At 67.7% G+C, this 57273-nt stretch carries 47 protein-coding genes, 1 tRNA gene and 3 pseudogenes (1 of these 51 only partly in view); 20 read left to right on the top strand and 31 right to left on the bottom strand.

What is annotated here, in order from left to right; genetic code table 11:
- Together OF850_RS20525 and OF850_RS20530 are read right to left on the bottom strand one after the other, a co-directional pair.
- A partial coding sequence (locus OF850_RS20525; protein ID WP_301592205.1) for a Bug family tripartite tricarboxylate transporter substrate binding protein occupies window positions 1–311 on the bottom strand: 311 nt, incomplete at its 3' end.
- Window positions 312–462: 151 nt separating this feature from the next.
- On the bottom strand, window positions 463–1254 hold the full coding sequence (locus OF850_RS20530) for an NAD-dependent epimerase/dehydratase family protein (RefSeq protein ID WP_301592206.1): 792 nt from the start codon (window positions 1252–1254) through the stop codon (window positions 463–465).
- Between the two features lie 51 nt (window positions 1255–1305).
- Here OF850_RS20530 and OF850_RS20535 point away from each other — a divergent pair, with 51 nt between their 5' ends.
- On the top strand, window positions 1306–2649 hold the full coding sequence (locus OF850_RS20535) for an amidase (protein WP_301592207.1): 1344 nt from the start codon (window positions 1306–1308) through the stop codon (window positions 2647–2649).
- A gap of 6 nt (window positions 2650–2655) precedes the next feature.
- On the opposite strand, the gene OF850_RS20540 is transcribed toward OF850_RS20535, so the two are convergent.
- Window positions 2656–3018 carry a hypothetical protein gene (locus tag OF850_RS20540; RefSeq protein ID WP_368044713.1) on the bottom strand — a complete coding sequence of 121 codons (363 nt, stop codon included), beginning with the start codon at window positions 3016–3018 and terminating at the stop codon, window positions 2656–2658.
- Between OF850_RS20540 and OF850_RS20545 the strand changes: the two genes are divergently transcribed.
- Window positions 3017–3847 carry an arginase family protein gene (locus OF850_RS20545; RefSeq protein ID WP_301592208.1) on the top strand — a complete coding sequence of 277 codons (831 nt, stop codon included), beginning with the start codon at window positions 3017–3019 and terminating at the stop codon, window positions 3845–3847. The two genes, OF850_RS20540 and OF850_RS20545, sit on opposite strands and share 2 nt — an antisense overlap.
- A 52-nt stretch (window positions 3848–3899) precedes the next feature.
- Here OF850_RS20545 and OF850_RS20550 read toward each other — a convergent pair whose 3' ends face one another.
- Window positions 3900–5228 (bottom strand): ammonium transporter, encoded by a 1329-nt coding sequence (locus OF850_RS20550; protein ID WP_301592209.1) that lies wholly within the window; start codon window positions 5226–5228, stop codon window positions 3900–3902.
- 29 nt (window positions 5229–5257) lie between these two features.
- Entirely contained in the window at window positions 5258–5596 is a 339-nt protein-coding gene (locus OF850_RS20555; protein ID WP_301592210.1) for a P-II family nitrogen regulator, read from the bottom strand.
- A 201-nt stretch (window positions 5597–5797) separates the two neighbouring features.
- Between OF850_RS20555 and OF850_RS20560 the strand changes: the two genes are divergently transcribed.
- Window positions 5798–7018 (top strand): UbiH/UbiF/VisC/COQ6 family ubiquinone biosynthesis hydroxylase, encoded by a 1221-nt coding sequence (locus tag OF850_RS20560; RefSeq protein WP_301592211.1) that lies wholly within the window; start codon window positions 5798–5800, stop codon window positions 7016–7018.
- Between the two features lie 9 nt (window positions 7019–7027).
- Here OF850_RS20560 and OF850_RS20565 read toward each other — a convergent pair whose 3' ends face one another.
- The 6 genes from OF850_RS20565 to OF850_RS20590 all read right to left on the bottom strand — a co-directional run bounded on the left by OF850_RS20565 (window position 7028) and on the right by OF850_RS20590 (window position 11312).
- A complete protein-coding gene (locus OF850_RS20565) occupies window positions 7028–7315 on the bottom strand; it encodes a hypothetical protein (RefSeq protein ID WP_301592212.1) in 288 nt (95 codons plus the stop codon).
- 41 nt (window positions 7316–7356) lie between these two features.
- Window positions 7357–7728: a DUF971 domain-containing protein gene (locus tag OF850_RS20570; RefSeq protein ID WP_301592213.1), complete on the bottom strand. Its 372-nt coding sequence runs from the start codon at window positions 7726–7728 to the stop codon at window positions 7357–7359.
- Window positions 7728–7916 carry a Trm112 family protein gene (locus OF850_RS20575; RefSeq protein ID WP_207539464.1) on the bottom strand — a complete coding sequence of 63 codons (189 nt, stop codon included), beginning with the start codon at window positions 7914–7916 and terminating at the stop codon, window positions 7728–7730. Before OF850_RS20575 ends, OF850_RS20570 begins: the two co-directional genes overlap by 1 nt.
- A gap of 10 nt (window positions 7917–7926) precedes the next feature.
- A complete protein-coding gene (locus OF850_RS20580) occupies window positions 7927–8592 on the bottom strand; it encodes an LON peptidase substrate-binding domain-containing protein (RefSeq protein WP_301592214.1) in 666 nt (221 codons plus the stop codon).
- Window positions 8589–9506, bottom strand: a complete 918-nt coding sequence (locus tag OF850_RS20585; protein ID WP_301592215.1) for a thioredoxin family protein — start codon at window positions 9504–9506, stop codon at window positions 8589–8591. The genes OF850_RS20580 and OF850_RS20585 overlap by 4 nt, the downstream gene beginning before the upstream one ends.
- A gap of 66 nt (window positions 9507–9572) precedes the next feature.
- Window positions 9573–11312: a transglycosylase domain-containing protein gene (locus OF850_RS20590; protein WP_301592216.1), complete on the bottom strand. Its 1740-nt coding sequence runs from the start codon at window positions 11310–11312 to the stop codon at window positions 9573–9575.
- A gap of 224 nt (window positions 11313–11536) precedes the next feature.
- Here OF850_RS20590 and OF850_RS20595 point away from each other — a divergent pair, with 224 nt between their 5' ends.
- The 5 genes from OF850_RS20595 to OF850_RS20615 all read left to right on the top strand — a co-directional run bounded on the left by OF850_RS20595 (window position 11537) and on the right by OF850_RS20615 (window position 17380).
- Window positions 11537–12190 (top strand): TetR/AcrR family transcriptional regulator, encoded by a 654-nt coding sequence (locus tag OF850_RS20595; RefSeq protein WP_301592217.1) that lies wholly within the window; start codon window positions 11537–11539, stop codon window positions 12188–12190.
- A gap of 86 nt (window positions 12191–12276) precedes the next feature.
- Window positions 12277–13047: an enoyl-CoA hydratase/isomerase family protein gene (locus OF850_RS20600; RefSeq protein WP_301592218.1), complete on the top strand. Its 771-nt coding sequence runs from the start codon at window positions 12277–12279 to the stop codon at window positions 13045–13047.
- A gap of 1 nt (window position 13048) precedes the next feature.
- Entirely contained in the window at window positions 13049–14224 is a 1176-nt protein-coding gene (locus tag OF850_RS20605; RefSeq protein ID WP_301592219.1) for an acyl-CoA dehydrogenase family protein, read from the top strand.
- Between the two features lie 4 nt (window positions 14225–14228).
- On the top strand, window positions 14229–15296 hold the full coding sequence (locus tag OF850_RS20610; protein WP_301592220.1) for an acyl-CoA dehydrogenase family protein: 1068 nt from the start codon (window positions 14229–14231) through the stop codon (window positions 15294–15296).
- Between the two features lie 8 nt (window positions 15297–15304).
- Window positions 15305–17380 carry an acetate--CoA ligase family protein gene (locus OF850_RS20615; RefSeq protein WP_301592221.1) on the top strand — a complete coding sequence of 692 codons (2076 nt, stop codon included), beginning with the start codon at window positions 15305–15307 and terminating at the stop codon, window positions 17378–17380.
- Window positions 17381–17408: 28 nt separating this feature from the next.
- On the opposite strand, the gene OF850_RS20620 is transcribed toward OF850_RS20615, so the two are convergent.
- The 3 genes from OF850_RS20620 to OF850_RS20630 all read right to left on the bottom strand — a co-directional run bounded on the left by OF850_RS20620 (window position 17409) and on the right by OF850_RS20630 (window position 18342).
- Window positions 17409–17618, bottom strand: coding sequence for a hypothetical protein (locus tag OF850_RS20620; RefSeq protein ID WP_301592222.1), 210 nt, complete (start codon window positions 17616–17618; stop codon window positions 17409–17411).
- Window positions 17619–17838: 220 nt separating this feature from the next.
- Complete coding sequence (locus tag OF850_RS20625) at window positions 17839–18078, bottom strand: hypothetical protein (RefSeq protein WP_301592223.1); 240 nt, start codon at window positions 18076–18078, stop codon at window positions 17839–17841.
- A gap of 57 nt (window positions 18079–18135) precedes the next feature.
- Complete coding sequence (locus tag OF850_RS20630) at window positions 18136–18342, bottom strand: cold-shock protein (RefSeq protein ID WP_301592224.1); 207 nt, start codon at window positions 18340–18342, stop codon at window positions 18136–18138.
- A gap of 317 nt (window positions 18343–18659) precedes the next feature.
- Here OF850_RS20630 and OF850_RS20635 point away from each other — a divergent pair, with 317 nt between their 5' ends.
- Window positions 18660–18863 (top strand): hypothetical protein, encoded by a 204-nt coding sequence (locus tag OF850_RS20635; protein ID WP_301592225.1) that lies wholly within the window; start codon window positions 18660–18662, stop codon window positions 18861–18863.
- 69 nt (window positions 18864–18932) lie between these two features.
- Here the strand turns inward: OF850_RS20635 and OF850_RS20640 are convergent, their stop codons facing one another.
- The 4 genes from OF850_RS20640 to OF850_RS20655 all read right to left on the bottom strand — a co-directional run bounded on the left by OF850_RS20640 (window position 18933) and on the right by OF850_RS20655 (window position 23625).
- On the bottom strand, window positions 18933–19643 hold the full coding sequence (locus OF850_RS20640; RefSeq protein ID WP_301592226.1) for a PEP-CTERM sorting domain-containing protein: 711 nt from the start codon (window positions 19641–19643) through the stop codon (window positions 18933–18935).
- A gap of 275 nt (window positions 19644–19918) precedes the next feature.
- Window positions 19919–21055, bottom strand: a complete 1137-nt coding sequence (locus OF850_RS20645) for a mechanosensitive ion channel family protein (protein ID WP_301592227.1) — start codon at window positions 21053–21055, stop codon at window positions 19919–19921.
- A gap of 500 nt (window positions 21056–21555) precedes the next feature.
- Entirely contained in the window at window positions 21556–22785 is a 1230-nt protein-coding gene (locus OF850_RS20650) for a GAF domain-containing sensor histidine kinase (protein WP_301592228.1), read from the bottom strand.
- 261 nt (window positions 22786–23046) lie between these two features.
- On the bottom strand, window positions 23047–23625 hold the full coding sequence (locus OF850_RS20655) for a peptidoglycan-binding domain-containing protein (protein WP_301592229.1): 579 nt from the start codon (window positions 23623–23625) through the stop codon (window positions 23047–23049).
- A gap of 334 nt (window positions 23626–23959) precedes the next feature.
- On the opposite strand from OF850_RS20655, the gene OF850_RS20660 reads away from it, so the two are divergent.
- Entirely contained in the window at window positions 23960–25303 is a 1344-nt protein-coding gene (locus OF850_RS20660) for a tyrosine-type recombinase/integrase (protein ID WP_301592230.1), read from the top strand.
- A gap of 579 nt (window positions 25304–25882) precedes the next feature.
- Here OF850_RS20660 and OF850_RS20665 read toward each other — a convergent pair.
- A complete protein-coding gene (locus OF850_RS20665; protein WP_301592231.1) occupies window positions 25883–28660 on the bottom strand; it encodes a patatin-like phospholipase family protein in 2778 nt (925 codons plus the stop codon).
- A gap of 392 nt (window positions 28661–29052) precedes the next feature.
- Here OF850_RS20665 and OF850_RS20670 point away from each other — a divergent pair.
- From OF850_RS20670 to OF850_RS20680, 3 genes are all read left to right on the top strand, one after another.
- A protein-coding gene (locus tag OF850_RS20670; RefSeq protein WP_301592232.1) for an IS5 family transposase occupies window positions 29053–29822 on the top strand; the annotation gives its coding sequence in 2 pieces (ribosomal slippage) (window positions 29053–29371 and window positions 29371–29822; 771 coding nt in all).
- Between the two features lie 115 nt (window positions 29823–29937).
- Window positions 29938–30930: an IS481 family transposase gene (locus OF850_RS20675; RefSeq protein ID WP_301592233.1), complete on the top strand. Its 993-nt coding sequence runs from the start codon at window positions 29938–29940 to the stop codon at window positions 30928–30930.
- Between the two features lie 345 nt (window positions 30931–31275).
- Window positions 31276–31848 carry an HD domain-containing protein gene (locus tag OF850_RS20680; protein WP_301592234.1) on the top strand — a complete coding sequence of 191 codons (573 nt, stop codon included), beginning with the start codon at window positions 31276–31278 and terminating at the stop codon, window positions 31846–31848.
- A gap of 516 nt (window positions 31849–32364) precedes the next feature.
- Here OF850_RS20680 and OF850_RS20685 read toward each other — a convergent pair.
- Genes OF850_RS20685 through OF850_RS20710 form a run of 6 tightly spaced genes read right to left on the bottom strand, consistent with a single transcriptional unit; the run spans window position 32365 to window position 39765 of the window.
- Window positions 32365–33123: a hypothetical protein gene (locus tag OF850_RS20685; RefSeq protein WP_301592235.1), complete on the bottom strand. Its 759-nt coding sequence runs from the start codon at window positions 33121–33123 to the stop codon at window positions 32365–32367.
- Window positions 33120–33695, bottom strand: a complete 576-nt coding sequence (locus tag OF850_RS20690; protein WP_301592236.1) for a hypothetical protein — start codon at window positions 33693–33695, stop codon at window positions 33120–33122. The genes OF850_RS20685 and OF850_RS20690 overlap by 4 nt, the downstream gene beginning before the upstream one ends.
- Window positions 33696–33702: 7 nt before the next feature.
- A complete protein-coding gene (locus OF850_RS20695; RefSeq protein ID WP_301592237.1) occupies window positions 33703–34890 on the bottom strand; it encodes a restriction endonuclease subunit S in 1188 nt (395 codons plus the stop codon).
- Entirely contained in the window at window positions 34887–36512 is a 1626-nt protein-coding gene (locus tag OF850_RS20700) for a class I SAM-dependent DNA methyltransferase (protein WP_301592238.1), read from the bottom strand. Before OF850_RS20700 ends, OF850_RS20695 begins: the two co-directional genes overlap by 4 nt.
- Entirely contained in the window at window positions 36512–37675 is a 1164-nt protein-coding gene (locus OF850_RS20705) for a PDDEXK family nuclease (protein WP_301592239.1), read from the bottom strand. Before OF850_RS20705 ends, OF850_RS20700 begins: the two co-directional genes overlap by 1 nt.
- On the bottom strand, window positions 37672–39765 hold the full coding sequence (locus OF850_RS20710; protein WP_301592240.1) for a DEAD/DEAH box helicase family protein: 2094 nt from the start codon (window positions 39763–39765) through the stop codon (window positions 37672–37674). Before OF850_RS20710 ends, OF850_RS20705 begins: the two co-directional genes overlap by 4 nt.
- 653 nt (window positions 39766–40418) lie before the next feature.
- Here OF850_RS20710 and OF850_RS20715 point away from each other — a divergent pair.
- From OF850_RS20715 to OF850_RS20725, 3 genes are all read left to right on the top strand, one after another.
- The gene (locus OF850_RS20715; RefSeq protein WP_301592241.1) at window positions 40419–40637 is read left to right on the top strand and encodes a helix-turn-helix transcriptional regulator; all 219 of its coding nucleotides are present in this window, start codon (window positions 40419–40421) and stop codon (window positions 40635–40637) included.
- A gap of 182 nt (window positions 40638–40819) precedes the next feature.
- Window positions 40820–41317, top strand: a complete 498-nt coding sequence (locus OF850_RS20720) for a hypothetical protein (protein WP_301592242.1) — start codon at window positions 40820–40822, stop codon at window positions 41315–41317.
- Window positions 41318–41325: 8 nt separating this feature from the next.
- Window positions 41326–43824: a DUF927 domain-containing protein gene (locus OF850_RS20725; protein ID WP_301592243.1), complete on the top strand. Its 2499-nt coding sequence runs from the start codon at window positions 41326–41328 to the stop codon at window positions 43822–43824.
- Between the two features lie 664 nt (window positions 43825–44488).
- Here OF850_RS20725 and OF850_RS20730 read toward each other — a convergent pair.
- Window positions 44489–45349, bottom strand: coding sequence for a DUF4238 domain-containing protein (locus OF850_RS20730; protein WP_301592244.1), 861 nt, complete (start codon window positions 45347–45349; stop codon window positions 44489–44491).
- 190 nt (window positions 45350–45539) lie between these two features.
- On the opposite strand from OF850_RS20730, the pseudogene OF850_RS20735 reads away from it, so the two are divergent.
- Together OF850_RS20735 and OF850_RS20740 are read left to right on the top strand one after the other, a co-directional pair.
- Window positions 45540–46487: pseudogene (locus OF850_RS20735) on the top strand (IS630 family transposase).
- A 64-nt stretch (window positions 46488–46551) separates the two neighbouring features.
- Window positions 46552–47319, top strand: a pseudogene (locus tag OF850_RS20740) (transposase); the annotation flags it as partial.
- 44 nt (window positions 47320–47363) lie between these two features.
- Here OF850_RS20740 and OF850_RS20745 read toward each other — a convergent pair.
- Window positions 47364–48568, bottom strand: a protein-coding gene (locus tag OF850_RS20745; protein ID WP_301592245.1) for an IS3 family transposase whose coding sequence is annotated in 2 segments (ribosomal slippage) — window positions 47364–48280 and window positions 48280–48568 — 1206 coding nt in all. Because the reading frame shifts where the segments join, the coding sequence is not laid out codon by codon here.
- Between the two features lie 39 nt (window positions 48569–48607).
- Here OF850_RS20745 and OF850_RS20750 point away from each other — a divergent pair.
- Window positions 48608–49204 (top strand): annotated as a pseudogene (locus OF850_RS20750) (transposase); the annotation flags it as partial.
- 347 nt (window positions 49205–49551) lie between these two features.
- On the opposite strand, the gene OF850_RS20755 reads toward OF850_RS20750, so the two are convergent.
- The 3 genes from OF850_RS20755 to OF850_RS20765 all read right to left on the bottom strand — a co-directional run bounded on the left by OF850_RS20755 (window position 49552) and on the right by OF850_RS20765 (window position 55329).
- Window positions 49552–53646 carry a PIN domain-containing protein gene (locus OF850_RS20755; protein ID WP_301592246.1) on the bottom strand — a complete coding sequence of 1365 codons (4095 nt, stop codon included), beginning with the start codon at window positions 53644–53646 and terminating at the stop codon, window positions 49552–49554.
- A gap of 607 nt (window positions 53647–54253) precedes the next feature.
- Window positions 54254–54329 (bottom strand) — tRNA-Lys (locus OF850_RS20760).
- The gene (locus tag OF850_RS20765; protein WP_301592253.1) at window positions 54292–55329 is read right to left on the bottom strand and encodes a lysine-2,3-aminomutase-like protein; all 1038 of its coding nucleotides are present in this window, start codon (window positions 55327–55329) and stop codon (window positions 54292–54294) included. Before OF850_RS20765 ends, OF850_RS20760 begins: the two co-directional genes overlap by 38 nt.
- A 38-nt stretch (window positions 55330–55367) precedes the next feature.
- Between OF850_RS20765 and epmA the strand changes: the two genes are divergently transcribed.
- The gene (epmA, locus tag OF850_RS20770) at window positions 55368–56381 is read left to right on the top strand and encodes an EF-P lysine aminoacylase EpmA (RefSeq protein ID WP_301592247.1); all 1014 of its coding nucleotides are present in this window, start codon (window positions 55368–55370) and stop codon (window positions 56379–56381) included.
- Here epmA and OF850_RS20775 read toward each other — a convergent pair.
- Window positions 56369–57273, bottom strand: the 3' portion of a protein-coding gene (locus OF850_RS20775; protein ID WP_301592248.1) for an N-carbamoyl-D-amino-acid hydrolase. Its footprint extends 64 nt past the window's final position; 905 of the gene's 969 nt are visible here — the last part of the coding sequence; its start codon lies beyond the right edge, outside the window; its stop codon occupies window positions 56369–56371. The two genes, epmA and OF850_RS20775, sit on opposite strands and share 13 nt — an antisense overlap.

Consider the following 57273-nt stretch of genomic DNA (forward strand, 5'->3'; position numbering starts at 1 on the left):
ACCAGGGAATGGCCGTCGGGCGTCGCGCGCGCCGCCTGACCCCACGCGACGTTGCCCCCGGCACCGGGCCGGTTCTCGATCACCACCGGCTGGCCGAGCCGCGGCCCGAGCCTTTCGACGATCAGGCGCGCCGTGACGTCGGTGCTGCCGCCGGGCTCGGAAGGAACGACGAGACGCAGCGGACGCTCCGGAGCCCAGCCGCTAGGGTCCGCAGCGGGCTGCGCTTGGGCAGGCACTCCGAGGAGCAGGGCGAGGCAGGCCAGCGCCAGCCTCGAAGGCAACGCGGCCATTCGCGAACGGGTCTCGGGCATCGCCGACCTCCGTCAGACGCAGCATCGCGGCAATCCAGCGGGACGGTCCGCCGCTGCACGCCCGGGGCGCCCGTGGTGGTGCACTGGGCTGAAGCCGAAGGAACCTAACGGGGTGGGCAGTCCTCGTCACTCAAATAAGGACGGATAGGCCCTAGTCCCGACGCGAATGCCCCATGGCGCAGAAGGCACCGCCCTGGAACCGCTCCGCGATGGCGTCTCCGCTGGTCCGACCCGCCAGCGCGTCGCGGAACGGCGCGGTGCCGTCGCGCGGCTGCCAGCCGATCCGCGCCCGATCATCTTCCACCCACCAAGGATCCGGGTTGTCGCCCACGCCCCAGATGCGCGCATACCCCACCTCCGGCGCCGCGAGCGCGGCAAGGCAGAGCCGCGCGAGGTCGGGATAGGACAGCCAGGTGTGCAGCATCCGGGCGTCGCGCGGTTGGAGAAAGCAGGAGCCGATGCGGACGACGACGCTCTCCACCCCGTGCTTGTCCCAGTAGAGACGTCCCATCAACTCGCCATAGGCTTTGGACAGCCCGTAATACCCGTCCGGCATCAAGGCGCAGCCGATGTCCAACGTCTCCGTGCGCTCGTGGAAGCCGATGGCGTGATTGGAGGAGGCGAAAAGCACGCGCGCCCCTTCGCGCCGCGCCGCCTCGTACACATGGTGGAGGCCGCGGATGTTGGGGCCGATCACTTCCTCGAAAGGGCGCTCCACGCTTGCCCCGCCGAAATGCAGGATGGCGCGGCACCCCTTGGCGAGGCGGCGGATGGCGACGCCGTCCTCCAGCTCTGCCTCCTCGAAGCGCGAACCGGGCGGCAGCGCGTCGGGGAAGGGGGCGATGTCGGTCAGCACGAGTCGGACGCCCGCCGCCGACAACTCGCGCGCCAGCATTCGCCCCAGCGCGCCCGAGGCGCCAGTGAGCAGCACGGGTTCCGTCACCGCTTTCTCTCGCCCATCATCCCGTCTCCGAATCCCAGGATGGAACGCGACATGACGCGCCATGGCTTCCCCACGCTGAACGAGGCCGCCCAGAGGCTGGAGGCCGGCACCGTCTCCGCCGCCACCTTGGTGGAGGAGGCGCTGTCGCGCGCGCGAGAAGGGGAGGGGCCGCGCGTCTTCACCACGCTGCACACCAAGTCGGCGCGCGACTCGGCGCTGGCCATGGATGCCCTGCGCAAGGTCGGGCGCGCGCCGTCGCGCTTCGCGGGCATCCCGGTGACGGTGAAGGATCTGTTCGACGAGGCGGGCGTCGTCACCCGCGCCGGTTCGCGCGCCCTGGATCGCGGCCCCGCGCCCCGCACCGCGCCCGCGGTGATGCGCCTCCTGCGCCATGGCTTCGTGGTGCTGGGCCGCACCAACATGAGCGAGTTCGCCTTCTCCGGCCTCGGCGTGAACCCGCATTACCGCACGCCGCTCTCGCCCTGGGACCGGGAAACGGGGCGCATCCCCGGCGGCTCCTCCAGCGGCGCGGCGGTGGCGGCGGCGGACGGGATGGGCTTCGGTGGGCTGGGGACCGACACGGGCGGGTCCTGCCGCATCCCGGCGGCGCTTTGCGGCGTGGTGGGCTTCAAGCCTTCCGCACATCGCGTGCCGCTCGACGGGGCTTTTCCGCTTTCCTCCTCGCTCGACTCCATCGGGCCGCTCGCGCGCAGCGTGCGTGACTGCCAGATCCTCGACTCCGTCATCTCCGGCGCGGACGAGGTGCCGAACCTCGTCCCGGCCGAGGTGGCGGGGCTTCGCCTCGGCGTGCTGCACACGGTGGTGGAGGACGGCCTGACCGGCGAGGTGGCGCGCCCCTATGGTCGCGCCCTGGCGCGGCTGGAGGCAGCGGGGGCCCGGCTCTCCGACCTGTCCCTGCCGGCGCTGGAGCGCCTGCCCAGCATCAACGGCAAGGGCGGGCTGACCGCTTCCGAGGCGATGGCGCTGCACCAGGCGCTGATCGCCGAACGCCGCGGCGACTACGACCCGCGCATCCTGTCGCGCATCGAGCGCGGCCTGGGGATGAGTGCGGCCGACTACCTCGCCGTCATGGCGGCGCGGCGCGAGGTGCAGGCGGAATGCGCGGCGCGGATAGAAGGCTTCGACGCGGTGATCTGCCCTACCGTCCCCATCCCGCCCCCCAGCCTGGCCGAGGTGGAGGAGGAGGCGGAGTACGGGCGGCTGAACCTGCTGTTGCTCCGCAACACCGCCATCGCCAACTTCCTGGATATCTGCGCAATCAGCCTGCCCTGCCACCAACCGGGCGACGCCCCGGCGGGGCTGATGCTGATGGCGCCGCGCGGCATGGATGCGCGCCTTTTCGCCATCGCGGCGGGGGTGGAGCGGGAGCTGTGACGGGGCCTAGATGAACTCGCCGCGCAGGAAGCCCAGCGCGGGAAGCGGCGTCCACTTGCGCGGCAGGTCGGAGCGTCGGATCGGCGCCACGCTGTAATGCGGGACAGGCTGCTTCGAGCGGCGCAGGAAATCCGCATAGGCGCTCACCTCACGGGCGCGCCAATCGCGATCCTCCACGGCCTGGTTGCGGGAGCGGTACACTTCGGCGACCCGGTTGAGCTTCCCGACGGTGGCAACCACCGCCCAAAGCGTATCCTCGTCCCCGCGCTTCACCAGGGTCAAATCGGCCATGGGCTGAGAGAAGGTGATGCGGCCGCGCCGGGTCAAGGCCTTCTTGCGGGCCCGGCCCGCACCTAACTGCCGCTTCATGCAGACGACGGAATCCCTAGCGGCGACGGTGTTCCTGGGCCGTGCCGGCGATCGCAACCGGCGGGGCATGGCAGGGGCGGCAAAGCTTTCCGCCGCGCTGTCCAACCATCTCGGCGTCGGCGCGGTCGCGGTGGGCGAGCCCCTGCCGCCGATTGAGGGTGGGTGGGAGGCGCAGCTGGAAGCGGCGCGCCCCGGCCTCCTCCGGCTGCGCAACAGGCTGGCGGCGAAGCTGGCGACGGGCGCTCCGACTCTGACCGTCGCCGGGCGCTGCGCCGCTTCGCTCGCCACCTTGCCGGCGGTGGCGAAGGCGCGGCCGAACCTCGCCATCGCCTGGTTCGACGCCCATGCGGACCTGAACGAGCCGGACACGACTGCCACCGGCTATCTGGGCGGCATGGTGCTGACCGGCGCCGCCGGGCTCTGGGATTCGGGACTCGGCGCCGGGCTCGACCTGTCGCGCGTGGTGCTGGCCGGGGTGCGCGACATCGATCCGCCCGAGCGCGCGATGATGGGGCGGCATGGCATCCGTCACGTCCCGCCCGGGCGGGATTTCGCGACGCGGCTGCGCGCGGCGCTGGCAGGTCGCCCGGCCTATCTGCACGTGGATTGCGACGTTCTCGAGCCCGGTCAGGTGCCGAGCGAATACGCGGTGCCCGGCGGCATCACCCTGGAGACGCTGCGCGAGTCCTGCGTTGCCCTCGCGGAATCCGGTCTGGGCGGGATCGAGCTGGCGGAGTTCGAGGCCGAGTGGCCCGACGGGCGATCCGGCGACCCGGCGGTTCTGCTCGCGGCGCTGGAGCCGGCGCTGGAGGCGCTCATCCGCGCATGAAAAAGGCCCCGCGAGTCGCCTCGCGGGGCCAGTTTCCGTCCGGACGGGGCGGTCAGGCGATGCGCTCGCCGTGCTGGGTCACGTCGAGGCCCTCGCGCTCCTCCTCCTCGCTCACCCGCAGACCCACGATCGCGTCCACGATCTTGAGCAGGATGAAGCTGGCGACCGCGGTGAAGACGAAGACCGCGACCACCGCGTAGATCTGGATGAGGAACTGGTCGAGGCTGCCCGAGACGCCCTCCGGCGCCGCCGCCGTGGCCGAGAGCGGCCCGTAGGCGAAGATGCCGGTGAGCAGCGCGCCCAGGATGCCGCACACGCCGTGCACGCCGAAGGCGTCCAGGCTGTCGTCGTAGCCGAGCCAGTGCTTCAGCGCCGTGGCGCCCCAGAAGCCGGAAAGCCCGGCGGCGAAGCCGATGATCAGCGCCGGGCCGGGCAGCACGAAGCCGGCCGCCGGGGTGATGGCGACGAGGCCCGCGACGGCGCCCGATACTGCGCCCAGCACGGAGGGCTTGCCCTTGATCATCCACTCGGCGGCGAGCCAGCCGAGCACGGCGGCGGCGGCGGCGGCATGCGTCACCAGCAGCGCCATGCCGGCACGCCCGCCCGCGGCGACGGCGGAGCCGGCGTTGAAGCCGAACCAGCCCACCCAGAGCATGGCGGCGCCGATCACCGCATAGGTGAGGTTGTAGGGCGCCATGTTGTCATGGCCGTAGCCCAGCCGCTTGCCGAGCACGAGCGCGCCCACGAGCCCCGCGACGCCGGCATTGATATGCACCACCGTGCCGCCCGCGAAGTCCAGTGCGCCCAGGGCGAAGATCCAGCCATTCGGGTGCCACACCCAATGCGCGACGGGCGAGTAGACCAGCAGCGAGAAGAGCAGGGTGAAGAGCAGCAGCGCCGAGAACTTCATCCGGTCCGCCAGCGCGCCGGTGATCAGCGCCGGAGTGATGATGGCGAAGGTCATCTGGAACATGATGAAGACGGATTCGGGGATGGTCATCGCCACCGCGGCATCGCCGCTGCCCAGGCTGAAAGGCTGGTCCCAGGTGAGTTCCACGCCCGAGAGCAGGAACTTCGACAGGTCGCCGATCCAGACATTGCCCTCGCCGAAAGCGAGGGAATAGCCGGCGACCACCCACACCACCGAAACCAGGGCGCAGACGGTGAAGGACTGCGCCAGCGTCGCCAGCACGTTCTTCTTGCGCACCATGCCCGCGTAGAATAGCGCGAGGCCGGGGATGGTCATCATCAGGACCAGGGCGGTGGAGGTGAGCATCCAGGCGGTATCGCCCGTGTCCACCGCCGCGCCCTGCGCCCAGGCGGGCAGGGCGAGGGAAGCGAGCGGCGCGGCCAGCAGGCCGGCGCGCGTCATTTGCGTCATTGCTGCAATTCTCCCGTGCATTGTCGTTCTCACAGCGCCGCCGTGTCCGCCTCGCCCGTGCGGATGCGCAGCGCGCGCTCCACGTCGAGCACGAAGACCTTGCCGTCGCCGATCTTGCCGGTGCGCGCCGAGGCGCTGATCGCCTCCACCACCGCGTCCGCGAGCTCCGCGGGGACGACCACCTCGATCTTGAGCTTCGGCAGGAAGCTCACCTGGTACTCCGCGCCGCGGTAGATCTCGGTCTGGCCCTTCTGTCGGCCGAACCCCTTCACCTCCGTCACCGTCAGCCCCTGCACGCCGAGCGGGGTGAGCGCGTCGCGCACCTCGTCCAGCTTGAAGGGCTTGATGACCGCCATCACGAGCTTCATCAGCCTGCCTTTCCCTCCGATCCCGCGCGCGGAACCTCGCTGCGCCGTCATGACGGGTGACACGGGGGAAGGGCGCCTCGCCAGCGGGCAGGGCTGGGGAAAACTGGGTCGTGATCGCACGACTGCCTGTTTCCTGTGCAGGGGCGCGAGGATTCGCCCGCTCCCTCTGCCACACGCTGCTTCCGCGCTAACATGCGTTCCATGAGCAGCGAGATCGAATGCCCCGTCGCCATCGTCGGCGCCGGACCGGTGGGCGCGACCCTGGCGGCCGCCTTGGCCGCGCGGGGCGTCCCCTGCGCCGTGGTGGATGCCCAGCCCTTGCCGCCGATGGAAGTGGCGGGCTTCGACGGCCGCGCCTACGCCATCGCCCTTGCCTCCCGCCGCGTGCTGGAGGAGGCGGGGGTCTGGGCGCGCCTGCCGATCGAGCCTTGCCCGATCGAGGCCATCAAGGTGGCGGACGGGCGAGTGGGTGAGGCGCCTTCCAGCCTCGACCTCGACTTCGACGCCTTCGAGGTGGGGAGCGAACCCTTCGGCTGGATGGTGGAGGCGCGCGCCCTGCGCGTCGCGCTGAATGCCCACCTTCCCGGGCTGCCGGGAGTGCGGGTCTTCGCACCCATGACGGCCCGCGCCGAGCGGCGGGAGGGCGGCGCCACGCTCAGCCTCGCCGATGGCACGGTGATCCGCGCGCAGCTCGTGGTGGGGGCGGAGGGGCGACGTTCAGCCCTGCGGGAGGAGGCCCGCATCCGCGTCATGCGGCACGATTACGGGCAGGTCGGCCTAGTCGGCGCCTTCGCGCACGAGCATCCGCACCGCAACCGCGCGCTGGAACTCTTCCTGCCCGCCGGGCCCTTCGCGCAGCTTCCGCTGACCGACCTCGGCTCCTTCGGCACATCCACCCTGCCGCATGCCAGCGCTTTCGTCTGGACGGAGAGGCGCGCGGTGGCGGAACGGGTGCTCCAACTGGACGATGCGGGCTTCGCGCGGGAATTGCGTCGCCGGCTGGGCGACTGGCTGGGAGTGATCGAGCCGATCGGGCGGCGCTGGCACTATCCGCTCACCGCCATGCATGCCACGCGATACGTGGCGCAGCGTCTGGCGCTGGTGGGCGATGCGGCGCACGGCATGCACCCCATCGCCGGGCAGGGGCTGAATATCGGCTTCCGCGACGTGGGGGCGCTGGCACGCCTCGTAGGCGAGGCCCATGCGCGCGGGCAGGATGTGGGCCGCCCGGCCCTGCTGGCGCGATACCAGGCGGAGCGGCGGCCGGATGCGCTGATGATGATCGGCGCGACCCATGCGCTGGAGCGGCTCTTCGGCAACGATGTCGGGGTGCTGCGGCTGGCGCGGCGCCTTGGCATCGCGGCGGTGGACCGCGTGGGTCCGCTCAAGCGCTTCTTCGCGCGGCGCGCGATGGGCGTCTGAAACGCCGCGTCAGCTGCAGACGCGGCGCTCGACGTAGCGCCAATCCACGATCCGCCCGGCCCGGTTCCGCACCGGCACGCGGCGCCGCTCGATCCAGCAGCGGGGACGGCGGCCACGACCACGGCCTCGACCAGGCGGATAGCCGCGCGGCGGTCCCGGGGGCGGGCCCGGTGGTTCCCACTGGGCCAGGTCGGCCAGGGGATCCGGCATGGCCGAGAGACCGGAGGTGTCGCCAATCGCCGCATGGGCCCCGGCGGGGGCCAGCAGCAGCGCCATGAGGAATCCGCGTCGCTTCATGCGGTCAAAACGTGACAGCGCCGGGAAAGGTTTCCGGCGCCTCAGCCCCGGCGCGCCGGCTCCCGCGACAGGCCCTTGAGGGCCAGCGCTTGCTCGTACTCGGCCCAGAGCTCCGTCTGCCGCTCCCCGAGTTCGCGAAGATAGGCCCAGGAATAGATGCCCGAATCGTGCAGGTCGTCGAAGGCGATGCGCACGGCGTAGTGGCCGACCGGCTCGATCCGCATGATGCCGACATGGCGCCGCCCGGCGATGATCACCTTCTGGCCCGGCCCGTGGCCCTGCACCTCGGCGGACGGGCTTTCCACCCGCAGCAACTCGGCGGGCAGCGAGAAGCGGGCACCGTCGGCGAAGGCGACGTCCAGCGCCTTGTCCTCGCGGCGGTAGCGCAGTTCCGTGACGGCGGGGGCGGGCATCAGCCCTCGATCTTGCGGGCCTGGTCCGGCAGCATGATTGGAATGCCGTCGCGGACGGGATAGGCGAGGCCAGCCTTGTCGCTCACCAGCTCGCCCCGCTCGCGGTCGTAGCGAAGTGGGCCCTTGGTCAGGGGGCAAACCAGGATCTCGAGGAGTTTCGGATCCACGGGGGCGGCGTTGTCCGTCATAGCGGGCAAACTAGCTTGGGAGGCCTGTCGGCGGAAGGTCGCCACCATCATGGACCGCCATGCGCAGCAGGGTGGCCAGGGTCCCGGCCCGTTCGGGCAGCGTGTCCGCCTCCAGCAGCGCCTGCTTTTCCGCAACGCTGAAGGGGCAGACCATGCAGAGCGTGGTGACGAGCGCGGCGTCGCTCAGCGCTTCGATGGCCTCCCAGTTCACCTCCATGCCGCGCCCGGCGAAATAGGGCCGCAGCGCGGTCATGATGTCGTTGCGCGGAACGGGCAGGGTTTCCGGCTCCAGATCGGCCAAGAAAGGAGCGTAATCGGCACGGATGCGACGGTAGCCGCGCCGCGTCTCGATCTCCTCCACCACGCGGAAGCGCGCAACGCCCGTCAGGGTGACGAGGAGGCGTCCATCCTCCGTCTCGGCGAAGGAGGAAAGCCGGCCTAGGCAGCCGACAGAGAAGACCTGCGACCCGCCATCGGGGCGTTTCCCCCGGGCCGGATCGCCCTGGATCATGCCCAGCATCCGGCCATTGGCGAGGGCATCCTCTGTCATGGCGAGGTAGCGCGGCTCGAAGATGTTGAGCGGCAGCCGCCCCCAGGGGAGGAGCAGGGCACCCGAGAGCGGAAAGATCGCGATCTCGTCAGGCAGCGCCTCCGGCTGGGGGTGGAAGGGCTTCACCGGAACAGCAAGGCGGACAATCCCCGCCGGGCCTTCAGCGTGGCAGGGTCGTCGAAGCCCCAGGCCTCGAAGAACTTGAGGAGCTGCTTGCGCGCCGCCTCCTCGTTCCACGTGCGGTCGCGCTTGATCGCCTCCAGGAGTTGATCCGCCGCTTCCCCGCGCTTCTCCATGGCGTTCAGCGCCACGGCCAGCTCGATCCGCGCCTCGTGGTCATCCGGGTCGGCAGCGAGGCGCCCCTCGAACTGCCCGAGCTTGCCCTGCGCCTCGCGACCCTGCTCCGCCAGCTCGATCGCGGCGCGGACGGAGACGATCTCGGCGTGGCCCTTCACCGAATCCGGCAGGTTGTCGAGCATGTGACGCGCCTGCTCCTCCTCGCCGAGCAGGACGAGGCAGCGGGCGAGGCCGGCCAGGGCCTCGGCATTCTCCGGCTCCTGCTGCGCCAGCCCGGCGAAGAGCTCGAGGGCGGAGGCCGGGTCGTCCTGCTCCAGCAGGGCCTTGGCCTCGGCCAGGATGTCGGCGCCGGGCATCTGGCCGCCGGCCATCTTCAGGATGCCCTCGATGAAGCGCTTCAGCTCGCCTTCCGGCAGGGCGCCCTGGAACAGGTCGGCCACCTGGCCCTTCACGAAGGCCACGACGGTGGGGACGGATTGCAGCGGCAGGCCCATCTGCGACAACTGCGCGACAAGCTGCTGATTCTTGTCGATGTCGATCTTCACGAGGCGCACGCGGCCCTGCGCGCCACGCACCACCTTCTCCAGCGTCGGCGTCAGCGTCTTGCAGGGGCCGCACCAGGTCGCCCAGAAATCCACCAGCACCGGGACCTCGCGCGAGGCCTCGATGACGTCCTTCATGAAGGTGCGCTGGTCGCCGTCCTTGATGGGATCGCTGCCGGGGCTATCGAGGAGGATTTCCATGGTTGGTCCTGTCCTGGCGTTCGGTAGATGTTGCGGCCAAGACATAAGGCAAGGAGGCGCGCTTCGTTACCCCCCGGAAAGCCGCGCCTCGATCACCTCGCGGAACAGGCGGGCGGGCAGGGTGCCGCCGCGCACGTCCTCCATGGGCTGGTTGCGGTCATTGCCCATCCAGATGCCGATGGCGACGGTCCCGCCCGGCAGCGCCGCATAGCCGATGAACCAGGCATCCTTGTAATCCTGCGTCGTGCCGGTCTTGCCCCCGGTGACGACGCCCGGCACCGCGGCCGCGCGCCCGGTTCCCCGCGCCGTGACGGCCTGCATCATCCGCCGCATCTGCGCCGCCGTGCCCGGCTCCACCACCTGCGGCATCGCCGGCATGGCCAGGTTCACCCCCTCGATCCGCGCCATGCCAAAGGGCGTGACGCGGCGGCCGCCATTCGCCAGGGCGGCGAAGGCGGAGGTCATGTCCAGCAGCGTTGCCTCCCCGGTGCCGAGCACCACGGAGGCGTCGCGTCCGAAACGTCCCTCGACGCCCAGACGATGCGCCGCCTCCGCCACCGCGCGCGGCCCACCGCCCTGCTGCATGACCCGCACGGCCGCGGTGTTGACGGATTGGGCGAAGGCCTCCTCCAGCGTGACCGAGCCGCGCGTGCGCCAATGCCCGTTGGAGGGGGACCAGCCCCCCATCCGCAACGGCCCGTCCGCCACCGCATCGCCGGGCGAGGCGCCGCGCTCCAACGCCGCGAGGAAGGCGAAGGTTTTGAAGGTCGAGCCGGGCTGGCGCCGCGCGTCGGTGGCGCGGTTGAACGGCGAGGTGCGGAAGTCGCGCCCGCCCGCCATGGCGCGCACCGCGCCGGATTCTACGTCCAGCACCACCACCGCGCCTTGTCCGACCCGCGCCGCCGCGCCCTCGCGGTCCAGCAGGGCCGCAAGGCGCGACTCGACCGCCTGCTGCCAGCGCCGGTCGAGGGTGGTGCGGATCACCAGGTCCCGGCTGTCGGGGAACTTGGTCGGCACGTCCTCGAAGATCCAGTCGGCGAACCAGCCGCCGTTGCGCGAGGGCCGCGGCGGGATCTGCATCTCCTCGATCGCCGCCTCCATCTGCGCCTCGGTGATGGCGCCGGTGTCGCGCATCGCCGCCAGCACGTCGCGGCCGCGCGCGGTGGCCCCGTCGGGGTTGGAACGCGGATTGTGGCGGGACGGGGCCTGGGGCAGGCCGGCCAGGATCGCGGCCTGGGGCAGCGTCACCCGCCGGGCCGAGACGCCGAAATACACCCGCGCCGCCGCATCCACCCCCCAGGCGCCCGCGCCGAGGTAGACACGGTTCAGGTAGATCTCCAGCAGCTGGTCCTTGCTGAAGCGGCTCTCCAGCCACAGCGCCATCAGGGCTTCCTGCACCTTACGCCGGAAGGAGCGCTCGGAGGACAGGAACAGGTTCTTGGCCAATTGCTGGGTGAGGGTCGAGCCGCCCTGCACCACGTCGCCCTCGGAGAAGTTCCGGTACAGGGCGCGGGCGATGCCGACCGGGTCCAGGCCGAAATGCTCGCGGAAGCGGCGGTCCTCGATGGCGAGGATGGCGGCGGGCAGGTGGCGCGGCATGTCGCGCAGCCGCAGCGTCTCGCCATACAGGTCGCCCTGGGTGGCCAGCAGGTTCCCGTCGCTGCTTTGCAGCGTGACGGAAGGGCGGCGCTGCCGCGCCAGCGCCGCATCGGCGCGCGGCATGTCCCAGGTGAAGAAGATCAGCACGGCCGCGAGGAACAGCCCGCCCCAGATCGCCAGAAGCACGGCAAGCCGCAGCAGCCGCAAGCCGAGGCTTCGGCGCGCGGGGCGGGCAGGGCGGGTTGCTGGCCCGCTCGGGGGGTGCGACGGCCTGGGGGATGGCCGGCGCGCAGCGGCCTCGGAGCGCAGCCGGGCGGCCGCGACGCGTGGCATGGAGGAAAGGATAGCAGCCCGCCCGCCGCGGGCCAACGCCGTTCCGAGCGGGGGAGGGGGCCTTTACGGGCGGGCCGGGGCCATGTGCAACTGCTGCCATGGACACGATCGTGGAATTGCTGGAACTGGACGAGGGGGGCGAGCCGCCCCAAGGGCGCATCCTGCAGATCTTCGACGTGGCCTGCCGGCTCTTCGCCCAGCGCGGGTTCGACGGCGTGTCCATGCGCGACATCGCGACGGAATGCGGCGTCTCCAAGGCCACGCTGTACCACTACTTCCCCGACAAGGACTCGATCCTGCGGCCGCTGGCGATGGGCACCACCCGGTCGCTGTTCCAGCACGTGGCGAAGCACGACGACCCCACGGCGGCGGCGCTGGTGCGGCTGCGCTCCTTCCTGGTGGAAACGGCGCGCTTCTTTGAGCGCTTCCGCTGGGCCTGGATCGCCGGGTCCACCGCCTTCTGGAGCGACCCCAAGACCCGCGCCCGCAAGGAGCGTATCGCCTGGCGCGACCGTTACGAGCAGCTGCTGCGTGAGATCCTGCAGGCCGGGATCGAGGCGGGCGCCCTGCGCGAGACGGATGTGCGCATCGCGGGGCGCTTCGTCCTCGGCTCGATCAACTGGATGCCGCGCTGGTACGATCCGGCTGGGCCGCTTTCCGCCGCCGCCATTGCGGAAAGCTTCTGCGACATGATCATCGACGGGCTGCGCGCTCCGGTGCCGGCGGCGCGGCGCAAGGTGGCATCGGGCTGACGCCCCGGCTTGCGGCGGCACCGCGCCGCGCCTAGTCTCCCGACCGAACGGTCGGTCGGTTGGCCGCCACGAAGGGAAGGAAGCCCATGCCGTCGGATGTCGTGACCCTGGAGGTGGCGGACCACATCGCTGTCGCCACGCTGAACCGCCCCCCCGTCAACGCCGTGAACGCCGAGATGCGCGACCGGCTGATCGAGATCTTCGACGAGGCGACGGACCGGGACGACATCCGCGTCGTCGTGCTGACGGCGCAGGGCAAGGTGTTCTGCGCGGGTGCGGACCTGAAGCAGCGCCCCGACCCGAAGGTGCCCGGCCAGTACTGGCGCCACAACCGCGTGACGCGGGAAACGGGCAACGCCATGCGCGAATGCGCGAAGCCCATCATCTGCGCGGTGAACGGCGCGGCGCTCGGCGCCGGCTTCGGCCTCATGGCCTCCTCCGACATCATGATGGCCTCCGAGAACGCGGTGTTCGGGATGCCGGAGATCGACGTGGGCCTCGCGGGCGGTGCGGCGATGATCCGGGAGCTGTTCGGCAAGTCCTGGACGCGACGGCTGATGTTCACCGGCGACCGCATCCCGGCCGCCGAGCTGTATCGCCTCGGCGTGATCGACTCCGTCTGGCCGGAGAACGAGCTCCTGCCCGAGGCGATGAAGATGGCCGCCCGCATCGCCTCCAAGAGCCCGCTCGGCATCAAGTATGCCAAGAATAGCTGCAACTTCGTCGAGCTGATGCCGCCGCGCGACGCCTACCGCTTCGAGCAGAACTTCACCTTCGAGTTGTCCAAGACGGAGGACGCGAAGGAAGCACGGATGGCGCAGCTGGAGAAGCGCAAGCCCGTCTTCAAGGGCCGCTGAGATGGCGGAGCCCGACTATGAAGCGTTCCGGGAGGAGGTGCGGCTCTTCGCCCTCGTCCATTGCCCGCCCGAGATCCGCGAAGTGGTCGCGAGCTACCGCAAGCTGTCGCGCAAGATCTGGGCGCCCTGGCAGCGCATCCTCCATGCCCATGGCTGGGGCGCGCCCTCCTGGCCGAAGCAATATGGCGGCACCGGGTGGGACGCCCGCCAGCGCGTCATCTTCGACGAGGTGATGGCGGAGTGCGACTGCCCGCCGCAATACCATCACGGGCTGCGCCACCTCGGCCCCGTCATCATCGAGTTCGGGACGGAGGAGCAGAAGCAGCGCTTCCTGCCCGGCATCCTCGATGGCTCCGACTGGTGGTGCCAGGGCTACTCGGAGCCGGGCGCCGGCTCCGACCTCGCCTCGCTTCGCACCGCGGCGCGGCTGGAGGGCGACCACTATGTCGTGGACGGACAGAAGACCTGGACTTCCCACGCGCATGAAGCGGACTGGATGTACACACTGGTCCGCACCTCCAAGGAGGAGAAGAAGCAGCAGGGCATCAGCCTGCTGCTGATCAAGCTGGACAGCCCGGGCATCACCATCCGCCCGATCCGCACCATCGATGGCTGGCACCACGTGAACGAGGTGTTCCTCGACGACGTCCGCGTGCCGGTCGAGAACCGCATCGGCGAGGAAGGCAAGGGCTGGACCTACGGCAAGTTCCTGCTGGAGCGCGAGCGCCTGGGCGGCGCCAACATCGCACCGCACCGCATGGCCCTGCAGCGCGTGCGCGACCTCGTCCAGACGGAGCTTGCCGGCCCGGCGCGGGAGGAGGAGCGCGGCCTCCTCTTGCACCGCCTGCTGGAAGCCGAGGCGGAGCTGCTCGGCGCGGCGGAGCTTGGCCGGGAGTCGGTGCAGGCGGTGATGGACGGCGAGCCGCTCGGCCTGCTGCCCTCCGTCGTGAAGCTGTCCACCAGCGTGACCATGCAATCCATCAGCCAGGTGGCGCTGGACGCGGTCGGCCCGCGCCTCGCCGCGCGCTTCCGCCGCGTGGAGGGCGAGGGGCCGAATGCCGACCCACCCGGCCTCGAATGGGTGCAGAACTACATGTATGCGCGCGTCCGCACGATCTATGGCGGCAGCAGCGAGGTGCAGAAGAACGTGATCGCCAGGCAGTTGTTCGGGAACTGACGCCATGCCCTTCGCCGCCGCCCCGCTCATCGCGGGCGAGACCTATGAGACCGCGCTGCGCTTCGGCGAGGAAGCCGCCGCCGAGCTTGCGCCGCTGGCCGAGCCTTCCGCCCAGGCGACCTGCCTCCGCGCGCAATGGGATCGCATCGCGGGGCTGGGCTGGCCCGGCATCGCGGTGCCCGAGGCGCAGGGAGGCGCCGGGGGCGATATCGCCGAACTGGCGGCGCTGCTGTGCGGCGCCGGGCGCACGGGGCTGGCCCTGCCCCTGGCCACCGCCTGCGGCGTGGTGCCGACCCTGCTGGCCGGGCACCCGCTTCTGCCGGAAGCTGCGTCCGGCATTGCCCGCATCGCCGCGATCCTGCCCGGAGCCACCCAGGACCCCGGCGAGGAATCGCTGCGCCGCCATTCCGACGGGATGCTGCACGGCGCCGCCGTCGGGGTGGAGGCGCCGCCCGCGCCGACTCACGTGATCGCCTTCGTGGAGGGTGCCGAGCCCGCCCTGCTGCTGCTGCGTGCCGACGCACCGGGTGTCGAGACCGTGGCGAGCCTGCGCGTGGACGGCCGCCTTGCCTTCGACATCCGCTGCCGCGCCGCCGCGCCCGATGCCGTGCTGGCCGAGGGGGAGGAGGCGCTGCGCCGCGTCGAGGCGGCGCGTGACCTGGGCGCGTTGCTCGCCTGCGTCGAGGGCGTTTCCGCCATGGGGGCCCTGGTCGAGCAGACCATCGCCTACCTGAACCAGCGCGTGCAGTTCGGCGCGCCACTCGCCACGCAGCAGGCGCTGCGCCACCGCGTCGCCGACATGTACGTGGAATACGAGAACCTGCGCGGCATCACCGCCGCCGCGCTGCGCGCCGCCACTACGGAGGATGCGCTGCCCTGGCGGCCCATCGCCTTCGCCAAGCTGCGCCTCGGCATCGCTGGGCGCGAAGTGGCGGAAAGCGCCATCCAGTGCCATGGCGGCATGGGCATGACGGAGGAGTTGCCGGCCATCCGCCTGTGCAAGCGCCTGCTGATGGCGGAGTTCGAGCATGGCGGGCGCGTCTTCCAGGCTCGCCGCCTCCTGGCCGCGTGAGAGGACCCATGCACCCGCTCGAACCCATGTTCCGTCCCCGCTCCGTCGCCGTGGTCGGCGCGTCCGGCGACGCCGAGAAGCTGGGCGGCCGCACCCTGTTCCACATCAAGGAATTGGGCTTCGCCGGCCGCATCTTTCCGATCAACGTGTCCAGCCGCGAGGTGCAGGGCCTGCCCGCTTGGCCGAGCCTGCGCGACCTGCCTGAAGTGCCCGACTGCGCGCTGATCGTGCTGCCCGCCAAGCTGGTGGCGGCGGCGCTGGAGGATTGCGCGGCCAAGGGCATCCGTCACGTCCAGGTCCTCTCCTCCGGCTTCGCCGAGGAAGGGGGCGAGGGCGTCGCGATGCAGGAGCGTCTGGTCGCCATCGCGCGCGACGCCGGCATCCGCATCACCGGCCCCAATGCGCTGGGCTCGATCTCCCCACCCGATGGGTTCTTCGGCACCTTCTCCTCGCTGCTGGCGACGGCGCGGCCGGGGCCGGGGCGTATCGGCGTCGCGACGCAAAGCGGGGCCTATGGCTCGCACATCTACGCGGTTGCAGGGTTCCGCGGCCTCGGCATCAGCCGCGCCATCGCCACGGGCAATGAGGCGGATCTCGATGTCGCTTCCTGCATCGACTACCTCGCGGAGGATGATGGCACCGCCGTCATCTGCGCCTCGCTGGAAGGGTGCCGCAACGGCGACAGGGTGCGCGCGGCGCTTTTGAAGGCCGCCGCCGCGCGCAAGCCGGTGATCGTCATGAAAGTGGGGCGGACGGAGGAAGGTGCCGCCGCCGCCGCCACCCACACCGGGGCGCTCGCCGGCGAGGATCGCGTGATCGACGCGGTGTTCCGCGAATGTGGCGCCTTCCGCGCCTCCTCCATCGAGGAGATGCTGGACATCGCCTATCTCTGCTCCGTCGCCGCGGTGCCGCCGCTGCCGGGCGTGGGCATTCTGTCCGTCTCGGGCGGGATCGGCGTGCTGATGGCGGATGCGGCGGTGGAGGCGGGGCTGCCCGTCCCGCCCATGCCACCGGAAACGCTGTCCCGCATCACCGAGATCCAGCCCGTCGCGGGCGGGCGCAACCCGATCGACACCACGGCCAACCTGAACGGCCGGATGCATGTCTTCGAGGGCATCAGCCAGGCGATGATGGAGGGGGCGGAACTCGGCTCCCTCATGTTCTACCTCGCCCATCTGGGCCGCAACGAGGAGCGCTTCCCGCCGCTGGAGCAGGCCATGGCCGCGCTGCGGCGCCGCTTCCCCGACCGGCTCGTCGTCGCAGTGATGACGCACGTGGATTCCATCCGGCTGCGACTGGAGGCGCTGGGCATCCCGGTCTTCGAGGATCCGACCCGCGCCGTCCGCGCGGTCGCCGCCGCCTCGCGGCTGCGCGACCTCCAGGCAGGGGCCGCGGCCCCCCCGAAGCCGCGCCGCTCGGGCGTGCGTCTGGCGGACGCGAGGAACGAAGCCGCGGCCAAGGCCCTGCTTCGCGAGGCAGGCCTGCCCGTCCCGCCCGAGCATGCCTGCGCGACGGCGGAGGCGGCGGCTGCGGCGGCCGATGCGCTCGGCTATCCCGTGGTGATGAAGATCCTGTCCGACGACATCCCGCACAAGACGGAGGTGGGCGGCGTGCTGCTCGGCGTCGCGGATGCCGAGGCGGTGCGCGCCGGCTTTTCAGAGTTGATGCGCCGGGCCGGCGCGGTGCGGCCGGAGGCGCGGCTGGACGGGGTGCTGGTCGCGCCCATGCTGAGAGGCGGCGTCGAGACCATCATCGGCACGCAGCGCGATCCGGCTTTCGGCCCCATGGTGATGTTCGGCCTGGGCGGCGTGTCGGTGGAACTCTTCGCCGACGTGGCCTTCGCCAGCGCGCCGCTGACGCCGGAGCGGGCGGGGGCGCTGGTGGATTCCGTGCGCGGCGCACGGCTGCTGGAAGGCTGGCGCGGCGCCGCGCCTTGCGACCGGGCGGCGCTGGTTTCCGCCCTCGTCGCCGTGTCGGAACTGGCCGCGGCGGAGGAGGCGGTCGAGAGCGTGGAGGTGAATCCCCTGCTCGTGCGTCCCGACGGGGCCTTTGCCCTTGATGCTCTGGTGCGTGTGCGTGGCTGAAGCCTGATCTGACCGGGTGCTCAACGCATCACGAGCAGGCCAGCGTCAGGCGCTGCGGTTGCTGTGCAGGGTTCGGCAATCCGGCCTGCATCGGCGCATGGCCGATGGGGTGGAAGGCCGGGCCGGCGCGCGTCACCAGCACGGGAGCCGAGGGGTGGGCCGTGACGGGAACTGGCGGAGTGGAGTTCAGCGTCGCGCTGCGCGGCACGAAGTCGTTGGCGGCGATGTCGAGGCGCACGCGGAAGACTATCTGGCCGGACTCGACGCGAGGGATGAGCGAGGTCCGGACCGCGCCGCCGCAAGCCCGGACGTCCTAGGCCTGCGCAGGCAGAGCGGCACTGGCGATCATGGTGCGAGGGCTGCGGCGAGAAGGGAGCGCACCGGTGGGTCTCCCATTGGTTTCCGATGCCTCTCCGCGCCACCCGAAAGAGGGAAGGTCTCGAAGGAGGGCTCGCTGATCAGACCTTGCGCGGGCTCAGCCGCAAGCCGGGGTGCGCCTGCGCCTCCCGCAACTCGGTCTCGCGCGCGACCCGCGTTTCACCGGCATCGGTGCCGCGCAGCAGGTATTCGCGGTCAAGCTGGTCGTTGGGCAGCAAGCGCTGCACGGTGAAACGCCCCGGCGGAAGATGGGAGGCGCCGTGACCGGTGATGAACTCGACACTCTGGCCGACGCCGAAGCGATGCAAGGGCAGGGGCATTCGCGGGATCCTTCGAAAGCAGAAGGGCGGCCCTTGGGCCGCCCTTCGAGTTTGGTGTCAGGCCTTGCGGATGCTTGCCGCGGAGGACTTCCCCCCCTGGCCGGCCTGGACCTCGAACTCAAGCCGGTCGCCTTCACGGACATCGGTGAGGCCGGAGCGCTGCACCTCGGAGATGTGAAGGAAAACGTCCTTTGAGCCATCCTCGGGCTGGATGAAGCCATAGCCTTTGGTGGCGTTGAACCATTTGACGGTGCCGGTAGGCATAGGATGTTCCTTTCGGAACCAGAGTGCCGACCCGCGCGAATGCGGGACGGATCATCATCGAAAGGAATGCGGATCGAGCCTCGACGCGTCCAGCGACGCGAGGTCTGCTAGCGGAAGGAGGGCGGCCGAACCAGTCGAGGCTGACCCATGCATCGTGAAGCAATTCGTCATCCTGCGCAAGAGTGACGCGGCGCAGGGGGCCAAAGCCGGACAACGGCGTGAGGATGCCCCGGCCTCTCGCCAAGGGAAAAGGCTTTCCCGAGCGGGGCGTATCAGGCCAGAAATGCGCGTCGCCGGAAGCGTTCGAGGGGGCTCCCATGCGCGTCGTAGTGGCCCTGCTGCTCCTCCTTGCCGCTGCGCTCGGTGCGTTTGCGTGGTGGGGCCAATACACCGTCGCCGGGCGCACACGCTACGACGAGATGGACGGGCTCTACCCGCTTGGCGCGGGGCTGCTGGCCGGATTTCTTATCCTTGCCGCGGCCGGGGTGGCTTGGCTTGCTGCGCGCCAGCGGAAGCGGTGATGGTAAGCTGGGCGCGGCGCCCGGAGATCACTCCGAAGCGCCGCATCCGTAGCCTCTGCGCGAAGAGGCCTAGGGCTCCGCTCGTTTCCGTCCGGCCCCTGCGTGGGGGCGACGCGGACGGAGGAAGATCATGCCAGCCAGACCCAAGCCGAGCAGCGCCATGGGGGCCGGTGCCGGCACCGGCACGGCCGCCTTGACGCTTAGGCCACGGCCGTTCGGGACATGGGTTGTCGTGAAGAAGCCGCTGAAGCCGCAAACCCCGCCCCAGCCGCAGGTGCCGCCCCGGTCGGTGCTGAAGGAACCGATGACGCTGCCATCGGCCGCGATCGTAAGACTTCCGTCGGACTCGGTGTTGTTGAAGTAGATCTCGCCGACGGGAATGAGGCTTCCCGGCGACCCGACCAGCTTCAGGCCGTAATATCCCTCGAGATCGGGCGGACGGGTATTGTCCGTCCAATCCGAAAGCTGTGCATTGATGACCATGGCGCTGCTGACAGGATCGGGGCCGTAATAGGTGGTGAAGCCCAGGTCGACCAAGCCTTTGGTCGTCCCGATGGCGTCGTAGGGCGGCAGGGCGATGTTGCCGGCGCTGATGGTGTAGCGCGAGCGGACCACATTGTCGGCGAGGCGGAAGAAACCGTCCGTGTGGAGGAATTCCGGCAGGGGCCAGGGCGCGGGGCCTGGTGGCGGGTCGCCATATTCCAGATTGTATGCGGGACCGAACCAGGCTGCCGTCTGGGTGAAGCTGTAGATCCAGTCAGCCTTGGCTGAATGGGGCACCAGGGTTCCGCAGGCGGCCAGGATCCCCCCTGCCAAGACTGCCGCAGATACTCGCATCAGGCCTTACTCCCCGAATTCACATAATGCTGTGGAATAATATCCCTGTCGGGGATCTAGGATATGCCCCGGCCCGGCTATTCAACCTAGGCCAATGTTTTTCGCGGAACGTGCAACCGCCGCGCCACGCGCATACAACCGCAGGATGATGCGATGAGAGCCCCGGGGGTGTGTTGCCGGCCAATGGGCGAGGCGGCCCCCGCGCTGGGCGGCAGTCGCTATTCCGCCGCCTGCCGCTCATGCTCCCGCTCGCCTTGCCAGAATGCCTTGCGCGGCAGGCCCGCAATCTCGGCCCTGCGTCGGGGCAGGGCGTAGGGATGTTCTGCCTGCAGCCAGGCGATCATCGTCTCGCGCACCTCGCAGCGCAGGTTGAAGGCGCGGCTCGCATCGCTGGCGCTGATGAGCATCCGGACCTCCATCACGGAATCCCGGAAATCCGTGACCTGCAGGGCGACCACCTTGCCGTCCCAGTTCGGCGAGGATGTTGCGACCTCCTCGAGCTTGGCCCGCATCTCCTCGACCGGGACGGAATAGTCGAGATAGATCATCACCGCGCCGATCAGGGCGGAGCTGTCCCGGGTCCAGTTCTGGAAGGGCTTTTCCAGGAAGTAGGTCAGCGGCAGCACCATCCGGCGCAGGTCCCACAGGCGCACGACGACGTAGGTGCTGGTGATCTCCTCCACGTTGCCCCACTCGCCTTCCACGATGACGGCGTCGTCCAGGCGGATGGGCTGCGTCATGGCAAGCTGGATGCCGGCGAAGATGTTCTTGAGCAGCGGCTGAAGCGCCAGCCCTGCGACGAGACCGGCGGCACCGGCCGAGGCTAGCAGGCTGACGCCGTATTGCCGGACGCCGCTGAAGGTCATCATCGCCGCGCCGACGGTGATCGTGATGATCAGCGTGCCGGCCACGCGTCGCAGGATTCGGGTCTGCGTGACATGCTTGCGCGCCAGCAGGTTGTCCTGCGAGTCCAGCTTGAAGCGGCGGAGATAGATGGTCGTCCAGATATGCAGCGCCGTCAGCGTGCCCCAGCCAAGCAGCCCGATGAAGCCGACTAGCAGGATGTGCCGGAGCACGGACCGCTCGCCGGCGGAAAGCGGCGCGAGCTCCGACGCGATGCTCAGGGCGAAGGTAATGACGCCCAGCCGGACCGGTCCCGAGGTCCGCGCGACGAGGGAGCGCCAGAACAGATCCTGGTCCCGCACCAGCCTCGACATGGCGCGGAACAGGAGGCGGTGGACAAGCAGGGCCAGGGCGACCGCCGCCGTCAGGGCGAGAAGACTGACCGCCCACGGGGGAAGCCAACCCCCCGCGTGAGCGACATCCCGGGCGATCCTCCCGATCTCATCAAACATGGCTGGCCTCGTTCTCAGTGTGGGGGGATTGTTTCGATGCGCGGGCTATCACCCTGGGGGCGGCCCTTTGCGCGTTTGCGGGCTAACCCGCTGGAGCCGTGATGGTTCCACGTTGCGGAGGTTCGCAATGCGCCGGGAGGCGCAGAGACGAGGCTTCTTCGCGGAGTCCCGACAGGTTCGGAAGCGCGGATTGCCGCCAGGGCCGCATCGCTTTCACCTGCCGGCTCCCGCGCTCGACCTGCTGCGGGATCGGCACCAGACGGTCGGCAGGCCAGTGGACGGTTCGTCTTCCCCTCTCCGAGGGGCTAGGCGGCTCTCACCACTTTCCCCGCCATCACGAGCAAGCCGGACGCGCTGGCGGGCGTTCCAAAGCGGCGCCGTGCTGCGGGTTTATCAGCAGGCGGAGTGCTGGCCATAGCGCAAGGCCGCGATGGAAGATTGCGCGGCGACGTTGCATGGCGCAACCGAAAGCGAGGATCTGGGTCCGACGACGGCAGAACTCAGGTTGCGATGGGCGAGCTCGGCATCTGAAAGGTGAAGCGTGTTTCCGTGTCGTTCGATACGACCTTGATGCTTCCGCCATGCGCCCGGGCGATCTCGGCTGCGATGTAAAGACCCAGACCAAGCCCTTGCTGATGCGACTTGGTCGCGCTGTGGGAAAAAGGCTCGAACAGATGCTGCAGCATCTCGGCCGGGATAGCCCTGCCGCCGTTGCTGACATACAGCTGAAATTCGCCGCCCTCCGAACTGGCTGCGACCTGAACCGGCAGCGTTTGCGAACCGTGTATCAGCGCATTTGAGAGCAGGTTGGAGCAGAGCTGCCCGATGCGGTCAGGGTCACAGCTGACCGGATCGGGCAAGGCAAAGCGGGTCTCGATCAGGCGGTCCGGCCAGCACGCCCGCAACTCCTCCACGACCTGCTCCAGTGCCGGTTCCAACGCAGCATTGGGAACGCGTTCGACGTGCATGCCACCGCCGAGGCGGCCGCGCGTGAAATCAAGGGTGTTACCGATCAGCTCGGACATGCGGGAGATGCTTTGCTGGATCATGCTGACGAGGTCTTTGGCCTGCCTGTTGAGCGGGGTGCGCTGCAGAAGGTCCATGCCCGAGCGAATGGCCCCGAGCGGATTGCGGAGATCGTGCCCGAGGATCGCGACGAACTCTTCCCGTAGGTGCGCCATCCTGCGTTCCTCGGCGAGACTATCCACGCTCACTGCGAGTTGGCTGCGCGCTTTTGTCAGGTCAGCCTTGCCGGCCGCCGCGCGCTCCAAGGCGTCCAGGTGGTAGCCGATAAGCTCGGCAAAAAGCCTGAACATGCTGACCGTTTCCGGATTGCTCAGCCTTGCAGGTTTGGGATCGATCGCACAGAGCGTTCCGAAAAACCGACTGTCCGGGAGGATAATCGGCATCGAGATGTAGCTTTGAAAGCCGTACATCAAAGGCGTTGGATGCGTACGAAATGCAGCATCGTTTGAAACATGATCGATGATGACCGCGTCTCGGCTTTGGCGGATTTCATCGCAGATCGTCGTGTTGATTTTCAGCTCGTCGCCGGGCTTCAGGCCGAACTCAATATCGTCCTTGACGCTGCAAGCGATCCACCGATCTTCGGTCACGCGCGCAACAGCCACGAAGCGCATTCCGGTGATCCTGCGCACCACCTCCAGGATCGTCGGAACCGCGGCAATGCCGGCGATCGCAGCAACATCGGCCTGCAGATCTTCCGACACTATGAAGCTTTGGGACTACAGCAAGAGCTTGCGCGCATGGCGGCCATCATACCGTCTCGCCCCAGGAAGGAAACGGGACGGCTGACGGAACCAGACCTCGGCACGCGTCTTACGAGCCGATGAAGGCAGGATCGAAAGCGATCGTCGTGGCTCAAGACGAGCCGCTGAGCCGGGTGCTCTTTGTTGAGGATCTCAGGAGCGTCGGGTCCGCCGGCGCGATGGCTCGACGCCGGCGGACCGCCTGCTGCAGGACTGCTGCCTTCAGCGCAAGCGCGCGGCGGGGTTGTTGGGATCGAGCCCCAGCGCCTGTATGGTCGCAGGATTGACCTGACCAGTCGCCTGCAAGCCGCGCCCTTGCTGGAAGCGTTCGATCGCAGCCTGGGTCCCTGCTCCCCACAGACCGTCAACCCCGCCGCGATAAAAGCCCAGAACCCTGAGGCGTTGCTGCACATTGCGGATCACGGCCGGGCTGAGTGGCTCTGGCGAGGCCGCTGCGGGCGGCGATGCGCTGGGAGCCTGGGTCTGCACCGGCCCGCCTGCCAACAGGTCACTCGGTGGGATACCGAGCGTTGCGACCGTTGCCTGGTTCAGCTGTCCCGTGACCTGGAGGCTGCGCATCTGCTGGAAGCGTTCGAGCGCAGACTGGCTTTCGGGTCCCCAGATCCCGTCGGCTCGGCCACTGTAAACGCCGGCCTGCCGAAGCTTCTCCTGAACGGCCGCCGTGGCGATGGTGGAAAGGGAATGTGTGTAGGTCAGGGCCGCCGGCGTCTGAGCCTGGACCTGCCCGACGCCGACAGGGGCCATGGCGAGCAAGGCGATCATCGCGACCGAATATTTCATGGCATCGGGCTCCTGCTCTCAGACGCGTTGGACAACGTGAGCCCAATCGCACGGTTGCCGGAGCGGGGTCGCAGCGACCCCTCCCGTCAACCCTGACGCTTCAGCAAACCGACAACTCTCTGATCTGGATGGTGGGCGCACTAGGGCTCGAACCTAGGACCCGCTGATTAAGAGTAAGGAAGCTAAAGCCGCCAAGAGGCGTCAAGAACGTTCAAGGACCTTGCGTTGCGCCGCGCTTGCCAAGTAAGAAGCCGACACGAACCGAATTGCGGACCCACTGCGGACCTTCTCGCCGGGTCCGCAATGGGTCCGCAAAACGGAGGCAAGCGAGCCTATGCCGAAGCTCACCGAAGCCTTGATCGCCAAGCTGTCACCGCCTCCCGGCCGCAAGGACCGGCTCGTGTTCGACGGCGACGTGAAAGGGCTCGGCGTCCGAGCCACCCTCGGCAAGGGCAGTGCTGGCGCGCCGGAAGTCCGCCGGCTCTTCCTTCTCCAGTGGACGGACAAGGCCACCGGCCGGAAGCGGCGCGAACCCTTAGGCGCGTGGCCAGGCCTGACCCTCTCTAAAGCGCGGGAGGCGGCGCAGGTGCGGCTCGGCCGTGTAGCCGCGGGCTTCGATCCAAAGGCGGAGCGAGAGGAACGCCGTGCGGAGGACGCGCGCCGCCGGGAGGAGGAGGCTCGGCGGAAGCGAGACGCGGCCTATACCCTCGGCGCGCTGTTAGAGGAGTGGGCCGCTCTGCACCTTGCCTCACGCCGTCCCCGCTACGCCGCGGAGGCGCGGCGAGCGCTGCGGCACGCCTTCGCCAAGGACCTCGACTGCCCCGCAACGGCCCTCGACCACGCCCGCGCTATGGTAGTGCTGGACGCCATCGCCGCAGCCGGCTCCGTTGCCATGGCCGGGCGGATGCTGGCGTACGGGCGCGCATGCTTCGCGTGGGCGGTGAAGCGCCGCAAGCTCGCGGCCAACCCCTTTGCCGGGCTGCCGATGCCAGCGGCTGCAGGCGAGGCCCGAGACCGCGTATTGACGGACGCGGAGATGGGTGCCGTGTGGCGCGCGGCCGGCGGGCTTGGCCCGACATTTGGCCCGCTAGTGCGGCTTTTGCTGCTGACGGCAGCGCGGCGCGAAGAGGTGGCAGCAATGAGGTGGGGCGAGCTAGCGCCAGACCTCTCGACTTGGACGCTTCCGGCCAGTCGCGCGAAGAACGGCAAGGCGCACATCGTCCACCTCTCGGCTCCGGCGAGGTCGATCCTGCGAGGTGTGCCGAGGGTGGAGGGGCAGGACCTTCTGTTCACTACCACAGGCGAGACAGCGCCGAGCGGGTTCAGCCGGGTGAAGCGCTCGCTGGATGCCGCTGTGGCGGCGGACCTTGCAAAGCAGGAGGTGGAGACCGCGGGCGCGCCATGGCGCTTGCACGACCTCCGGCGGACGTGCGTGACGTGGCTGGCTAGTAACGGCTTCCCGCCTCATGTTGCGGACAAGCTGCTGAATCACGCCACCGGAACGATTTCGGGCGTCGCGGCCGTCTACCAACGGGCGGAATTTTTGGCCGAGCGGAAGGAGGCGTTGGAAGTTTGGGGGGCGCACGTCCTGGCCTGCGGGGAAGGCAGTGCCAAGCGCGGAGACAAGGTAGCGGACCTCGCCGCAGCGCGCCGCGCCCGCAGCAGGCTTGGGGCTTGATCGGGCCGGCAACGCCGGTCACGCTGGCAACATCGGACGAATGGTGCGGCTTCCGCCCGTGGCCATCCGCAGTGGGACGCTGGCGACGCCGGCAACGCCAACGGCCCGCGCCGCTCGCCCGGGCTGTTGTGTCCGCCTCGCCGGACTAGCGGGCCCATGACGTCCAGCGCGGCACCGTCAGTTGGCTAGGGCCTGTCATCGCTTGGCTCCACCCCGCTGGTGATCTCCATCCCAAGCCCCGCCTGCTCGTACCGACACTCTTACGAACACCCGCAAGATCAGCGGACGCGCAGGTCAGGGAAGGCGGTACCCGCCGGATGGGTGCGCTAGCACTGGGCGGAGATCAGAACCACCGCGGGACCCGCGGTGGCAGCCTGTGGAGGCCTGTCTGGTAAAGATGCCCGCGAAGCAGGAACAAAGATCAGCAGGCCAATCCGCCTTCCACAAGCGGCTTAACCTCTGAAGCCCCTTCCGTCAGGGAGGCGAGGTTCACTATATAGAACCGTGCGATTATCGGTCCTCGCTTACACCTCAAGCGCAGCAACAGGGAGGCTGCGGAGCACGGCTCCTGGTTGTCGATCAAACCGGCGCTGGAGGTGGCTCGGCCAGCCTGTCTCCAACTTCGCTGACATACGCAGCCCAGGGATCAGCGGTGAGTGCTGCGCCGTTGATGATCTCCCACTGTGTGAACCATTGGTTCCGCGCCGGATGGTTCGGCGCCCTTATGGCGCTACGTTCCGCCAGCGCATCCCTGATGATCCTGCAGTTGCCTCTGATCGCGTCGATCGCCTCCGGCGTCAGGGTAGGCTGAATCTCGTTGGATGCCGGTGGCATCATGTTGGAGAAGGCGAAGTCCGTAAAGGAGCGGTGCGGATCCTGGTACCTGAGACCATTTGCCCAGTGTGCGTGCCTCCAGTTCTCACTTCGTAAATGCGCAATCTGATCGGAAAGTGCGATCGCGCGAGCCCGAGACGCTGCGGGAACGGCAAGTATGTCGGCCGCCCGCATCCATCCATAATCCATCCCGATGTGGATAAGGCCGGGTTCGACCACTATGGTGTCGTGAAGATCGATGTTCGGCTGAATGGTTAAAACCTGAACATTGGGGCCCCAGCCAGAAAATGGGCTGACGTCGTTGTCTGCCAATTCATCGAACACAATCCCCAGGACGCTTCTGGCAAGCGCCTCGGCGAGACTTCTGCGTGGATTGGTCTCCTGAAGAGCAGGGGGCGCAGAGCATCGAATTGCGATGACTTCGTTACAGCCAAGGTCGCGGATTGCGATGTTTACCGGCACGACGTCTCGGATGCCTCCGTCGACGCACATGTGGTCGCCCAGCCGGCGAGCCGAAAATACGGCTGGCATCGTCGATGACGCAATTGCACCATCAATAACGTCGGTGACAGGAGGTGGCTGGACCCAGTAAGGCCTCACCGGCTGCGGGCCAGTCGTTTGCACCTCGCCCCTCTCATTGACCTGCACGACTTCACCGGTCTCAAGGCTCACTGTGGCCAGGCGCAGAGCAATGCCGTTCGCGTTGACACGGTCTTGCTGAAAGGTTGCCCTGGCTCGGACCTCAATGGGAGCTAAGGAAAAAGCCCCGCTCGGTGCCAGTGATCCGTCCAGGCCAAGATCAGAAGCCAACTCGCCGGCAACAACTGCGTCTCCAACAATGGTGTAGGGCAGAGCCATCACCCCTTCGACCGACAAGGAGCGGATCAGCCTGCGAATTCTTGGCCGGGCATTTGCCAACCATGGCTGATCGAGAAACATGGACGTCTCGTCGACGAGCAAACGCCAGGTTGTCCCCAGTCTAGATGCCGCACTCACCGCCGCGCCGCCGCCTACTGGAGGGTCGTCGTCGCCCATAAGAAGCTCAATAGCGTTGATGGCTCCAACGGATGTGGCGGCGATAGCCTGCGGGCGATAGCCCCGCTCGTTGTATAGATATTCTAGCGCGCCCGCTTGGAAGTCACCTCTTGCCCCGCCGCCACCGAGTGCGAGGCCCCGGCGGAAGACCATTTCGAACTCCAGCTGGTGCTCGACTGCTGGGCCAGCCCCTGTGCACCGATTAGAAGCGCGCAAGGCGTAGATCCCGCGCCACGCCGTGGTTCCAGGCACGACGACTTCGACAAACCCTTCTGCTCCAGCGAGAGGAGCAGGAATGGCCGGCAACTCGTGCGGGGCGGACCCAGGGACGGCTAGTGCGACAATCTCAATGCGGGTGGCGCCAATCACTGACCATGTGAGCTTGACCGTCTGCCCTGGGTGAAGTGTGCGACCCGGCGAGACAGAAAAGGTCTCGATAATTGGGGGGCCACCCAGGAACATGTTCGCCATATTCGCCTGAACAGGTGGATACCCAATGGGCGGAGTGATGAAGTTTCCAATAATCTGTTCAATGCGGGCCATCACTGCTGGTCCAAAACAGGCTTGAACTTCGCCGATGACCTGAGCGCCGAGGTCACCGAGGGGTCCCCCTCCGGTGGGAAACGTCACGACTCCTACGGGACCACGACGAGCCGCCGCAGGGATCCGAACCCGGATCAACTGATCGGACCATTGTAGAACGTCGTTCGCTGGCACAAGTATTGGGCTGCCACCCAAGCCCGAGAAGACGATACCCGAGGCGACGCCTGCTCCGAAGCCTGCACCCACAATACGTATCTCCTCACCGACGCATCCATCGCGAGGCTGAAGGTCAGTGATTGCGTTCTCAAGATACCGAGGTGCCGCGGCTGCAACACCGGCGCCCCAGCGGCCGAATGCTGTTCGTGTCGCAGCCGCACAACCCATGGCGGCGAAGCGCTCCGCCGCCACAAGAAGCTCCGGCGGGATGCCTGGCGGAATAGAAAAACCTGGTCCCCCGTCAATTGGATCGACCGGTGCAGGTTGGCGCCCTGGGTAGGTCAGGGCCTCGCGCAACATCTTTCCGGCAGGTGACGCTGATGACAAGATACGAGCGATTTCATCAACGCGCAGATCAGCGAGCCGAGGGCCGCCTGCAGGCAAGAGCGTTACGGCAAGTAGAAACGTCTCGGCATAGGTTTGGCGGAATGCCTCCACTCCCCTTCCAGCCGTCAAGTTGCCCTCTGCGAAGAGGTCTACCAGGATGTCCGATCTCCGGGGCTGGGCGCCAATCAATCCGACAATCGCCTGTGCCACGTCACGGGCAACCGTCACCTGACGGTATCTTCGATTTCCCGGACCTTGGATGTAGACAGGGTTCTCCAGATCCTCACGTAGCCGGTCACCGATGGATCGCGTTCTGGGAGGACCGCCGTGCATGAAAGGCCGAAGTTGTTGCGTCGGTGTTGCCGACAGGAAGCGAGGCATCAAGTCCGGATCAAGCGGCATGGCTCGAAATCCTTGAACCAGGTGTTCGGACGCACATAGCAACGTTGCCGTGCGGCTAATCCAGTCTGGTCAGTAAGCAGGCGCCAATATGCTGCGCCGTGCCCCGGGCTCACTTTTGAGGAACCTGACGGAGTCCGTCGGCGAAGTAAACAAATTTGCGGACCCGCAGGGCTAGGGCTTCAAGGCTGCAAGGGACCGGCGGGAATCGAGCTGCAGACAGGGGGCGTTGTCCGGAAGCAATACCGGCCTGCTTAAAGCTTGACCTCCTCCCAAGGACGTCGTGCGATGTAGGCGATCTGCTCCGGCGATCTCATCAGCTTGGACTAGGGTCTGTTGTCGCCTGAACTTGTTGGCTGTGCTGGGGTTTTGCCTGCTTTGAGCAGGAGGGACCCATGCTGGACGACAATCAATGGGCGATGCTCGAGCCCTTGGTGGAGGCCTGCAGGCCCAAGGGAAAGACGCCGCCCCGTGACCTGCGGCGCACGATGGCCGCGATCCTGTGGCGTCATCAGAACAGCGCCAAGTGGCGGGCCATCCCCGAGGAGTACGGGCCATGGTGGCGGGCGGCGCAGATCTTCATCCGCTGGGCCCGTGCCGGCGTCTGGGAGCGGCTGCTGCATCTTGTGCAGGAGCGCGGGATCCAGCTTGGCATGGTGTTCCTCGATGGCACCAGCGTGCGCGCCCATCAGAAAGCCGCCGGTGCTGCGCGACGGGGGGATCTGCGGCTGAGCGAGATGGTCGTGAAGCGCTTGGCCGCTCTCGTGGTGGATATGGGACCAAGGCTTGCGTGATCGCGGACGGGGCGGGACGGGCGATTGCATTCCGGATTGCGCCAGGACAGGCGCATGAACTCCCCCACGCGATCCCGCTGCTTGACGCGCTGCCGGGCGTGCCTCGCTGGGTGGTGGGCGATCGTGGCTACACCAGCCACCACTTCCGTGAGCACATCTGGAGCATGGGGGCGCGGCCGGCGATCCCGCCCCAGCGCCACAAGGCGCCCGTCTCCTGCCCGGACTGGATCTACAACAACCGAAACCGCGTCGAGCGGCTTTGGGCCCGGCTCAAGGAATGGCGCGCCATCGCCACGCGATACGAGAAAACAGCCAGATCCTTCCTGGGCGTTCTCTGCCTCGCCGCCACGCTCAATCACCTCAAGCGATGACAGGCCTTGCTGTTTGGTTGCGGATCATTGCTGGGATCCGGTAGGTTTGGCGATTGAGACGTATCGGCGCCGGTTTGAGCGTCTGCCGCGCGCTATCCTGGGACGGAGGTGAGCCATGCATCAGATCCACCCCAATGCCCGCACCACCCCCGCGGTGCGCGCCGAGATCGCCCGCTCGAGCGAGCCCTCCGGCACACTCGCCCGGCGCTTCGGCGTCAGCACCGAGACCATCCGGAAGTGGCGCAAGCGCGGACCGGATGACTGTCTGGACCATTCGGCCAAGCCGCATCGCCTGCCCTGGAAGGCCACGGAGGAGGAGCGCGCCGTGGTCTGCGCCCTGCGCCGGGCCACCAACTTCGCGCTCGACGATCTCACCTTCGTCGTCACCCACTTCCTGCCGCACCTGAACCGCGACAGCATCTGGCGCATTCTCAAGGCCGAGGGGTTGAACCGGCGGAGGCCTCCCGCTTCCGAACGACCGGCCAGGGGCACCGGGCGGTTCCGCGACTACGACCTCGGCTTCATCCACATCGACATCAAGCAATTGCCCAAGCTGCAGACAGACACCGGCGAGCGCCGCAAGCGCTATCTCTTTGTCGCCATCGACCGGTGCTCGCGGTCGGTCCATCTGGCGGTCAAGGACGACATGACCACGGCAAGTGCCATCGCTTTCCTTCGCGAAGCCGCTGCGGCCTTCCCCTTCCGCATCACCCACGTGCTCACCGACAACGGCAGCTGCTTCTCGCCGGCTTTCGAGAAGGTCTGCGCCGCGCTGGGGGCGCAGTACCGCCATACCCGACCCTACACGCCGCAAACGAACGGAATGGCCGAGCGCTTCAACGGTCGTGTCGAGAGCGAGGTGCTGGGCATCACCATCTCCTTTCATCGCGATCTCGAGCAGCTGCTGCGCGGCTTCAACGCCGCCTACAACGCCCGGCGCCAGCGGGTTCTGGGTGGCAGAACCCCCAATCAAGTCGTCGCCGAGCGCCTCGCCGCCAGGCGAAGGCTTCGAAGTACGAAGCCCTCGGGTCAGGCCGACACAGAGGACATCGCCAAGGCACGCCTCATCGTTGAAGCCGCCAAGGAGGTCTCACAACCGGACAGTTAGCCGGTGGGAGGCTCCCGTCGGATTTCACGAACCGGCTGCTGTGTGACGTCACCGACGTGATCTTGGGCGCGGCGGCACCATCCACCGCATGTCTTTGGCCCCGCGCGCCTCGCCCTGTCCCGAGTACCAAGGAGCTCGCCGGCGCCAGCGACGCAGCGGGGCGCGCTGTCCTCGCAGCTTCTCTATACGGGCTTCGGACAGTGCGGCGCTGGCGTCCCGCAGGGAACGCCGACGAGGGGGCGTCTCAACTCCCTGGGGCATCTTCGTGTTGGGAGACATCCCGAATTGCAGACTGGACCTGCCAGTATGGGCAGTCCTCTCATACTTCAATCAATGGGGAACTTTATGATGACTGACTGGACACTTCTGTCGGAGGCTTCCACGCTAGCCTTTCGTCTGCACGCCGAGCAGCATCGCAAAAGCACCACCATCCCCTACATTGCCCATCTGATGGCGGTGTCAGCTCTGGTGCTGGAGCATGGCGGCGACCAGGAGCAGGCGGTTGCCGCCCTCTTGCACGACGCGATCGAGGATTGCGGGCCCGAGCATGAGGGGGAAATCGCCGCGCGCTTTGGACCGCGCGTCGCCGCCATCGTGCGCGCCTGCACCGATGCCGACACCTTCCCCAAGCCGCCTTGGCGAGCGCGCAAGGAGGCCTACATCGCCCACCTTGCTAAGGTGGAGGACGATGCACTGCTCGTCTCGGCTTGTGACAAGCTTCACAACGCCCGCGCAATCGTCGCAGACCTTCGTGCGCTGGGCCCTGACATGATGGAGCGCTTCACTGGAGGCCTTGAGGGAACCATGTGGTATTATGGCGCCTTGCTTGAGGCGTTCGCCGCGCGGCTGGGGGCAGGACACCGCCTAGTGGCAGATCTGGCGCAGGAGGTGCAGCAGATGCAGGCGCTGGTTCGCTAAAGCTCGGAGTGCTCTCGCTTGAGCCAAACACTTCGTCCTGGAGGTTTCGATGCTCTCTGTCCGGGGCGGGTGTCGTTGGGTGCATTTACGCCCTGTCAGCCGGCGAAACCGCTTCAGTCTCACGTGGCTGAGACTCTTTGTTCCACAGGCTTAATTTTTTTGTATCTGTCTCGCCCCCTCACCCCAGCCAAAACAAGGACTTGCGCCGAGTGTGCCGCCGTTTTCCAGGGCGATGCCCCGCGCGTCTCACCGACATTGAACGAAGTACGCTCCGCCTAGCCGTCCTCGTGGCTAAGGGTCGGACTAACGCGCACGGTTTGCTGGCCTCGCCTACCCGCGCCCCGGCAGGGTCGGACGGCTAAGTCGGAAGATGAGCCAAGGCTTTCATAACCCGTAGATGCCCAATCAGGGGAAACCAACTTCCACCGCCGTGTCGAAGCGGGGGGGGGGAATTGCGGAGCTCCGCGCCGGCCCCCACGGCTAAGGGAGCCTGCCGTGCCGAAGTCTGGAAGCTTGCTAGGCCGCCGCGCGCTCGATGCTCGGTCGAGGCGCGTCCTCTTCGATCACGCTCGCGTGCTGGGAAAGTAGCGCCAGCATCGGCCCGAACGCCGCCTTGCGCCTCACCACCGAGATGCAGCGGGGCGGGGATTCTAGCGCCGCGAGGTCCCCCGTTTTGGCCACCTCCAGCGAGACGGAGGTGAGGTGCGGCTTCACGAAGTCGAACACAGCGCGCCGGCCGTCGTCCTCCAGCAACACGTCCACGCTCCATTCCTGCAAGGAGGCACCACGGAGGGGGGCCTCCACCTCGACACGGCGGTTCGGGAAGAGTTCCCGCAGACGGTCAGCGAAGCGCGTCCGGCCGTCACGCACCCGGGCGGCCGCGCCGACGGCGGCCGCGTGCTCGACGAGGCGCAGAACGTGACTGCTCAGCGCAGCGCAGGCCGCGGGAAGCGCGCGCTCGGGCACACGGAGGAAGGCCAACTCCCGGTCCATAAGCCTAAGCCCGGCGGCAGGGGCGGTGGCGCGGGCGCGGCGCAAATACGCTGTGGCGACGCCCATCTGCGACGCCTCCTCGTATCCCTGTCCCAGATCTGAGACACGAAAAAGGCCGTCCGGCTCGACCTCGATTACAGCGACGAGGTGGGTGCCGGAGCCGAAGAGGATGGGTAGGCGGAGGAAGACGCGTCCCTCCATTAACCGGGCCGAGGCCAAGTCTGCGGCGACGCGATCCGCCAGTTCCGCTGAGACAGCGCTGTGCCGGATGGTGGTGATCATGGTGCTCTGCCCCCCAGGGGCGCGAGGCGATCTTGCCATGGCGGGCCCTCCACGTCACCCAGTTCTTTGACGTTCCAGAGCATGCTTACCAGCTGGGCAAAGCCGGACCAGTCCTGCGGGTCCTGGGGGAACGGCCGGGCGAACGGGAGGTTGTCCACCATCGCGTGCCGCAGGCCGGAGGGATGGGCGGCGTTGTCCGACAAGGCGTGGCGGTGGCTACCGGGCAGGTGCAGCCAAACTAGGGTTTGGTCCGGATGCGGTTGAGTGTTGGTGTGGGGGGCACGCGGTCGCCAGTCGAGCCGCTCGAAGTTCTGGAAGCGGCCCTTAGGACCGAGGGGGCCGTGGGAGAGATGGAGCGTGACGTCCTGCTCCAACAGGTCGCGCTGGGCACGACCGCCGAGGCGGAAGCCCGGTTCTGTAACGCCCTCAATGTCGAGCGCCACGGAAAACTCCAGCTTGTCGCCGAAGCTCTTCCACTGCGGCCGAACGGCGAAGATCTTAGGCGCTGCCAGGAACGCCTCAACTCGGAGGAGCAACGTGGCGTCATCGGCGGCACCGGGCGGCTGGACCATGCGCTGTTCAGCCGAGAAGGCGTGCCATCAGCGCACGCTCAGCCTCCTGTGCGATGGCGAAAGCGCGTTCCTGCTGGGCGATAATAGAGCGGAGTTGCTCCCATCGGTTTGCGAACTCACGCTGTAGCCTTGGGGGCGGACATGGCACCCGCAGCGCTGCCACGTCGCGTTGGTTGATGCTTGATTGGTTGATCGCGTGCTTCGCGTTCCTCGTCAGCGCCACCCGCATCTGCGGAAGCTGCAACATCACGAGGAATACCTCGGACCTCAGTCGCGATTGATCGAGCGCGAATCTCAGCATGTTGGACTCGAAAACGGCGGGTTCATCGAGCGCTCCGACCAGCACCGACTTTCCGAGGTGAGAAGGGCTGTTCACGCGGTTGATGAGGAAATCGCCGGTGCGTAGCCCGTAGAGCGCCACCGCGGCGGCCTCCACGCGGACTCGTTTCAGTCCCTTGGATCCGACGATCTCGCCTCCAGCAAAGTTGTCGATGCGGAGGATCGGCGTCCCCTCCCCATAATCTGACGCAGGCCGATAAAGACCATTCTGCATGCTGTTGGCGAGGATGTTGCCAAGAGGGCTGACAGGCCACCCGAGCGGGTTGGTGTCCGGGTCGCCGAACATGGAAAGGAATAGCGCCGGGGTGGTGTCGCGGGCCTTAGCGAGCGCGGCCTCGCGCAGCCGCCGGATGCCTGCCGCGCGGTCCAATAGGTCCACGATGCGGCGCTGCTCGTCGCGCGGTGGAAGCGGCACTCTCGCTTCTTGAATGATCGAGAGTGGAAGAGACGGCAGGCTTGTTGTCTGCGCTTGGTCCCTGGGGTCCCAGGTTGTAGACCACCAATAGATGAACCGCGGCTCGACAACATCGCGCCGCGGTATCAGCGCCGCCAAATGACTGACTACGAACGCGGATGTCCCAAGCATAGCACGATGGTTGAGGTTGATCGACGCGCCACTTTTTGGGATGAGCGTGGTGCCTACTGGAAACAGTTTGAGCGTTCTCGCGCCCGGCCAAGAAGGTTTGATACGGTCAGTGGTGGTTTGAAGGTCGTCGGTACGGCGATAACGCCCAACGTCCTGCATGCGAACGAACGGGATTCCGCTATCACAAAAAGCGATCTGCTCCTGAGGTGCCGGATTTCCGGCCGTGACGTCAGCGACCTCACCCAACGGCACCATCGGCCACCGGCTCACGCCGCACCCTCCCGGAGCTTCTCCATCAGAGCGTCAACTTCCTCGGCGATCTCCGCCTCAATAGCCTTTAGTTCATCCAACAGCACCAGTGGATCCCGATGCCGGATCTGCTCCCGTGCCTGCGGACGCCACCGCCCAGCGGACAAGTTGTTGTCCGCTTCACGTAGCGCCGTCGCCTCCGCAAACCACCACTTCTCCCCCCACAGCGCTTTCGCATCTCGAGTCCGCCATCGCTCCCAGCACGCCTCCCGCTCCGCGAAAGCCGAAACCAAGCCTGGCAGGTCGTCCGCCTCGATCAGCGTGTCGTGGTTGGCGTCCAGCTTGTAGCCGTCCGCCTCGGTGTGGAGGAACATCACGCGTTCCGTCCTTCGGCCCTTGTGGAACACGAGGACGGAGGTCTTCACGCCGCTGTAAGGCTGGAACACACCCCCGGGAAGGGAGAGCACGGCCTCGACCGCCGTTTCCTCCATCAGCATCCGCCGCAGCTCCTTGTGCGCGCCGGTAGAACCGAACAGCACGCCCTCAGGCACCACCACCCCGCAGCGTCCGCCTGGCTTCAGGGCGTCCAGCATGTAGCGGAGGAACAGCAGCTCGGTGGCCGTGGTGCTGCCGACGCGCACTTCGTCCACGATGCGGTCGCGGTCCACCCTGCCGGAGAAAGGCGGGTTGGCAAGCACCACGTCGAACCCTTCCAGTGGCAATCCGCGCTCGGCCTTCTTCGCGCGGTCCATCACCGTCGTCAGCACATTGCGCCTAAGGATGCGCACGTCCGGCAGCCCACGGAGCGTAAGGTTCATGGTAGCGAGGTTGACCATCTTCGGATCCACGTCGTTTCCGAAGAAGGTGCCAGTCCGGAGGCGCCGCCACTGGCGGGCGTTCAGTCGATCCCCCGCCCCGCGGCGGAGGGTCTTGCCGTCCACCTCCACCTCCTCGGTCCCTGCGGGGGAGGAGTTAGCTAGGCGGATGTGGTCGTAGGCCGCCACGAGGAAGCCCGCGGTCCCAGCCGCAGGGTCGTACACCGTCTCCCCGGCCTTGGGGTCTACGAGGCGTACTACGGCACGGATGATATGGCGGGGCGTGCGGAACTGGCCAAGCTCGCCGGCCTGCTTCACTTGGCGCAGCACGTGCTCGAACAGGTCCCCCTTCGTGTCGGCGTCGGTGGCACCCAGCCCAAGGCCGTCCACCAGCTCCACCACCTGGGTGAGCACCGTCGGTTCATCGATGGCAAGCCGCGCCCCGGCCATGAAGCTGGCGCCAAGGCTTTGAGCAAGTTGGCTGAAAAACGGGAACACCTCGTCGCGCACGAAGCGCACCAGGGGCTCGCCGGACATCCCGCGGGCCCAGACGGACCAGCGGAACCGCTCCGCGGGGATGGCTGCAACACCGGGCGCTGGGGCATTCAGCGGATTGCGCAGCTCCCACTCGCCCGCGAACAGGGAGCGGTATGGTTCGCCCTGTTCCTCCGCCTGGGCCCCGTTGTCGGCGTCGATGCCCTCCACAAGCAGGAAGAAAAACAGGAAGGCGAGCTGCTCGGCGTTGCTCAGGGGGTCCGGAAAGCCGCCGCCGTAGAGATAGCCGCGGATCTGGTCGATCCGCCGACGCATGTCGGGTGTCAGGGGCATCAGGTGTCTTGTCCTCTGGCGCTTTCGGAGCCCTCGCTCGCGCGCCGATCCTCGGTCTTCAGGTCCACCCGACCAAGTAATTTGCTCTCTTCGGAGCTACTGACGAAGCGGTCCGCGCGGTCGTTGTGCTTGGTAGCGTCGGTGCCGAATTGCTCGGCCAAAAAGTCCAGCGTCGGGCGGTGGCGCAGGCGGCAGCAGATGTGCTGGTTCGCGAAGCCGCCCTTGAACCAAGCGGCGCTGCTCTCGGGCAGCGTCTTGTCCCACGCCACTGCAAGCCCAAGCTCCGAGGGATACCGGGACAGCACCGCGGGCTGACGCAGCGATTGGTCACGCAGCCGTGCTCCGTCGGCGAGCACGAACTCGTTGATGGGCTGCGGTCCGCTGCCGACCACGCGGCCGGTGCCTACGTAGCCCCGGCCCTTAATGTAGGCGTAGAAGCGGTCCCCAGGCGCCGGCCGTCCCAGTTCCTCCGCCCAGTCTCCGGCGCCGGACACGAAGCCTAGGGTGCGGCAGTCATCCCAGGATCGATGTGGCTCACTAGCGACGTTGATGAACCACTCGCCGCTCCATGGCAGCTCCCGGCGCTCCTGTGCGCGCTCCACCACCGCTTCGACGTCCTTTAGCCAATCAGAGGCGAGGAAAGACATGCCGTCCTGCTCGAAGAACCGGAAGAAGGCGGCGTTGATGGACACGCCGTGCTCCTCGGCGAGATAGGTCACGATGCGACGCGATGCCTCGTCGAAGGCGGTGGCGACGACCACCATATGATGCGATGCGCTGAGCCCGTCGGGCAGCGGATCGCCAGCCCAATCCTGGAACGCAAGAGAGAGCGGGCGGCCGAGGAATGAGCCCGCAATGCCGTCCAGCTCCCGGTCGCTGAGCGTGCGGACCCAAGCCGCGTAGTCGAGGATCTGAGCGACCACCTCGCGAGGCGTCTTGTCGCGCTTGCACTCGATGATCCACACAGCCCCCTCGCGGTCGAGCGCGAGCAGGTCGATCACTCCCCCGAAGGCCGTCTTCACCTGACGGCCAATCACCAGCACGTCGAGGCCAAGCACTCCAGGGTCGGCAGCGATCCAGCCCTCGATGTCTGCCTCCCGCTGGAGTACGGATGGTTGCACTTCCCGAAGTTTGCCGTCCTGCACCCGCCACAGACGCGTCATGCTCTTGCACCCTCCCCGGTTCCCGGTGCTCGGGCGCCGCCGAACACGACAGTGTTCATCCGCGCCAGAAAGCCAGAAAGCGCTTCGGCGCCGCCGAATGCCGCTTCCCCGGCTGCAAGACCACCACGCAGGGAAAAAGGCGGCCGAGAAAACCGTGTAGCCGAGAAGCTGACCATCGCGGCGCCGTCACTGCGCAATTGCTCGGCCATCATGCCGGCCCACCGCTGGGCCTCCGCCCCCAGATCCTCGCCAGCGAGGAAAGCCTCGAACCGAGCGGCGAGACGTGCGCCCGCTTCGGCTTCCACGTCTGTGGGTGCGTCGGTGGCGGGGTCCCAGATTACCCACTCGCGCGTCGCCGGGTCGATCTCGTCATGAATGTCGAGGGTCACGAGGCGGCGCGGAGGGCCGGGCTTCGCAGCCTTGGGCGCCTCCATAATCACACCCCCCGGCAGGGCGTCGTCATTCTCGTGCGCCGCACAGTTGCCCACGAAGTCGAAGATGGTGAAGCCGGTCTTGCGAATGTGGTCAGCCCGCCTCGTTCCGCGCCCACGCATCTGGCGGTAAAGTACGCCCGAGCGCGTGAAGCGCGTCATGACAAGATTCACCACTTCCGGCCCGTCGAAGCCGGTGTCGAGCATATTTACGCTGACGAGCATGCGTGGGAACGGTTCCTTCTTGAAGCGTTTAATGATTGTAGGCGCGTCCGCCGTGTCGTCGGCCCCCATGCCTGACACCACGAAATCCGCGATGCGGGTGGTCGGGTTGGGTTTCTCATCGGCGAACGCCTCGTCGAGGAGATGCGCCAGGGTCTCGGCGTGGCGCTTTGTGACGGCGAATACGATGGTCTTTCCGCGGTCGGGCGCGCGTCGCACGCCATCGACGCCGGTGTAGCCGCGGTCTATGACGTCCCGGAACTCCCGCACGATGGCGCGATTGCGTTCCGGGATGGTGAAACGGCGCTCCAGCGCGGCCGGGTCCACGACGATGCCGTCCGCTCCGGCGAACAGCCTTTCCAACTCCTCCCGGTCGGAGGGGGAGAGGGCGTCCCAGTCAATCTCCTCTCTGCGCACCTCAAAGCCACCTTCTGCGGCGGTGCGCACCGTGCGGGCGTTGTAGATGCGGTGGGGGACGAGGTGACCCTCCTCCACCGCCTCGCGCAGGGTGTAGCGATAAGACGGCTCCGTCACTTCGAAGAAGCGGAGCGTATCGCGGACAAACGCAGCCTCCTCGGGGTCGGCATCCGGCTTGCCGACGAGCGGCGTGGCGGTCAGCCCAATTTTCACGGCGTCGAAGTGGTCTAGAGCGCGGCGGTACTCGCCGTAGATGGACCGGTGACACTCGTCCACGACGATGAGGTCGAAGTAGCCGGCGGAGTAGTGGCGGTACTCGTTGATCATTGTCTGAAGCGTGCAGACGGTGATGCGCTTCTCCGGTTTGAAGCGGGCCCCGGTCCCGCCCACCCGATACGCCGGCAGAGAGGGGACGTGTTCGACGAATGCATCCTCGGCCTGTTTGGCGAGGGTGTCGCGGTCCACCAGGAAAAGGGCGCGGGTGACGGCGTTGGCCTCGAACAGGCGCTTAATGAGAGCGGCCGCGGTGCGCGTCTTGCCGGTGCCGGTCGCCATCTCGACGAGGAACTTCCGGCGCCCTGCCTCGATGCCCCTGCATAGGGCCTCGATGCAATCGTGCTGGTAGGCCCGCTCGACGATGCGCTCGTCGATGGGGATGGAGGTTGGCGGCCGGCGGAGCGCGCGCGTGGCGAGACGGCGCTCTAGGTCGTCCTGTGAGAAAACGCCGGCAACGGCGCGAAAATGGGCGTCGTGGTCGAGGTCACGGAAGCGAACCTCCTCGCCGTTTGCGAGGAAAACGAAGGGGACTCCAGCTAGACGCGCGTAAGCCTCACCCTGCACCTCGGCTTTGCCCAGCGAAACGGAGGCGCGTTTGGCCTCCACAACGGCGAGTGCGCGGCCCAGCGCCGAGCAGAGGAGGTAGTCGGCCTTCGTTCCGTCAGACAGGAGATGCTCGAAGCGGATGGAGCGGCCGTCCGTGATCGCCCAGCCGGCGTCGCGGAGCTGCGCGTCGATCTTCACGCGTGAGAACGCCTCGGATGTCATTGAGCGCGACGTCGTTCAAACTGCGGGAACAGTTCCATTGTCCAGCTATAGGACGGTTGGACAAGTCGGTCACTGCCATTCGCGACCGCGTTGGGTCGGTATCTGGCGCAGGCCTGCTCTTGGCAACGGCTTTCCAACCGTGCGGGGGGGGGGCGTGTCCAAATCCTTCGCCCAATCAAGAATCACGACAAATGTCCAGCACTACGTCTCGCAGATCTTCAGCATGTTATGGGCTGAAATCGAGATGTTTGGCGGCCTCGCAAATAGGAAATTTCCTATTGCAAATAGGATAGAAACTATTACTGGTCCATTCGGCCATATTTATTTATAAAATCCCCTTACGATTGAGTATTTCAGCTGTTATGTGTCGGTCAGTGGCGTCCAAATGTGGAGCCGCGGCATGAATGGCGGTTCCGCGTAGGTCGTACGTGGAAACCGGAAAGCAACCTCTCGGGGGCGACCTGAAAACAGGAAGCCCCCCACCGCTGCACGGTGGAGGGGCCAAGCATGTGCTGCAGAAACAGCGGAGGGAATGAGCTCGCTGCAGGCTGGTTGTACTCTGGGTCTGCCAGAGCAAGCAATCGCGCGGTGGCAGTTCTATCCTTCGTCCGCGATTAGGGACGTGGAATATGGGTCGCAATACTCTGCACCATCTAACGCCGGAACTGCTCGCCGAGCGCTTGAACATATCGCTCCGCAGCGTCGAGCGCTGGCGCATGACAGGCGAGGGCCCGCGCTACATCCGAGCAGGTGCTCGGAAGATTTTGTACCCGCTTGCGGAAGTCGAGAGGTGGGAGACGCAGCGTATGCACGACAGCCGCGCCGCCGAGTTGGCGAGGTCGACGTGATGCGCGCTCGGTGCGCCACCGTCTGGCCAGGTGGCGCGTGCGCCGCCTTCCGCTTTGCCACCATCTGACACCGCCGACCCTTGCGAGTCGACGGCGTCGTCGCGGGAATAGCGGCTTCGCGCCGCCAGGCACGTACTTGCCCGCGCCGGTTCGCAAGGCTCCGGCCTTTTGAGAGGTTTGCCATGCAAGCCAACGTATCCTCCCGTCCGCCGCTTTGCTGCGGTGCGGCCTCTTCCACGCCGCCTGCTCTCGCCGCTGCGCTCGCACGGTCCGACCTTTCCCCTGAACTGCGCGCGTTCCTTCTCGACCTCCAGACGTGGTCGCGGCAGCGCAACCTGACGCCGCGTCAGCGTGCGGCGTGCAAGCGGATCGCCACCGCGCCCGACTTCACCGCAGTGAATCGCGCGGCGCTTGCGCGACTGCCGGAGGTGCTGGCGCGCCTCCTCCCCGGCGGGGGGGCACGCGGGGCGGAGTGGCATGCGGGCAGCCTCCGCGGCGAGGCGGGCAACAGCCTCCGCGTTCGGCTGCGGGGGAAGCGCGCGGGCGCATGGTGCGACTTCGCCACCGGGGAGAAGGGTGGTGATCCCGTTTCCCTCGCCGCGGCGGTGGCGATCCTTTCCCAGGAGGACGCCGCATGCGAGCTGGCACGAATGCTCGGCGTGGGGGGTTGCTTCCCGTGACTGACCGAATGCTTCAGCCCCAGGACCGATTTGCGCCGCTTGGCAACGGGGAGCTGGCACGGAACCCCGGCGAGACCCGCAGCAGCGAATGGCGCTCCGTCCTTCCGGCCATCGCGCCGCTGCCTTCGGCCTTGCGGCATCCGGGCCACGGCGTGCCGTCGCGCGTGTGGCACTACTGGGACGCAGGAGGGGCGCTGCTGTTCGCTGTCGCGCGCTTCGACCGCCCGGGCAGCGCGCGGAAGGAAGTGCTGCCTTATTGCTGTGGTGCGGACGGGCGGTGGAAATGGAAGGCTCCCCCCGAACCGCGCCCTCTCTACGGGCTCCGCGCGCTGGCCGAGCGGCCCGACGCGCCCGTGATCGTGGTCGAGGGTGAGAAGGCTGCGGCCGCGGCCGCCAAGCTGTTCCCTTCGCATGTCGCGGTAACGTGGCAGGGAGGAAGCGCCGCAGTAGGGAAGGCGGATTGGAGTCCCCTACGAGGCCGCAGCGTGTGCGTCTGGCCCGACGCGGACACGGGCGGCCAGAAGGCGACCCGTGCGATCTGCAAGGCGCTCTTGGGGCCGGGCGGGGCATCCGCGCTGGCGGTGGTGGACGTGCCTGCTGATTGGCCAAACGGGTGGGACGTGGCGGACGAGCCGCCCGCGGGAGTGTCCGCCGCGGCGCTACGGGACATGCTCGCCGCGGCCGAGCCGGTGGCAATCTCAGCCAGGAACGACGCGGAGGCGGTCGCCATTCCCAGGGGCTTTGTGATGAAGCGGGACGGGGTGTGGTGCGAGCCCGACCCGAATGCGGAGGGACACGCGACGCTGGCTCCGACCTTTGTGTGCGAGCCGCTCCGCGTAGTCGCCATGACCAACGACGGGCAGGGCCAGAGATGGGGGCGTCTGCTGCAGTGGGAGGACGCAGACGGGCGCCCGCATGAATGGGCGATGCCCAATGCCATGCTCTCGGGCGACGGAATGGAGATGCGCTCGCGGCTTCTTGACGGCGGGCTTCACCTCGGCACAGGGCACCACGCCCGCGGCAAGCTGTCTGAGTATCTTCTTCGGTCCCGCCCTCGCGAGCGGGTGCTTGTGGTGGAGCGGATCGGCTGGCACCGCGCGGGCGATGGGCGCCGGGTGTTCGTGCTGCCGGATCGGACGCTCCCGGCGGCGGGGACGGTCGCGGAGCTGCATATGATGTTGCAGACCTTACGCCCCGACCTGCTCCCGCCGTTGCGGCGCGCAGGCACGCTGGCCGATTGGCAAGATTGCGTCGCCCGCCATGCGGCGGGCAACTCCCGCTTGGCCTTCGCTATTTGCGCGGCCTTCGCGCCGCCGCTGTTAGGGCTTTTGGAAGCGGAGGGCGGCGGCTTTCACCTTAGAGGCGGATCCTCCATCGGGAAAACCACTGCGTTGGACGCTGCGGGCAGCGTTTGGGGCGGCGGTGGCCTGAACGGGTGGAGGAGGAGCTGGCGCACCACTGGCAACGGCGCAGAAGCAGTGGCGGCGAACCATTCTGACCTTCTCCTTTGCCTGGACGAAATGGGAGAAGCAGACCCGGAGACGGTGGCGGCGGCAGCCTACATGCTCGCCAACGGCGCCGGCAAAGCGCGCGCGGGGCGCGACGGTTCGGCGCGGCGTCCCGCCGAGTGGCGGCTTCTGTTCCTCTCGACGGGAGAGGAGGGCTTGGCGGCGCGTCTGGCGGAGGCACGCGGCGGGCCGAAGCGCGTGCGGGCCGGGCAAGAGGTGCGCATTCTTGACGTGCCGGCCGACACGGGCGTGCACGGTCTGTTGGAGTCGCTGCACGGTTTCGCTACGGCCGCCGAGTTGATTGACGAAGTGAAGGCAGGCACGGCGCGCTGTTACGGGACAGCTGGGTTAGCGTGGTTGGAAGCCCTCACCCACGATTTGGACGGCATGGTGGCGCGCGCGCGGGAGGTGATTGCGGCCGTAAAGAAGAGGGCGGTTCCGGTAGGGGCAGACGGGCAAGTTGTGCGCGCCGCCCACCGCTTCGCGCTCGTGGCGGCTGCGGGCGAGCTGGCGACGGGTGCAGGCGTTCTTCCGTGGGAACCGGACGAGGCGTCGCGCGCGGCACTCGCGTGCTTCAAGGCGTGGCGCGCCGCCCGTGCTGGCGGCGATGGTCCTGCCGAGGCCGCGGCGGCAGTGGACGCCGTGCGGCATTTCATCGAGTTGCACGGGCAAAGCCGCTTCGTCGCGCTGTCCGAGGCCGAAGGCAGCGAGGCAAGAAATGTGGACAAGCGGGCCGCGGTGATGAGCCGAGCCGGGTGGTGCAAAAGGGATAAGGACGGCACCCCGCGCTACCTCATCTTTCCGCAGGTGTGGGCAAGGGACGTAGTGCCGGGACACGACCCAGAGGCCGCAGCTCGGGCAGTACTTAAGGCCGGCTTTTTGATTGCGCAGGGGTCGGGCCGGTTGCAGAGAGCCGAGCGCGTGCCGGGCGAAGCCGGTTCGCTGCGGTTCTACGTCGTGCGAGGGACGATCCTCGCGGGCGAGGAGGGCACGAAGTGAAGGCGGCGCGGTCGCGCGATCCGCTTGACAGGTGGCGCCGGGCTTGGGTGGCCGTCCTTCCGAGGGTGTGGAGGACGGGGCGGCCTCCACTGTTGCCGCCGTGGCCAGTTGTGGCACGGCAGTGGCAACGGCGGCGCATCCAATGGGGAAAACGGGTGTTGCCAGTGTTAGCAGCGTTTCCACTGAGGGGTCATTGCAAGGGTGGGCTCGCTCGCGGCGCCCTTTTCGGGCCTGAGGCTGGACGATCATGACGCGGGCGAGGCCGCAGCGATGCGATGCTTATACGCGCGGCCGCCAGACCCCGGCGCTTACGTGTCCTAGACCCGCTGCGCAATGGGCTTTTGACGATGTCGCTGGGGTGTTTTCCAACGCTCGAAGAAAGGGGTGGGTGAAACGTCGCCACAGGGGAACTGGCATTGGCTTGAGCACAACTCCCTGCAACCGTCTGCGTGTCGGGGGCACCAGATCTCCATCCTCGCCTAGCGGTCGGCGTGCCCAGTGCGGGCTGCGCGTGCTTAACTGACGCGTGGCGGCCGAGAGGGCACGCCGGTAGGGTGAGCAGTCCCTCTCCCGCAACAGCCGCTTCGTTTGTACTCACCCGGTGATGGTCACGCCTACCGCGAGGTGGCCGGGTCACCGATCCCCGTTGCAACCCGGGCGGCGCTCATCCCCTGCGGGTTAGCCGGTTCGCGACGAAGCGCACCTGGCCCTCGTCGTCGCCGTAGACGTAGCGATGTGCTTGGCGGACTACCTGATCGTTCACGTCGCGCTGCAACTGACGGATGCCGATCCGCTTGATCACCTCTAGCGACGCCGCGGTGTTCGTCGCAACGAATAGGCGTGATGGACCGAGAGGGAGGAAAAGGTGACCGTCCGGCCGATCGAGGCCGTTCGTCATCACGACGGGATGGTCCGAAGTAAGGAACTTCCGGTCCGAACCGCTGACAGTGAGCACATTCCAAAGCATCTTGTTAAGGAAGTCACCGACCCTCTGACTATCGATCACGCTTCGGAATAGGCGTGTCCAAGACCTTTCCGCCGCGTCGTGGCGGAGATCCGTGCAGAACGCCTCGAAGGTGCGCTTGTCGTCCGGGTCACGGCGCGCTTCGAACTGATCGCGATAGGCGGGAGCGGTCTCTGAGACGAACTCCTTGTATTTAATCTTCAGCGCGGCCAGCCTCGCTGGTGAGCGGTAGTGGAGCGACAGGATGAACCTTGACCACCCGCTGCGGAGATCGGGGGAAAGCGCGGCCGGTCCAAGGCGTTCCTGCAGCATCTTGGTCAGCGCCTTGCTCGCGATCCCGTCGACCTTACTGAAGAACTCGTCCTCAAGAACTCGTTGGGCTCCAGCCGGAAACGCTGGGACCGAGTAAAGCTCGATCTCGTAGCCAGTTGCTGAAGGTGCCTTCATCTTCCCGACAACGTCGCGATGGGGGCGCGAGTACTCGCACACCTTGCCGTCCTTCACCCACCCGCCGAGGTAGAACACCGGCACGTAGTGGTGCCGCTTCGACTCCTGCACCATGACGCTCCCAAATGATCGGGGCATAGGACCCCAGATGGGGCTGTCTTGAGCAGACGTCGCGGCTTCCGGCAAGCGGCGCGGAGCGTCCCGCCGAAGTTAGAGCAAGTTCTGCTCGAGCTGATTCGCGAAAGTGCTTCCCCGACGCGGGGGTGATCTGATTCACCTTTCCTGCTGAGCGGAGGTGGCAGGCATGGCGAAGAGCTTGTCCGAGGATCTGCGGGTTCGGGTGATCGGGGCGGTGGATGGCGGTCTGTGGCGCCATGCGGCGGCCAAGCGGTTCGGGGTGTCGGTGGCCAGTGCGGTGCGCTGGCTGCGGGCTTGGCGCGATGCGGGAGCCAGGGCAGCCAAGCCACGGGGTGGAGACCGCCATTCGCACCGGATCGAAGCCTTCAGCGAGGTCATCCTGGGCGCCATCGAGGCGCAGACCGACATCACCCTGGTCGAGCTGTCCGAGTTGCTGGAGCGCGAGCATGGCGCGCGCTTTGCCCCGAGCACGATCTGGCGCTTCGGAAAGCGACACGGCCTCAGCTTCCCAAAAAAGCGCCCACGCGGCCGAGCAGGACAGGCCCGACGTCGCCGCGCGGCGGCAGGCGTGGTTCGACGCCCAGCCTGACCTCGACCCGCAGCGCCTGGTCTTCATCGATGAACCGGTGCATCGACCAAGATGGCCCGCCTGCGCGGCCGCTCCCCGCGCGGCCAGCGCTGTCGGGCCTCGGTGCCGCATGGACATTGGAAGACCACCACCTTCACCGGCGCGCTTCGGCTGTCGGGCATGACCGCGCCCGTGGTGCTGGACGGGCCGATGAACGGCCGGGCTTTCCTGGCCTATGTCGAGCAGGTGCTGGTGCCGACGCTGCGGCCCGGGGACACCGTGATCCTGGACAACCTGCCGGCGCACAAACCCCACGGCGTGCGCGAGGCCATCGAGCGTGTGGGAGCAAGGCTTTGCTTCCTGCTGCCCCCTTCGCCGGACTTCAACCCGATCGAGAACGCCTTCGCCAAGCTCAAGGCTCTGTTACGGAGGGCAGCCGCCCGGACCATCGAAGACCTCTGGGACGCCATCCGCGACGCACTGCCTGCCTTCACGCCAGCCGAGTGCGCCAACTACTTCACCGCCACAGGCTATGAGCCCGAATGAACAGATTCTGCTCTAGCAGCCTGTCGGATTCCCATCGGGCCTGAGATCGGCGAATCTGCTCGTCATGACGCAGTTCATTCCGTTCAGCCGTGACCAAGCCTTCCTGCTGCCGCCTGACGCGAAGGACTGGCTGCCCTGGGACGACGTGGCCCACTTCGTGGTGGCGGCCGTGGATCGGGTGCCGCTTGGCGCCTTCGCCGTGCGCCCGGTCCCCGGCGGCAAGGCGCAGTACCACCCGCGCCTGCTGCTGGCGCTGCTGATCTACGCCTACGCCAACGGCATCTTCTCCTCGCGCCGCATCGAGCGGGCGACGCACCGCGACCTGGGCGTGCGCTACGTGGCGGCGAACCTGCACCCCGACCACGACACCATCGCCGCCTTCCGCCGCGCCAACCGCGCCGCGTTCGAGGCCGCCTTCCTGCAGGTGCTGCTGATCGCGCGAGAGGCCGGGCTGCTGCGGCTCGGGACCGTGGCGATCGACGGCACCAAGCTTGATGCCAACGCCTCCAAGATCCGCTCGGTGCGATACGACCGGGCCAAGGAGTTGCGCAAGAAGCTCGCCGCAGACATCGCCGAACTGACCGCCCGCGCCGAGGCGGCCGACGCCGAGGCCCAGCCCGATCCGCAGGCGCTGCCCGCCGAGATTGCCCGGCGCGAGGCGCTGAAGGCCAAGCTCGATGCCGCCTGCGCCCGCTTGGAGGAACAGACCCGCGCGGAAGCCGAGGCAGCCCGGCCGGAGTATGAGGCCAAGAAGGCGGCTTACGACGCCAAAAAGGGGCGGCGCGGCCGCCCGCCGGTGCCACCCCAGGACGACCCGCCGCCCACGCGCCAGTCTGAAGTTCCCCCACTTTCGTGGACAGGTTCGTGGCTTGGGTTTCAGGGAGGGGCTGGGGCGGACTGGAGCTTCTCCTTCTCGAAAGTGGCGGGCGATTTGTAGCCGAGAGCCGAGTGAAGCCGGAGCGGGTTGTACCAGGCTTCGATGAAGATGAAGACGGCCATGCGCGCTTCGGCTTGGGACGCGAAGCGGCGGCGGGCGAGGAGTTCGCACTCGAGGCTGGCGAAGAAGCTTTCGCACATCGCGTTATCGTAGGCGTCGCCCACCGAGCCCATCGAGGGCCGCACGCCGGCCTCGCGGCAGCGATTGCCGAACGCCAGCGAGGTGAATTGCGACCCCTGGTCCGAGTGAAGGATCGTGTCGCGCGGACGCCGCTGTCCCAGTGCCATCTCAAGAGCGTCCAGGACGAGTTCCGTGCGCAGGTGGTTCGCCATGGACCAGCCGACAATCTTGCGGCTCCACGCGTCGAGCACGACGGCGAGGTAGAGGAAGCCCGCAACTGTCGGAATGAACGTGATGTCTGTGACCCACAGCCGGTTCGGGCCAGGGACGGAGAAATCGCGATCCACGAGGTCCGGTGCGGGACGCCTCTTGGCACCGCGGCGCGTCGTGACAGGACCACCCCTCCTGCGGCTGACGCCGAAGAGACCGGCCTCGCGCATGAGCCGCGCGATGCGCTTGCGACCGTGTCTCTCGCCTCCGGCGCGCAGCTCTGCATGAATCCGTGGCGCCCCGTACGTCTCTCGGGAGGCCGCGTGGGAGGTCCGGATCTGCTGCAGGAGCGCTGCATCTGCCTCCGAGCGCGCCGAGGGCGGACGGCTCATCCAGGCGTAGTAGCCGGCACGTGAGACGCCGAGGAGGCGCGCCATCGTCGCGACCCGGAAGGTGGCCTGGTTCGCGCTCATGAACCGGAAGACCCGGATGGGATCGTCCCGGTCTCCCTCGCGAACCAGGCCGCGGCTCGAGAGAGGATGTCGCGCTCCACGCGGAGCTGCCGGTTCTCCCGCCGGAGCCGGGCCAGCTCTTCACGCTCGGCGGTCGTGAGCACGTCAGCGGCCGGGGCGGATGCAGATTTCGGACCTCGTCGGCCCTCCGCCCGGTCCGCAGCGGCCACCCAGTTCCGGATCGCCTGGGCAGAGGGCTCAAACTCACGGGCCAAGCTCTCGGGCTCACGCCCGGCTCGCACCAACTCGACCATCTGGCGCCGGAACTCCGGCGCGTAGGGGGGATGTGTTCTGGCGACCATCGGACACCTCGTGTGACAGCATCATGGGTGTCCACGGAACCGGGGCAACTCCAGTCCAACCTCACCGATCCTGACAGCGCGCTGATGCGCCGCTCCGACGCCCATGAATACCGCCAGGCCTTTAACGCCCAGGCCGTGGTCTGCGCCGACGGCTCACAGCTGATCCTCGCCACCGACGTCGTCGCAACGCCCGCTGATGCGCCGAACTTCGCCGCCACCATCCTCGGCATGGAGCACGGCATCGGCCTGCCGAAGACCGTCCTCGCCGACACCGGCTTCGCCTCCGCCGAAGCGGTCGCCGCACTCGAAGCGCGCCACATCGAGCCGCTGGTCGCCATCGGCCGCACCCAGCCGCATCGCGCCTACGACTTTCGCCCCCCGCCCGCGCCCAAGACACCGCGCCGCATCGCCGAACCCTGGCGCCTCGCCATGCAGGCCAGGTTGGAGACCGCCGATGCCAAAGCCCGCTACGCCCACCGAAAGCAGACCGTCGAACCCGTCTTCGGCATCATCAAGGCCGCCCTCGGCTTCACCCGCTTCCACCTCCGCAGCCTCGCCAAGGTCACCAGCGAGTGGACGCTGATCGCGCTCGCGTACAACTGCCGCAGGCTTCACCGCCTGCGGCTGGCGACATGATCCGCAACTCAAATGTCCCACCGCCAGCAGACCCAAACCCGACAGGCTGCTAGGTCGCGGACACTGGGTGAACGGAAAGGCCGGTAGCGGCGTGCTTCGAGGCGGCCTGGAAACAGTTACGGACCTAACTTGTGGTTGTACGCAAGAAGAAGGGAATTTGGTTCATTCCGCTGACTTCGATCCGAAGCGGCCTCCGCGGCCGCGCCTCCTCTCCGGTCGGCCCCGGCCTCAGCTTTCCGCCTGGACATGGCCACGTAGGTGATGGCCGAGCGGCGCTTCGCAGCTGCGTTTCTGCAGCGCAGGCAGAGTTGGACGAACAAGCGAGGGTCGCCAGGTTTCGCGTCTGGTCAGCCGTCTGATAATGGGCCAGTCAACGCAATCATATGCCCTCGAAGCCAGTAGTCCACGAAGCGCGCAAAATCCTCTGGCCCCTCGATCCGCGCCGTGGCGCGGACAGAGGCCAAGATCGCTTTGTGGTCATGGTGGCGCTCGCGGATCAGCTGACGCAGCAGGAACGAGGTCGCCTCGCGGCGTGCCTCGCGCGTGTCGACGCGCCGCCAGATATGCAGCAACGCATGCAGGACGACGGAGACGTGCGAATGTGGATCGGAGCTTGCCCCGCCCAGCGCGTATCCCACCGCCGTGAGACACGGCCCCGGCGCGGCGCCGGCTCGGCCATCCGCGACGGTAGCCAGCACTACGTCGCGTGCGGAAACGGACACGTGGAAGTGGCCGCTCCCCACCAGCCCGACCGTCGCTTCCATGGCCGCTTCGGCAGAGACAAAGCCGCTTGTCGCAGCTGCGTGGACTACTGGCTGCATCCAGGCAAGGCGATTAAAGCCCAGTGCGAGAGCAATCTCGCGCATCAAGAGGTCGTCAGTCACTAAAAGCAAATCGCGCCCGCGGGCTACGAGGAGAGCGTCAAATACGTGCGAGACCCCCGAGGAGACATGCGCGCGGAGGTCATCCGGCACGCTGTCGTCCAATTCGACGGCGCAGACGACCGCGTTCGCCTCCAACCAAGCCATCGCCCGATCGAACTCCGCCAACTCACTTGACGCGTCCTCCGCCGCCACCTCTTGGATCAGGATCTTCCCGTCGGGGAGCCACGACGCCGCCTTGCGGCCTGTCGCTGCGTCGCACGCGAGCCGCTCGCGCCTCGCGGCCAGCCGATCCACGAGCGACCGCGGCACGTGAACGGTGCCACAGGTGCCCTCAACGACCTCCAGCAGCCCGAGCTTCCAGCCTGTCCAAAATGTGAGAGTATCGAGGACGCACCCCCGCCCGCCGTTCACCTCAATCGCGCCACGTGCCGCCTTGCGTTCGACAGCCGCGCCGTGCGCGACCTTCAACTTCAGTCCTTGGGACGTCAAACCTTGCGCCACGTCGATTTCGTCCACACCGACCCTCAGCGCGAGCAAGGAGAGCGGCATTTGGCCGTGTAAGTACGCGCGCTGCTCAGCCTGAACGAAATCGTAGCGCGCCTTGAGTCGAGCCTTGAACTCGTCCAGGCCATCTTCGCGCGAGGGATCAACACTCAAGCTTTGCAGCCCGCTCCGGCCCGGAAACCTCGCCTCATAGCGCTCCAGGATGGAGTGCAGCCGGGCGACGTATTTGTGGCGAATTTGGATGACCTCGCCTGACGCATAGCGGTCGCCCGCCGTCAGCCCAACCAGCCCTCGGGCCAACGGGTGCTCCGGCTCCAAAGCTTCGGCGTCGAGCGCCCTCAGCGTTGGATCGGCCTCGATCACCACAAGCCGACGGCCGCCTCCATCTTCGCGCAGGTCCACGGCGCAATCGACGCTCGCGGCCGCCGGCTGCCAGCGGCTTCCGTGGTCGCCATCTCCGCGCTCGCGACCCTCCAGCAGGACAAGCGACATTAGCGCCATCCAAGCATCAGGGGCATCTCGGTTTGCCAAGAAGAGGCGGTAGGCGAAGGCCACACCGCGGTCCTGGAAGCCAAAGTGAGAGAGCAGCGCCGCGACGCGCAGCTGCCGATTCAAGTCCAGCCCGCGCGTCTTCTCGATCGGCTTACCGAGTTCGGTCCGCAGGTCGGCGATCCGTCCGCGCCGGAGGAGAATCTCGAGAAGAAGCACTTGCGCGACACCGCGATCAGGCCGCAATTCAAGCAGCCTGCGCGCCGCCCATTCGGCCCCATCTAGGTCGCCGTTGTTCCAACCCAGCACAGCGGCTGCCCACAGCACCGCCGGATCATGGCGGACGCGATCCGACGACGAAGCCAGGGTTTCGAGAAAGGCCCTGTCGCGGCGCGCTTCGGCGAGGCACTGGAGAAAAAGAACAACCGCCGGCGTGGGACGCATCAGGTCGAGGCGTCCCTCAAGCAGGCGGCTCGCCTCAAGTGGCCGGCCAACTGAGCGCAGTTCGTCGGCGAGCAGGTGCCTGACCAGAACAGGCGTGTCCGGCGCGAGCCGTTCCGCGATCTCCGACAACTTCGTTGCCGCCTCAGCCGCGTCGCCAGCCTGGCGCGCGGCGGCCTTCGCCTCTATTGCGTCCGCCACTGGCGCGGCCCACGCTAATGCGCGTATCGCAGCAATGGCATCGCGCAAATCGTCCGGGCGGTCGAGTTGTACAGCAAGCTCGGCGACGAGTAACCAACGGCCAAGCATCTCTGCCGGGGCGAGGTCCGACACGTCCACCGCCTTGACCGCCTCCAAAGCAAGTGCTGGCTGCTCCCGGCCCTGCAGATCGGCCAGCAAGAGCTGGGACTCTGGATCGTCGCGGCCGGTCAATAGAGCCTCCGCCTCGCTCGCACGGCCAAGGGCAAGCAGGTTGAGGGCGCGCAGGCGGCCGAGCGACGGCTCCGCCGCAAGGAGGCCGCCCGCGCCGGCGAGCAGTTCTTCGCACTCGGCGTGGCGCCCACAAAGGCGCAACAACACGCAGGCGTTGTTCAGGTGAGCAATGGTGTCGTGGAGATCGTTGTAGCCGATCCGCCGAAGCCGCTCGACCTGCGCCTTCAGCACATCGGCGGCGTTGTCTAGAAGACCCGCGCCGCCAGGCAGCGGCGCGCCGGCGACAGGGCCGTTCACCTCAGTCGCTAGCGACAGAACGGCTGTGGCGTGAAGGATTTGCAGAGGGTGCGCGGCCGGGTGCCGCGCGGCCGCTTCAATGCAGTGGACCTGCCAGCCAGACATTTTGCGATAGTGCCGGAATTCGGAAATCGCATAATCGGCGCCCGGCGTGCCGCGGAGACTCTCAGGCACCAGCGTCTCCGGCTCACCCACCCATCCGGTGCGCGCGGCAGCGTGGATCAGGACCTCGACTGCCTGCTCGGTGACCGTGCCTGCGGCGAGGGCCGCCCGGGCGAACGTCATAGCCTCCTCGTGACGTCCTTCAAGGAGGTGGGCCACCGCAAGGTTGCCGATGGCCTTGGGGTCGGTCGGGCGCAGCGCGTAGGCGGTGACAAAACGGCGTGCCGCTTCCGGGAAGCGGCCGAGCCGCAAAGCAGCGGCGCCGAGACTGGAAACCACGCGAAACTTTGCCCAGGGTTTGCTTTCGAGGTCGGCCAACTCCTCGATGTCCAATAGCCGGCGCTCGGCGCCGCGCGGGTCGTCGCCCTCCACGATCAGGTCGCGAAGGATGTCGATCCGGGCGTGCAAGGCTGCATCCTCAGCGCCGTAGGCACCGCCCCCTGCGTCCAGAGCAACAGGCAACGCATCTCCTGTCGCTGAGGCAGTCTCGGCGATGTTCAAGAGTCGCTGCCCCTGTGCGCTCTCGAAAAACCGCGTCAGCTTATCAGTGATCTCGGCGGCTTCCGCGTGCTTCGCTTCCACAAAAGCCCGGGGCACTGAGAGCCGCGATGAACTTTCCAGCAGCTCGGTAAGCCGCGACCTGCGCAACACGCGGTGCTCGCGTTCACGGGCGACGCTGGTGCGCAGCACCTCCATGAAGACCGCATCGGAGAGCCGACGCCCCTCGTCGTGCGGCACCTTGAGTTCGTCGTGCGCACGGATGGCAACCAGATCCCTCAGCCGCCCTTCCAGGATCGCCCAATCTGGCTGCCCGCATAGCCAGTCAATCCGCGCTACGAAGTCCCGGCGGAACGCCTCGTCATCGCGAGCTGCGCAGTAGGCGCGGACGCTCGGAGGCAGGTCGAGCGCCTCCAGGACCTGACGCAGGGGCTTGGGTTTGGCACGCCCAGCCGCGACCTCCGCCCAGACGTCGAGGCCGCGCCTCCCCTCGGGCCGATGGGCGAGCCTCTTCTCCATGCCGATCTCGGCGGTCGTCAGGTAGGCAAGCCGCACACAGCGACCCGGGTTCGCACCTGAAAGCTCGACCAGCGACGCCATGGCCTCGCGTACGTCCTGGGAGAGAAGCGTGACCCTGCCCGGGGTGTCCTTGACCTGACGGGCGTTGAGGGCACTGCGCGCCGCGACCGCAAAATCCTCCGCCACTTCGAGCAGCAGGTCCTCGTCAACGTTCAACTCAAGCCATGCGAGTGATGCGGCGTACACTTGGTAAGCGTAACCCCGCAGCGACGCCACGGCCTCGCGCGCGGAGTCCCCGACGACTGGACCAGGAACGCGGGACGATTTGACTGCGCGAAGGCCGTCCCGGCCATCTGCGGTGACGCCGATCAGACCATCGGCCGGCGGGGAGGGATCGCGTAATATTTCGTGGCCCATGTGGACGGCGGACGACGGGATGGAGCCGCGGTCAGGCAGTGTTGGCCTCCGAGATCGCTGTTTGATTCGCATCCGCGTCATTCGGACGCGACCAGCGGGGTGAACCAGATCACCCCGCCCTCCAACGATGCTGTTCGTTGGCTGTTACAGCGGTTAGTCCGTGCGCAGCTGGTGTCGCCGCCGCCATGTCGAGGGCGCGGACTACCACCTTAGCCCCACACACGCGAAGAACGTCGAAACCGGCGCGGAAGCTATCCAGTAAAGTCGTGAAAGGTCGATTCGGGGACGGGGCCCCAAGGTGGGTGCAACCGAACCCGAAAACCGCTGAGTAGGTCCGCACGAGGTCCGCGATCCGAGGGTCCGCAAAATAAGCGGTGCTAAACACCCCTTAAGTCATTGATCTGGATGGTGGGCGCACTAGGGCTCGAACCTAGGACCCGCTGATTAAGAGTCAGCTGCTCTACCAACTGAGCTATGCGCCCATCCGTGGGGCGGGGTTCTACCCGCATCCGCAGCTTTGTCAAACCCCTTCATGCCCAGGGGATACTTCCCGCCACCCGCCGGTGCCTCGCGCACATAGCTTGGCCAGGCCAGGCCGGTGACGCGACCGCGCAGGGCGCGCAGCAGGGCCAAGCCTTCCTCCTCGGGAACGTGAAAGCGCGCGGTGCCGGGGGCGGGATCCAGCTGGTGCAGGTAATAGGGCTTCACCCGGTGGCGGAGCATGGCGCGGAACAGCGCCTCCAGCGCTTCCTCGCTGTCATTCACCCCGCGCAGCAGCACCGATTGGCCCAGCAGCACAGCACCGGTGCCATGCAAGGCGCGCAGGGTCGGGAAAGAATCCGGCGTGAACTCGGACGCATGGTTGGCGTGGACGCAGAGATAAAGCGGCTTCTCCAGCATCAGCGCCGCCAGCAGGGCAGGCGAGATGCGTGCCGGGTCGGCCACCGGAACGCGCGTGTGGATCCTCAGCGTCTCCACATGCGGCAGGGCGGCAAGCCGGGCCAGCATCGCCCCGAGTCGCCGGGGCGAAAGCATGAGCGGATCGCCGCCGGTCAGGATGACCTCGCGGATCTCCGGCTTCGTGGCAAACCACTCCAGCGCAGCGTCCAGCTCTGCCTCGGAAAGCAGGCCGCCATCTGGCCCCACCGCCTCGCGACGGAAGCAGAAGCGGCAATAGACCGGGCAGGCGAGGAGGGGTTTGAGCAGCGCCCGGTCGGGATAGCGGTGGACCACCCCCTTCACCGGGGAGAAGGGGGCATCGGCCGTCGGGTCGTCCAGCTCGTGCGGGGCGGTCTTCAGTTCCGCCGCATCGGGCACGTATTGCCGCGCCACCGCCGGCTCGCGCGCCGCCAGGGCGGCGACATGCGGCGTCAGCGCGACCGAATAGCGCCGGGACACGTCGCGCAGGGCCGGCACGGCATCGGGCGGCACCAGCCCGGCTTCGGCGAGGTCCTCGGCGGTGCGGAGGGGGCGGGGGGCCATGGCGGCGCTGCCCATGCCCTGCTAGGGGCGCGGGCGCAATGCCCCCCTGGTCGCCCGAGCGCCTCGCGTCGCGCATGCCCTTCCTCGAAGCCCGCACCCGGCTCACCGCCGCCACGCGCGCCTGGTTCACGGCGCGCGGCTACCGGGAGGTGGAAACGCCCTGCCTGGTCCCCGCGCCGGGGATGGAGGTGCATCTGCGCGGCTTCCCCAGCGAGTACGAGCCGCATCTGGGCCAGGGAAGCCGCAAGCGCCTGTGGCTCCGCACCTCGCCGGAAATGGCGCTGAAGCGCCTCCTGGCCGGCGGGGCCGGGCCGGTCTTCGAATTGGCGCGGGTCTGGCGCAACGGCGAGGTGGGCGAGCGCCACGCGCCCGAGTTCACCATGCTGGAATGGTACCGTCCTGGCTTGTCGCTGGACGGGCTGATGGACGAGGCGGAGGCGCTGCTGCGCGACCTGTGCCCGCGGCGCGTCGCCTTCGGCGGCGTGGAGACGGACCTGTCCCTCCCCTTCGAGCGCATCACCTGCGCCGAGGCGTTCGAGCGCTGGGCTGGCGTGGACCTCCTCGCCAGCCTGCGGCCCGACGGGACGGGCGACGCGGCGGTGCTGGGCGCGCGGGATGGGGAATCCTGGGAAGATGCCTTTTTCCGCCTCCTGCTCGACCACGTGGAGCCGCGCCTGGGCCGGGAGCGCGCGTCCTTCCTCTCCCACTGGCCGGCACCCCAGGCCGCACTGTCGCGCCGTGACCCGGCCGACCCTCGCCTGGCGCTGCGCTTCGAGCTGTTCGCCGGCGGGATCGAACTGGCCAATGCCTTCGACGAGTTGACCGACGAGGCGGAGCAGCGCACCCGCTTCGCCCACGACACGGCGGAACGCGAACGCCTCTACGGCGCCGATGCCGCCTGGCCGATGGACGAGGATTTCCTCCAAGCCGTGGGCCAGATGCCCTCGGGCAGCGGCATCGCCCTCGGCTTCGACCGGCTGGCCATGCTGGCCGCCGGCGCCCGCCGCATCGAGGACGTGCTCTGGCTGGGGCGCTTCCCCTACGAGGACTGACCGGGGCGCCACACGGGCGGTGCTTCGCTGCCCACCTGCTCCACGATGCGCGCGTAATGCTCGGGGCGGCGGTGGCGGGCGAAGTCGAAGATGGTGCTGCGGCCGAGTTCGCACCGCGTGAAGTCCGCCTCGGCCACGATCACTTCGTCGTCCCAGGTGGTGGCCTGGGCCAGGATCTCGCCCTGCGGGTTCACGATGACCGAATGGCCGAACAGCTCGTGCCCGTCCTCGGTCCCCGCCTTGGCGGTGGCGACGGCGTAGCAGGCATTCTGGTAGCAGCCGGCGCGGATCGAAAGTTGCGAATGCTCGACGCGCAGGTGATGCGCCTCGAAGCCGCGATTCTCCATGTTCAGGGACGGCGTGTTGTAGCCCAGCATCACCAGCTCGACCTGCTGCAGCCCCAGCACGCGCCACGCCTCCGGCCAGCGGCGGTCATTGCAGATCAGCAGACCGAGATTGGCCTCCGTCCCGCCGACGGGCGCGCGCACCACCGGGAAGCCGAGGTCGCCCGGCTCGAAATAACGCTTCTCCAGGTGCTGCACCTTGCGCACCGGGTCGTATTCCTTGTGCCCCGGCAGATGCACCTTGCGATACTTCAGCGCGACCTCGCCCGAGGGATGGACATAGACGGCGGTGTTGAAGCGTCGTCCGTCGGGCGTCTTTTCCGCGTAGCCCAGGTGGAAGCCGATCCCGAGCTTGCGCGCGGCCTCGAAGAGCGGCGCGGTCTCGTTGGACGGCAGGGCGTGCTCGTACCAGTGGTCGGCTCTGTTGAGGTCCTCCTCGTACCAGCGCGGGAAGAAGGTGGTCAGCGCCAGCTCCGGGAAGACCACCACCTCCGCCCCCATGCTATGCGCCTTCTCCATGAGGCGGACCATGCGCCCCACCGCCACGC

This window comes from Sabulicella glaciei (assembly GCF_026183895.1).
Lineage (GTDB): Bacteria > Pseudomonadota > Alphaproteobacteria > Acetobacterales > Acetobacteraceae > Roseococcus > Roseococcus glaciei.

Bases quoted from the DNA above. Each gene is read 5' to 3' on its own strand.
- OF850_RS20645 (WP_301592227.1), bottom strand. From the start codon at position 21,055: ATGTTTGATGAGATCGGGAGGATCGCCCGGGATGTCGCTCACGCGGGG.
- OF850_RS20725 (WP_301592243.1), top strand. From the start codon at position 41,326: ATGCTTCAGCCCCAGGACCGATTTGCGCCGCTTGGCAACGGGGAGCTG.
- OF850_RS20560 (WP_301592211.1), top strand. From the start codon at position 5,798: ATGAGCAGCGAGATCGAATGCCCCGTCGCCATCGTCGGCGCCGGACCG.
- OF850_RS20700 (WP_301592238.1), bottom strand. From the start codon at position 36,512: ATGCCCCTGACACCCGACATGCGTCGGCGGATCGACCAGATCCGCGGC.
- OF850_RS20635 (WP_301592225.1), top strand. From the start codon at position 18,660: ATGCGCGTCGTAGTGGCCCTGCTGCTCCTCCTTGCCGCTGCGCTCGGT.
- OF850_RS20565 (WP_301592212.1), bottom strand. From the start codon at position 7,315: ATGAAGCGACGCGGATTCCTCATGGCGCTGCTGCTGGCCCCCGCCGGG.
- OF850_RS20765 (WP_301592253.1), bottom strand. From the start codon at position 55,329: ATGGCCCCCCGCCCCCTCCGCACCGCCGAGGACCTCGCCGAAGCCGGG.
- OF850_RS20545 (WP_301592208.1), top strand. From the start codon at position 3,017: ATGCAGACGACGGAATCCCTAGCGGCGACGGTGTTCCTGGGCCGTGCC.
- OF850_RS20675 (WP_301592233.1), top strand. From the start codon at position 29,938: ATGCATCAGATCCACCCCAATGCCCGCACCACCCCCGCGGTGCGCGCC.
- OF850_RS20665 (WP_301592231.1), bottom strand. From the start codon at position 28,660: ATGCCGCTTGATCCGGACTTGATGCCTCGCTTCCTGTCGGCAACACCG.
- OF850_RS20595 (WP_301592217.1), top strand. From the start codon at position 11,537: ATGGACACGATCGTGGAATTGCTGGAACTGGACGAGGGGGGCGAGCCG.
- OF850_RS20690 (WP_301592236.1), bottom strand. From the start codon at position 33,695: ATGGTCCAGCCGCCCGGTGCCGCCGATGACGCCACGTTGCTCCTCCGA.
- OF850_RS20550 (WP_301592209.1), bottom strand. From the start codon at position 5,228: ATGACGCAAATGACGCGCGCCGGCCTGCTGGCCGCGCCGCTCGCTTCC.
- OF850_RS20555 (WP_301592210.1), bottom strand. From the start codon at position 5,596: ATGAAGCTCGTGATGGCGGTCATCAAGCCCTTCAAGCTGGACGAGGTG.
- OF850_RS20575 (WP_207539464.1), bottom strand. From the start codon at position 7,916: ATGACGGACAACGCCGCCCCCGTGGATCCGAAACTCCTCGAGATCCTG.
- OF850_RS20705 (WP_301592239.1), bottom strand. From the start codon at position 37,675: ATGACGCGTCTGTGGCGGGTGCAGGACGGCAAACTTCGGGAAGTGCAA.
- OF850_RS20625 (WP_301592223.1), bottom strand. From the start codon at position 18,078: ATGCCCCTGCCCTTGCATCGCTTCGGCGTCGGCCAGAGTGTCGAGTTC.
- OF850_RS20615 (WP_301592221.1), top strand. From the start codon at position 15,305: ATGCACCCGCTCGAACCCATGTTCCGTCCCCGCTCCGTCGCCGTGGTC.
- OF850_RS20540 (WP_368044713.1), bottom strand. From the start codon at position 3,018: ATGAAGCGGCAGTTAGGTGCGGGCCGGGCCCGCAAGAAGGCCTTGACC.
- OF850_RS20570 (WP_301592213.1), bottom strand. From the start codon at position 7,728: ATGCCCGCCCCCGCCGTCACGGAACTGCGCTACCGCCGCGAGGACAAG.
- OF850_RS20655 (WP_301592229.1), bottom strand. From the start codon at position 23,625: ATGAAATATTCGGTCGCGATGATCGCCTTGCTCGCCATGGCCCCTGTC.
- OF850_RS20605 (WP_301592219.1), top strand. From the start codon at position 13,049: ATGGCGGAGCCCGACTATGAAGCGTTCCGGGAGGAGGTGCGGCTCTTC.
- OF850_RS20610 (WP_301592220.1), top strand. From the start codon at position 14,229: ATGCCCTTCGCCGCCGCCCCGCTCATCGCGGGCGAGACCTATGAGACC.
- OF850_RS20730 (WP_301592244.1), bottom strand. From the start codon at position 45,349: ATGGTGCAGGAGTCGAAGCGGCACCACTACGTGCCGGTGTTCTACCTC.
- OF850_RS20660 (WP_301592230.1), top strand. From the start codon at position 23,960: ATGCCGAAGCTCACCGAAGCCTTGATCGCCAAGCTGTCACCGCCTCCC.
- OF850_RS20585 (WP_301592215.1), bottom strand. From the start codon at position 9,506: ATGGAAATCCTCCTCGATAGCCCCGGCAGCGATCCCATCAAGGACGGC.
- OF850_RS20680 (WP_301592234.1), top strand. From the start codon at position 31,276: ATGATGACTGACTGGACACTTCTGTCGGAGGCTTCCACGCTAGCCTTT.
- OF850_RS20715 (WP_301592241.1), top strand. From the start codon at position 40,419: ATGGGTCGCAATACTCTGCACCATCTAACGCCGGAACTGCTCGCCGAG.
- OF850_RS20600 (WP_301592218.1), top strand. From the start codon at position 12,277: ATGCCGTCGGATGTCGTGACCCTGGAGGTGGCGGACCACATCGCTGTC.
- OF850_RS20720 (WP_301592242.1), top strand. From the start codon at position 40,820: ATGCAAGCCAACGTATCCTCCCGTCCGCCGCTTTGCTGCGGTGCGGCC.
- OF850_RS20630 (WP_301592224.1), bottom strand. From the start codon at position 18,342: ATGCCTACCGGCACCGTCAAATGGTTCAACGCCACCAAAGGCTATGGC.
- OF850_RS20535 (WP_301592207.1), top strand. From the start codon at position 1,306: ATGACGCGCCATGGCTTCCCCACGCTGAACGAGGCCGCCCAGAGGCTG.
- OF850_RS20685 (WP_301592235.1), bottom strand. From the start codon at position 33,123: ATGATCACCACCATCCGGCACAGCGCTGTCTCAGCGGAACTGGCGGAT.
- epmA (WP_301592247.1), top strand. From the start codon at position 55,368: ATGCCCCCCTGGTCGCCCGAGCGCCTCGCGTCGCGCATGCCCTTCCTC.